Here is a 43,898-nt window from a genome sequence, read left to right on the forward strand (position 1 = left end):
CGCGGCCCCCCCCCCCCCCACCCCCCCCCCCCCCCCCCCCCCCCCGGGGGGGTGGGGCCCCCCGCGCCCGCGGGGGGGGGCCCCCCGGCGCCAGCCCCCCACCCGGACCTTCGGTCCGACCTCCCCACAAGGGGGAGGTAGAAGGCTGCACTTTAAATCGCCGCCGTGACGATAATCTCGACAGTGTATTCCGGCCCTGCAAGCTTGGCCTCACCCGTGGCGCGGGCGGGCGTGTTGCCTTGCGGGACCCACTTGTCCCATTCCTTGTTCATCTCGGCGAAGGTGCCCATATCGGCCAGCCAGATGATCGCCTGCAGGATCTTGGTCTTGTCGGTGCCGGCCTTGGCCAGCAGTTCGTCGATGGATGCGAGGATCGACCTGGTCTGTTCGCCAACGCTGGCGCCGGGCGTTCCGACCTGGCCGGCGAGATAGACGGTGTTGCCGTGGATGACGATCTGGCTCATGCGCGGGCCAACATCGATGCGACGAATGCTCATGGGATGGTTCCTTCGTTTGTCGGTGCGCCTGTTTAGAGTCGCTGCCGCCTCCGGGCAAGGCCAACAGCGCGAAACCTCTTGAGCCTGGGGGATCTTGGGCCGCAAATGTCTATCTGCGCCGAGGGATTTCTTTCCGGCGCGGATTGCCGACCTCGTGTGAGAGTGGCAAGACTTCGCGCCAAACCAGGTTGAGAGGATGAGAGCCATGGAATATCGAGAAATCAGCGAGGACTATTCGGTCTCGGGCCAGATCCAGCCCGAAGATGCCGCCGCCATCAAGGAAGCCGGTTTCAAGAGCGTGATCTGCAACCGGCCGGATGACGAGCAGCCCGACCAGCCTTCGGCCGACAGCGTCAAGGCGGCGGTCGAAGCCGCGGGGCTGGCCTTCCGCTACATCCCGGTAATCAGCGGCCAGATCACAGCCGAGAATGTCGAAGATCAGGCCAAAGCGCTCGACGCGCTCGAAGGCCCGGTGTTTGCCTATTGCCGCTCCGGCGCGCGCTGCACCAATCTCTACGGGCTGATTCAGCAGTCCAAGGGGTGAGCATCTGAGGCGCTGGCGATCCCTCACACCCCCCTCTGTCCTGCCGGACATCATCTCCCCCGCAAGGGGGGAGATCGGATGTCGCCTTCGCTTTTCGCCAATCGCCGACGTTGCAGGATGAGCGCTATCGACAAAGCTGCTGATCTCCCTCCTTGCGGGAGAGATGGCCGGCAGGCCAGAGGGGGGTGCTGTCCCGCCGACGTATCAACTGAAACTCTCTCAAACTAGATCGGCAGCGCCCCGGTCTCCTTCAGCGTCTCCAGCACGATCGCGGTCTTCACATGCTGCACCGATTCATGCGGCAGCAGCACGCCATTGACGAATTCCGACAGCGATTTGAGGTCGGGCGTCACCACCTTCAAGATATAATCCATCTCGCCGGTCAGCGCGTGCGCCTCCTGCACCTCCGGCAGCCGCGCCAGCAGCTCGCCGAAGCGCCTGGCATTGTCGCGGTTATGGGTGGCGAGCGTCACCGAGATGACGTTGACCAGCGAGAAGCCGAGCTTGTCGCGGTCGAGCACGGCGCGATAGCCCTTGATGTAGCCGTCTTCCTCCAGCCGCTGGCGGCGGCGTGAGCATTGCGATGCCGACAGGTTCACGCGCTCCGAGAGATCGTTGTTGGTGAGCCGCGCGTCGCCCTGCAAGAGAGCCATTATCTTGCGGTCAAATTGATCGATGCGCGCTTCATTCATCGATTCATCTCCAATCATGCATGAATTACGCACGAGATGATCATTTCAAGCGTTTGAATGCAAGCACCGTGCGGTCGCTTCGCACTATCATGCGTCATCTCGTGGTCCGATGCGGCCACCATCCGTTTGGAGGAATGCCATGGGTCCCTTCCCGCACGACGCCCCGCCCGCAAAGATCAGCAAGGAAAACCCCGCCGGCACCGACGGTTTCGAGTTCGTCGAGTTCGCGCATGCGGAGCCGCAGAAGCTAGCCGAACTGTTCACCCGCATGGGCTATGTCGCGGTGGCCAAGCACCGCACGAAGGACATCACCGTCTGGCGCCAGGGCGATATCAACTATGTCGTCAATGCCGAGCCGGGCTCGCATGCGATGAAGTTCGTCGACAAACACGGCCCTTGCGCCGCCTCGATGGCCTGGCGTGTTGTCGATGCCAAGCACGCATTCGACCATGCGGTGTCGAAAGGCGCGACGCCCTATGAAGGCGACGACAAGGCGCTCGACGCGCCGGCCATTGTCGGCATTGGCGGCTCACTGCTCTATTTCATCGAAGCCTATGGCAAGAAGGGCTCGGCCTATGATGCCGAGTTCGAGTGGCTCGGCGAACGCGACCCGCGGCCCCAAGGCGTCGGCTTCTATTTCCTCGACCACCTCACCCACAATGTCTATCGCGGCCAGATGGACAAATGGTGGGACTTTTATCGCGAATTGTTCGGCTTCAAGCAGATCCATTTCTTCGACATCGACGGCAAGATCACCGGCCTCGTCAGCCGCGCCATCACCTCGCCCTGCGGCAAGATCCGTATCCCGCTGAACGAGTCCAAGGACGACACCAGCCAGATCGCCGAGTATCTGAAGAAGTACAATGGCGAAGGCATCCAGCATATCGCCGTCGGGACCGACGACATCTACGCCGCCACCGACAAGCTTGCCGACAACGGGCTGAAGTTCATGCCCGGTCCGCCGGAGACCTACTACGACATGTCGTACAACAGAGTGAACGGGCATGACGAGCCGATCGAGCGGATGAAGAAGCACGGCATCCTGATCGACGGCGAAGGCGTGGTCGACGGCGGCATGACCAAGATCCTGCTGCAGATATTCTCCAAAACCGTGATCGGCCCGATCTTCTTCGAATTCATCCAGAGGAAGGGCGACGAAGGTTTTGGCGAAGGCAATTTCCGCGCGCTGTTCGAGTCGATCGAGCAGGACCAGATCAAGCGCGGCGTGATCAAGGTCGATGGCAAGGCGGCGTGAACCGTGAACGTCTCCATAACCGAAGCAAAGGCCAAACTAACGGAACTCGTCGGCCGCGCGGAGGCCGGCGAGGAGATAGTCATCACTCATCACGGCAAGATCGCGGCGCGGCTCGTGCCACCAGTTCGAGAAGACTTGTTGTCGCGCATAGGTGCCCTGAAGGGCAAGATTTGGATTTCTGACGATTTCGACAAACTCGGCCCTGAATGGAACGAGTACACCAGATAAAGGTCAGAGGCCCAGCCGCACGACCTCTTCCCTCCTCACCTTCAAATCATAATCGAGCAAGAACTCGTCCAGCTGCGGCGGCGCGACCGAGCTGCCCGAGAGCATCGCGTGAACCTGGCCGCGATGGTGGATGTCGTGCAGGAAGACATGGGCGAGAATGTCGCCGATCTTTTCGGGGATCATGCCGTCCTCGCGCCGGTCGGTGATGACCTGACGGTCGAGATCCGCCTCCGACAGCTTCTCGCAAAAGGCGATCAGGCGTCGATCTGCTGCGACCTGGGCGGCAAACAGCGCCTGCGGCACATCGAACGGCACGTAGTCGTCATGGGCGGCCGCACCGACGCCGCCTTCTTCGAGAAAATCGAGATAGAGATGATCGACCGCAAGGATGTGGTTGAGCGTTGCCTTGATCGACGGGAAGAAGCTGGTGCGTTCGGCTTCGAATTCGCCGGGCTTCAGCGCAAGCACAGCGCGGTAGAGCCGGTCATTCGACCAGAGATTGTTGCCGGCCATGCGGCTGAAGTGGGTGAGAATATCCATGTTATGCGCTTGGCCAACCGACCAAGTCCACCAACTTCAGAATGACGAGTATGGCAGCTGTCCCCAGAAGACGAGCGTTCATACCGCGGCGCAGTTCTTGCGTTCCTGCATCGCTTGCGACTTCCCGGTTCAAAGCGACGTACACAAGCCTCGGCAGGCGCGCCTCGCTGCTGAAATTACGCAGCCTTTCAGACCGATCCTCGACCTGCCGGCAGAGCCGAATTGCGGAAATCAAAAGCCAGCCGGTTGCGACGCTGCAAAGCCCAAGAAACCAAAGATAAGAAGCGGTATAGGCCATCTGCCATTCACGCTCCCGTCGATCGCATCAGATACAAGCCTGCCGCCATCACCGCGAAGCCGGCGACAACGATCAGCAACAGGCGGTTCATGCGCCGCCGCATCGCCTGCGTCTCCTCGTCCCGCGCCACATTGGTGTTGGTGATGGTGTGGAACATCATCGCCTTGCGCGGGTAGCCACTGCGGTTGGTCAGATCGGGCGAGCGCGCCTCGATGCGGTAGCTCAGCCGGATCGCCTGGATGAAGACCACCAGAATGGCCAGCGCCCAGACGCCGGCCAGCAGGTAGAACGCCTCTCCCGTCACTATTGCCCCCTCTTATGCCTGGGACTTCTCGACCTTCTGCTCGATGGCGCCGAAGATCGAGTTTCCGCTTTTATTCTTCATCTCGATACGCACCGTATCGCCAAAGCGCAGGAACGGCGTCTTGGGCTCGCCAGACTCAATGGTCTCGATCATGCGCAGTTCAGCGATGCAGGAATAGCCGGCGCCGCCGGCCGCCACCGGTTTGCCCGGCCCGCCATCCAGCTTGTTGGAGACGGTGCCGGAACCGATGATGGTGCCGGCAACCAGCGGCCGTGTCTTTGCGGCATGGGCAATCAGCGCCGGGAAGTCGAAGGTCATGTCGACGCCGGCATTGGCACGGCCGAACGGCTTGCCGTTGACGTCGGCGAGCAGAGGCAGGTTGACCTTGCCGCCATCCCAGGCGTCGCCGAGTTCGTCCGGCGTCACCGCCACCGGCGAAAAAGCCGAGGACGGCTTCGACTGGAAGAAGCCAAACCCCTTGGCGAGCTCGGGTCCGGTGAGCGCGCGCAGCGTCACATCATTGACCAGCATGACCAGCCGGATGGCGGCGCGCGCCTGGTCGATACTGGCGCCCATCGGCACGTCGTCGACAATGACGGCGACCTCTGCCTCCATATCGATGCCATAGGCTTCGCCGGCCATGCGGATCGGCTCACGCGGCGCGATGAAGGAATCCGAGCCGCCCTGATAGATCAGCGGATCGGTCCAGAAGCTTGCCGGCATATCGGCCCCGCGCGCTTTGCGCACCAGTTCGACATGGTTCACATAGGCCGAACCGTCGGCCCATTGATAGGCGCGCGGCAGCGGCGAATGGGCGTCATGCTCATGGAAGCGCGCCGACGGCACCGCATTGTTTTCCAGCGATTCCGCGATGGTTGCCAGATGCGGCGAAACCCGCTGCCAGTCGTCGAGCGCGGCCTGCAGCGTTCGCGCCAGGAACGAGGCGTCGGTGAAGCGCGTCAGGTCGCGCGAGACGACGACGAGTTTTCCATCGCGCGTCCCGTCCTTCAATGTGGCAAGCTTCATGCATCCTCCCAGTGGTTATTCTTAGTATGCGGTTATTCGTGAGATTTGCCGGCATAGAGAATTTTGGCGGCGGCTTTCCAAGGATTTTCGTCAGCTAGGAATGTCGGCCCATTGTCTTGGACGCAGGCGACCGCCGCTTCAAGAAATGTGGCTATCGAGCCATTGTACCAGCCATTCCAGCCGGGGTCGGATGGTCCGGGCCTCGCGTCCTCCTTGCGGTCGGCGTCCTCGCGGTCCTTGCGCAGCGCATCGATGAAGCGGACAAAGGACAGCAAGTCCTCCACTCGTTCGAGAAACAGAGAGAGCTGCGCCCAGGATGCCTCCCCGGATTTGCGTACCTCTTCCCAAAGCGCGTCGTCGGCCATCGTTACTCCCGAAACCCCACAACAAGGCCGTCGCGGGCAATCGTCAAGTCACCGGCCCACGATTTCCTGACGGCAGCCTCCCAGTCGGCCTCACCGATCGCGGGATCGTCGGCCGGAATGAGGTGATTGAGCACCAGTCTCCCGACGCCGGCATCGCTGGCGATGCGCCCGGCTTCCTCGGCAAAGCTGTGGCTGGCGAGCAGATGCTCCTTCAGCCGCGCGCCATTGCCGGTCCTGGTGACGAGACGCTCGATGCCTTCTTCCAGCATGGCCTCGTGAACAAGAATGTCGGCATCTCTGGCGAAACCGGCGAGCGGCGGGAAGAAGGCGGTGTCGGCCGAGAACACGACGCTTTTGCCGGCACGGTCGAAGCGCAGCGCAAAGCAGTCGGTTACGGGGGGATGGTCAACGCGCAGCGCCGAGACCTTCAGGCCGCGCTGCGTAAAAATCTCACCCTCGCCGAATTCGACGATCGAAACCAGTTCGCGGATGTCCGGCCTGCCTTCGTCAACGATGCGGATCTCGATGTCGAACTCCATCGCCTGGCAGAAGCGCCGCCAGTAATGGCCGGTGCCGGGCGGTCCGAACAACGTCACCGGATTGGCCAGACCGGCGGTCCAGGCGGTGTGGAGCAGCGCCCCCAGTTCCAGCACATGATCGGAATGCAGATGGGTGACGAAGATCAGGTCGAGCGCCTTCAGGCTGACGGCGGAATCGACCAGGCCGCGCGTGACGCCGAGCCCGCAATCGACGACGATGGTTCGCCCGCCCAGTTCCAGCAGCGACGAACTCGGCCACGGCCCGCCCGGCCGCAGCGCCGGGCCGCCCTTGGAGCCGAGAAGCACCAGCCGGTCGTTCATCGGGCTGATCTCAAGACCAGTCGCCCTCCGGCGTGCCGTTGAAACGCTTCTTCAGATCGGTCCAGCAATCGATGTAATTGTCCTGCCTTGTTTCAAGCTCGGCGCCGTAGCGGGTGAGCATTTGCGGGAATCGGGTCTCGAACATGAAGGCCATGGTGTTGTCGAGCTTGACCGGTTTCAGCTCGGAGCGCGAGGCCTTTTCGAAGCCAGGCGCGTCTGGGCCGTGGGCCAGCATCAGATTGTGCAGGCTGATGCCGCCCGGGACAAAACCTTCCTCCTTGGCGTCATACTGGCCGTGGATCAGGCCCATGAACTCGCTCATGATGTTGCGGTGGTACCAGGGCGGCCGGAACGTATCCTCCGCCACCAGCCAGCGCGGCGGAAAGATGACGAAGTCGATGTTGGCAGTGCCTTCCTCGCCGCTCGGCGCCGTCAGCACGGTGAAGATCGACGGATCGGGATGGTCGAACAGGATGGCGCCGACCGGAGAAAACGTCGCCAGATCATACTTGTAGGGCGCGTAGTTGCCGTGCCAGGCGACGACGTCGAGCGGCGAATGGCCAATCTCGGTGACATGGAAATTGCCGCACCATTTCACCGTCAGCCGGCACGGCGTCTCCTTCTCCTCGAACCAGGCGCAGGGCGTCTTGAAGTCGCGCGGATTGGCGAGGCAGTTGGCGCCGATCGGCCCGCGGTCGGGCAGCGTCAGCTTGGCGCCGTAGTTCTCGCAGACATAGCCGCGCACTTCCTCGTCGATGAGCTCGACCTTGAACACCAGCCCGCGCGGCAGAACGGCGATCTCACCGGGTCGCAGCTCGATGACACCCATCTCGGTGACGAAGCGCAAGGCGCCGACCTGGGGGACGATCAGCAACTCGCCATCGGCATTGAAGAAATGATCGTCGACCATCGATCGGTTGGCGACATAGACATGCGCGGCCATGCCGCTTTGGCCCAGCACATCTCCGGCAGTGGTGATGGTGCGCATGCCGGCGATGAAGTCGGTCGGCTCACTCGGCATCGGCACCGGGTTCCAGCGATACTGCCCGAGCGCCAGTTCGTGGTCGCCGACATTGGGTGCGGTCTTCCACAGGGGATAGCTCGCCGCCTTGAAGCGGCCGGTGTGTTTGACGCTCGGCCGGATGCGGTAGAGCCAGGAGCGCTCATTGGTGCCGCGCGGGGCGGTGAAGGGCGAGCCCGAGAGCTGCTCGGCATAAAGTCCGTAAGCCGGCCGTTGCGGCGAGTTCCGCCCCTGCGGCAGCGAGCCGGGCAGCGTCTCGGTTTCGAAGTCGTTGCCGAAGCCCGGCATGTAGGAAAAGGTCATCCGATCCTCCCTGATCCCGGCCCCGCGATGCGCTGCTTGCCGGCGATGTTGACCAAACTGGTTTCATTTGTAACCATCGAAAATGTAACTATCAAACGCGAACGCATCCACGGTGCAGATGGAAATCCTCGAACTCGAAAGCTTCCTGCCCTATCGGCTCTACCGGCTGGCCGACGCCGTCAGCCGCGAATTTTCAAAAATCTACCGCGACCGCCACGGCCTGACGCGGCCGGAATGGCGCACGCTGTCAGGGCTCGGACAGCGCGGCACCATGACGGCGACAGCGCTTGGCGAGCAGTCGGCCATGCACAAGACCAAGGTGTCGCGCGCCGTGGCCGAGCTCGAGCGGCGACGCTGGCTGGTACGCACAACCTACGAGAATGATCGACGTGTAGAGCATCTGGCGCTGACGAAGGCGGGGCTGGCGGCCTATGGCGAAATGGTGCCGCTGGCGAAGGCGTTTGAACGGGAGTTGCTGGAGAGGCTGAGCACAGAGGAGCGGACAGCGATTGTGAGCGGCGTGGCGGCGCTGGAGGGAGCGTTGGGTGAATAAAGATCTGCTCCGCCGTGATCCTTCACACCCCCCTCTGTCCTGCCGGACATCTCCCCCGCAAGGGGGGAGATCAGATGTCGCGAAGGCTTTCGCCAATCTCCAATGTTGCAGAGGTTGGCGAGCCGTCAAAGCTGCCAATCTCCCTCCTTGCGGGGGAGATGGCCGGCAGGCCAGAGGGGGGTGCTGTCCCGCCGGCTTCTCCAGCTAGAACGTGCCTCTGCGCCTACCAATCCATCACCACCTTACCCGAACTGCCGCTCCTCATCGCATCGAACCCTGTCTGGAAATCATCGATACCGATCCGATGCGTGATGAGCCCGCCGACATCCAGCGGGCCTTGCACCAGCGCGATCATTTTGTACCAGGTCTCGAACATCTCGCGCCCGTAAATGCCCTTGAGATGAAGCATCTTGAAGATGACCTTGTTCCAGTCGATCTCGAAGCCGGTCGGCGCGATGCCCAGAATGGCGATCTTGCCGCCATTGTTCATCGTGTCGATCATGTCGCGGAAGGCGGGCGCGGCGCCCGACATTTCCAGGCCGACATCAAAACCTTCGGTCATGCCGAGCGCCGGCATGACATCCCTAAGCTTTTCCTTCGAGGCGTCGACGACATGCTGGACGCCGAGCTTTTTGGCCAGCGCCAGCCGCACCGGGTTGATGTCGGTGATGACGACTTTTCGCGCGCCCACACATTGCGCCACCAGCGCGCCCATGATGCCGATCGGACCGGCGCCGGTGACCAGCACATCCTCGCCGACCAGATCGAAGGACAGAGCGGTGTGGACCGCATTGCCCAACGGATCGAAAATCGCCGCGATCTCGTCGGGCACATCGTCGGGGATAGAGACGACATTGTGCTGCGGGATCGCCAGATACTCGCCGAAGGCGCCGGGACGGTTGACGCCGACGCCGAGCGTGTTGCGGCACAAATGGCCCCTGCCCGCGCGGCAGTTACGGCAATGGCCGCAAACGATGTGGCCTTCGCCGGAGACGCGCTGGCCGACCTTGTATTCGGTGACCGCAGCACCAAAATCGGCAACCGTGCCGACGAATTCATGGCCGGTCACCATCGGCACCGGCACCGTTTTCTGCGCCCACTGGTCCCAATTGTAGATGTGCACGTCGGTGCCGCAGATCGCCGTCTTCTTGACCTTGATCAGCACGTCGTTGGGGCCGATCTCCGGCACCGGCACCTCTTCCATCCAGATGCCCGGTTCGGCCTTGGCCTTCACCAGCGCCTTCATCATGTTCGACATGCTACAACTCCTTACCCTCCCCCTTGTGGGGAGGGTGGCCCGAAGGGCCGGGTGGGGGTCAAAAAACTGGCGGAGGTCGTGACCCTGCAGACCCCCACCCCGCCTCCCGCCCGCTTGCTTCGCAAGCGGTCGAAAGTCGACCCTCCCGACATGGGGGAGGGTAAAACTCTCAGCCAATCACGCCCAATTCCTTGCCGACCGCCGCGAATGCCGCCACGGCGCGATCGATGTCGGCGCTGGAATGCGCCGCCGACATCTGCGTGCGGATGCGCGCCTGGCCTTTCGGCACCACCGGGAAGGAAAAGCCGATGACATAGATGCCGCGCTTCAGCATGCGCGCCGCCATTTCCTGCGCCAGGCTGGCATCGCCCAGCATCACCGGAATGATCGGATGATCGGCGCCGGCCAGCGTGAAGCCGAGCTTGCCCATTTCGGAGCGAAAGCGCGCCGCATTGGCATAGAGGCGTTCGCGCAGGGCGTCGCCATTGCGGATCAGCTCGAACACCTTGATGGAAGCGCCGGCAATCGCCGGCATCAGCGTGTTGGAGAAGAGATAAGGCCGCGAACGCTGGCGCAGCCAGTCGACCACTTGACTTTTGCCCGAGGTGTAGCCGCCCGAGGCGCCGCCCAGCGCCTTGCCGAGCGTGCCGGTGATAATGTCCACCCTGCCCTCGACGCCGCAATGTTCGGCCGAGCCGCGGCCGTTTTTGCCGACGAAGCCGACGGCATGGCTGTCGTCGACCATGACCATGGCGTCGTATTTTTCCGCGAGGTCGCAGACGCCTTTAAGATTGGCGATGATGCCATCCATGGAGAACACACCGTCGGTGGCGATCAGGCGGAAGCGGCAGTCTTTCGCCTCCTTCAGCCGGGCTTCGAGATCGGCCATGTCGTTGTTGGCGTAGCGGAAACGCTTGGCCTTCGACAGCCGCACACCGTCGATGATCGAGGCATGGTTCAGCGCATCGGAAATGATCGCATCCTCCTCGCCGAGCAGTGTCTCGAACAGGCCGCCATTGGCGTCGAAGCAGGAGCCGTAGAGGATGGTGTCGTCCATGCCGAGGAATGATGAAATCGTTGATTCAAGCTGCTTGTGCTCTTCCTGCGTGCCGCAGATGAAGCGCACCGAGGCCATGCCGTAGCCGTAGCGGTCCAGCGCGCCTTTGGCTGCATCGCGCAATTCTGAGCTGTCGGCGAGGCCGAGATAGTTGTTGGCGCAGAAATTCAGCACCTTGTCGCCGCCGACTTCGATCTCAGCCGACTGGGTCGAGGTGATCACCCGCTCGGATTTGTAGAGCCCGGCGGATTTCAGCCCTTGCAGTTCGTTGTCGATATGGGAGAGGAATGCCGCGCTCATGGATCAGGTCCTGTTGAGATTGGCGCGACTGTCGCGCTACGCGCACTAAAAATCCATCGCAAAAGCGACCGTTTCGGTGGCACGGCGGGCTCAACCCTGGCGCGACACGATCGCATGGCCCGCATGCTGGAGTAGCAGGCACGCGAATACGGCCATGCCGCGAAAGAACATGATAACCATCTCGGCAGCTTTCGTTTACTGCCGAAGCAACAGTTCCGCCGGCTTCCAGACCTGTTAACCCTTTCAAGCCAATGGTCTTCTCGCCACGAATCGGTGGCAGAATCAGTTCGACCGAGGGGTCACCTAGAATATGTCGCAGCAGCCGGCGCAAACCGTCTCGGGCAAACTCATCCTGCTGATCAAGAGCGGCTACTGGCTGGCGCTGCTGATCATCGCCGCCATGGTGATGGCCTCCTTCATCCTGCTGCAGCAGATGATGGCGGCGCAACAGCACAACCATACTCTGCTCGACATCGTCAGCACCCAGAAGGCGCTGTCGCAGCGCATTGTCTTTTTGACCAGCGCAACCGGCTCCGCCGCGCGTGACAAGCAGCCGGCCCTAGTTGCCGCGCTGAAACAGGCGACCGCCGAGTTCGAGACGAACTACGACCTGCTGCTCAAACAGACGGGAGCCGACCCGCTGTCGCCGGCATTGTCCGACCCAAAGTCGATCGAGAGCGTCCTTTACGGCAAGCCGTTCCACCTCGACTATTTCTCGGTCGGGCTGGTCGCCAATGGCGAAAGGCTGATCTCGTCCTTCGAATCCCAGCTCTCCGGCAATGCCGCCTACAAGGGCGGCGGCGAGCGCGTCAATCTCGATGCTTCCGTCGCCAATGCGACGCTGTCGGGTTATGCCGCGCTCGGCCAACGCATCGCCGCATTCGCCGACGAGCGGTCGGAAAAGCTCCTCGATCTCCACCGCACCTTGTTCTACGCCACCATCGGCGTCATCGTGCTGGTGGCGCTTTTCATCTTCCGGCCGATGTCGAAGGCGATCCTGCGCAAGACGCACGAGCTTGTCGATGCCCGCAACTCGATGGCCTTCATCGCCGTACATGACGGGCTGACCGGCCTGCACAACCGCACCTTCCTGACCGATCACTTCGAAACGCTGATCAAGGGCGCGCATCGCCGGCGCGAGAGGCTGGCGGTCATCCAGCTCGACCTCGACCGGTTCAAGCAGATCAACGACACACTCGGCCACGCCGCCGGCGACTATGTGCTGGTCGTCACCGCGCAGCGCATGCGCGATTCCTGCCGTGCGTCGGATCTCTGCGCGCGCCTTGGCGGCGACGAATTCGTGATGATCCTCAATGGCGCCGGCGGCCCCGAGGACATCAACATGCTGGCCCGGCGCATCCTGGAGGAGATCAACGAGCCGATTACCTTCCAGGGCACGACCATCCTTCCAGGGGCCAGCGCCGGCATTGCCGTCTATCCCATCGACGCCGACAATGCCGAGGATCTGCTCGTCCACGCCGACCTCGCGCTCTATTCCGCCAAAAAGCTCGGCGGCGGCAGCTTCTCGTTCTTCTCCGAGGAACTCAGGCGCGAGCTAGACTACCGCAAGCAGCTCGAGCACGACATCAAGGTCGCGATTTCGGAGAACGCCTTCCAAGTCTATTTCCAGCCGCAGGTGTCGCTGAGCAACGGCGCCATCAGCGGCATCGAGGCGCTGGTGCGCTGGAAGCATGCCGAGCGCGGCATGATTGCGCCGGGCGAGTTCATTCCGGTCGCCGAAAAATGCGGCTTCATGCCCGAGATCGGCCGCATCGTCTTTACCAAGGCGATCGAGCAAGCAGCCGAATGGGATCGCGCCGGCATCGCTTTCGGCCGGCTTGCCGTCAACGTGTCCGGCACCGAGCTGCGCGAACCCGACTTCGACCGCTTCCTGTTCGCGACGCTGGAAAAGGCCGGCCTTGCTCCGCAGAAACTGTCGCTGGAAATCGTCGAATCCGTCATTCTCGACGACGAGAAGACGGGCATCGCGGCGAAGCTGCGCCACATCCGCGCTGCCGGCGTCCATCTTGAGCTCGACGATTTCGGCACCGGCTATGCCTCGCTCAGCCACGTCAATCCCAACGAGATCGACCGGCTGAAGATCGACCGCCGCTTCGTCCAGAACATCAACGAGAATGGCGACAACACCAAGATCGTGCGCGCCATCACCGAGCTGGCGCGCGGTCTCGGCATTTCGATCGTCGCCGAGGGCGCGGAAACCGAAGCCGAGCTCGATTCGCTGATGGCAATCGGCTGCGATCAGGTGCAGGGCTATTCCATCGCATTCCCGATGCCGCAGGACAAAGCGCGCGAATGGCTGCTGGCGCGCAGCCCGAAGAAAGCCAAGCTGAAGGTGCTTCAGGGCAATTTAGCCTAGACTATTGCCCACCGGTGCCGGTCATTTGGCCGGCGCGACATTCGCCCGCAATGCCGCCAGCACCTCGGCGAACTCCGCCAGCCTGTCGTCCGGCAATCCCGCGCGCAGCCGCTTGTCGAAGATGAGAGCCGCCGCCCGCAGCTTCAGGAACATCGTTTCGCCCGCCTGCGTCAGTTCGACCAGATGAACCCGGCGGTTGTCCGGATCGCGGCGGCGCGTCAGCAAGCCTTGCGCCTCCATGGCGTTGAGATGGTGGGTGAGCGTGGCGCCCTGGATGCCGATCATGCCGGCAAGTTCGCGTTGGTTGGCAAGCTCGCTCGACTTGACCGAAAGCAAGGTCAGCCACACCGGCAGCGTGCCGCCGGCCTCGACCAAAGCGGCGTCAAAGGCCTGCGCCACCAGCTTGGAGGTGCGCGCGAGATTCATGCCGATTGGCGGACGGTCAAAGGGAGTCATGCGCCGACAGTAGAACAAGGCGCCGAGCGATGGAACGCGGCATTATACATTGACATCGAACCATTTGATCCCTAACTATCATGCGTGTCGATCTACCCAGTTCGTATCATCCTGCATTCGACAGGGATCCGAGGACGGGCGGCGGGCAAGGAGGAAGCGGTCATGCAATATGTCTACATCGTCGTTATCGGCCTTCACGTCATGGCCGGTGTGTTCTGGGCCGGCACCACCATCACGCTTGCCCGCGACCCCGAGATCAGGGCGGAGCGCTTTATCGGACCGCAAATGGGCTCGGCCGGCATGGTGTTCGTGACCGGCGCCCTGCTCTGGTATTTCTTCCACGGCGCCTATTTCGGCTCGATGGAAATGGTGCTGGCGCTGGGCATCCTGGCCGCCTTCGCCGCTGCCGGCGTTCTCAGCGTCGTCGTCCGCAAGACAAGCCGGCAGCTTGCCGGCGCGGACGCCGCAACGGAAGCGGCGCTGCGCACCAAAATGGCCCGCGGCGAGCGCATCGCCGCCTGGCTTCTGGTACTCACCGTACTTTGCATGGCGACGGCCAGGATGATTTGAGCCCTGCCGCGCGTTGCCTCCCGGTTGAAAAGCATTCCGCATCGTGCGTCGCCTGGCTCTCGGCTGGTGGCGTACGCGGCGCGCAGTTCGGACGGATGTGCAAGGTGGCTCTCCGCACAGAGGTTTGGCTGCGCGCCACCCATCACTTTGATCGATCGAGTTGCGCCCGTCGGAAGGGTGAGATCGAGCTTTGGAACAAGCCGTAGGCCGGCTTGTAGGCTCAAACCCGCAAGCCGAACCTGATGCCGTCATAGATGGCGGCATGGATGTTGCGCGAGGCGACCGCATCGCCGATGCGCAACAGCACGAAGCCCCCTTCGGGGTTGCGTGAAGGAAAAATATCGCCGCCGCCGACCAGCCGCTCGTAATCGACCGCGCCACCATTCTTCGACAGCGGTTTCAGCTGGAGATAGAGATCGTCGAGCGGCGCCGTGCCGTGCTCGACCACCACCTGGTCGACCCGCCTCTCGCCGCGCCAGCCGTCGGCAAAGTCGGAGGCGAGTTCGGCGACCAGCTGGTTGCCCTCGCGCCGTACCGAGCGCAGCCTGGTGTTGATGGTGATGGTGACGCCCTTCTCCTGGAAGGCGCGCATATAGGGCACGTGGTTCATGCCGCCCATTTCGGGGGCGAAGAAGCGCTCCGGCGAAACCAGCTCCAGCTTCGAACCGGCATTGGCGATCAGCTCCGCCGCGCCCATGCCCTGGTGGCCGCCATTGTCGTCGAAGAGCAGCACGTTCTCCGCCGGCTTGACGCTGCCGGCCATGATGTCCCAGCTCGACGTGACGAGATTGTCGCCTGATGTCAGCGGCGGGTTCTGCGGCAGGCCGCCGGTGGCGATCACCACCACATCGGGCGACAGCGCCAGCACATCGTCCTGCTCGGCCCATGTATCGTAGCGGATCCCGACGCCGAGCCGGTCGAGTTCGGCCAGCCGCCAGTCGATGATGCCGATCAGTTCCTTGCGGCGCGGGTTCTGCGTCGCGAGCCGGACCTGGCCGCCGGCCTGACCGGAGGCTTCAAGCACCGTGACATGATGGCCACGTTCGGCCATGACGCGAGCTGCCTCGAGCCCGCCAGCGCCAGCGCCAACGACGACGACTTTCCGCCTGGGCCCTTCGGTCATGACGATGATTTGCGGAATCTCGGCCTCGCGGCCGGTCGCGGCATTGTGGACACAGAGCGCTTCGCCGCCTTCATAGATACGATCGAGGCAATAGGTGGCGCCGACGCAAGGCCGGATCTCGTGCTCGCGACCTTCCATGACCTTCTTGATGATGTGCGGGTCGGCGATATGGGCGCGGGTCATGCCGACCATGTCGAGCTTGCCGGTCGCGATGGCGTGGCGCGCCGTGGCCACATCGGAAATCCGCGCCGCATGGAAGGTCGGAAATTTCGTTGCCGCCCTCACCTCGCCGGCGAAATCGAGATGCGGGGAAGAGCGCATGCCGGTCACCGGGATAACCTTGGTGAGCGCCGCGTCGCTTTCGATCGAGCCGCGGATGATGTTCAGGAAATCGACCTTGCCGGAATTGGCGAGCCGTCTGGCGATCTCGACGCCCTCCTCCTTCGACAGGCCTTTGTCAAAATCCTCATCGGCGACCATACGGATGCCGACGACGAATTTTTCGCCGACCGCCGCCCGCACGGCATCCAGCACCATGTCGGTGAAGCGCAGCCGGTTGTCGAGCGAACCGCCGAACTCGTCGTCGCGATGGTTTGTGGCGGGCGACCAGAAGCCGTCCATCAGATGGCCGTAGGATTCGAACTCGATGCCGTCGAGGCCGGCGGCCTGGCAGCGCTGCGCAGCCGACGCATAGTCGGCGACGATGCGCTCGATGTCCCAGTCCTCGATGGTTTTGGGGAACGCGCGGTGCGCCGGCTCACGCACCGGCGAGGCCGACAGCACCGGCAGCCAGTCGGCCTTGTTCCAGCCGGTGCGGCGACCAAGATGGGTGATCTGGATCATCACCTTGCAGTCATGCTCGTGGCAGGCGTCCGCCAGTTCGGCCAGCCACGGCACGATGCGGTCGTCATAGACATGCAGATTGCCAAAGGCGGCCGGGCTGTCGCGCGAGACGATGGCCGAGCCCGCCGTCATGGTCAGCGCCATGCCGCCCTTGGCCTTTTCGGCATGGTAGAGCCGGTAGCGCTGTTTCGGCATGCCGTCCTCTGAATAGGCCGGCTCGTGGCTGGTCGACATCACCCTGTTCTTCAGCGTCAGGTGTTTGAGCTGGTAAGGCTGGAGAAGCGGGTCGTTGCTGGTCATCATCTTCCTGCCATTCCAGTTTGTGTCGGAGCAGCGCGCGCTGCTCCAGTTCTTGTCTTAAGCATCGAATTTATCCGAAAATCGCTGCACACTTTTTGATCCGATGCTAATGAGCGCGGAAAATCCCCAGGAAAACCACGATGATCGATACCAAAACCCTCACCCAGCTCGGCGCCCACGTCGAGACGCCACAGAGCCCGGAGACCGCGGTCCTGGAGACCGTGCCGTTCCAGCGCGGCGACGGACCGCCGGCGATCGTGCGCTTCACCTGCCCGGAATTCACCTCGCTCTGCCCGGTAACCGGACAGCCGGATTTCGCTCATATCGTCATCGACTACGCACCCGATACCACGCTCGTGGAATCGAAGTCGCTCAAACTGTTCATGACCTCGTTTCGCAACCATGGCGCTTTCCATGAAGACTGCACGGTGATGATCGGCCGCCGCATTGTGGCGGCAACGAAGCCGCTGTGGTTGCGCATAGGCGGCTATTGGTATCCGCGCGGCGGCATTCCGATCGATGTCTTCTGGCAGACCGGCGCTCCGCCCGAAGGCGCCTGGTTGCCCGACACCGGCGTTGCCCCCTATCGCGGCCGTGGCTGAACTGACGTCAGCCATAGGCGGCTCGGCAGAGCTTTGTCGCCAGAAAGGGAAGGACGGCATCGCGATAGCGCGGCTGGTCATACCGCAGCAGGTCCACATGGCCCGCTCCTTCGAACCAGACCAGTTGTGAGCCGGCAGCAGCGCTGTGCAGCGCCTGCACCTGGCTGCGATCGATGAAGGGATCGGTGCTTCCCGCAAGCAGCATCAGCGGTTCACCGATCTGGCCGAGGCGATCGACCGGCCTGACATTGCCGGCGCTCAACCCCAGACGAAGCGGCATCTGCGCCAAAAGCACATCGGCCTGAAAACCGCGCCAGAAGTTGAAAGGCATGCGCCATGCCGTGGTCTCGCGCAAACTCGCGTAAAGCTGCTCCAGAACATAGGCATCGGCGGGCGCTTGCTGTGCCGCAAAGACGAAAGCAGCGGCGCCTAGCGACGAGCCGACAGCGCCAAGCTTCTGGCCAGGAAAACGTTGCCTGGCATAGGCAATGATGCGGGCGGCGTCCTGCGCTTCCGTGTAGCCGAAACCTTGAATGGCACCGCCGCTCTCGCCGTGCCCGGACAGGTCGAACAGGACGACGGAATAGCCGGCGTCGAACAAAAGTTTCGCTCTTTGAACCAGGGCCAGCCTGTTGGCGCCGCGCCCATGCAGCAGTACGACCGCGCCGCAGCTGCCCTTTCGATCAGCCGCCCAGCCGACCAGATCAGGAGCGCCGGGCTGGTCGAGCACGACGCGCTCGACGGGCAAATCGCCGGGAGCCGCCAAAGCTTGCCAAGCCGCGCGGGCGATCAGCATCGTGCCGATGTGCCAGTCGAGGCCGCAGCCGGCAGCGCCCAACCCGACCAGCGCGATCGCGAGCAAAACGCGAAGCTTCATTGCCGACCACCCGGAAACAATCGGCGGCTTATTCGCACTGGTACTGGCTGAGCGCCCATTCACCGGTCACCGAAAGCAGATCGGATATCTTCCAGTCGCCGTCGACCTTCTTCAGCTTCCACTCCAGCCGGTGCTGGTTGCCTTCGACGACGAAGGCGACCACCACCTTGGCCTGATCACCATTGACGGCCTCGATGCTCTTCAGGCTCTTGTCGATTGCAAGCTTGTCGTAATCGGCATTGTCGAGCGCCATGTTGGGGTCGAGGCATTCGCCCTGCCCGGATTTGCGCAACGCGTCGCTCTTGTCGAGTACGGTCTTGGCCGGGTCGACGAAGTTCTTGCGCTGGGTCGGATCGAGCTCCAGTCCGAGATGTTCGTAGAACGGCTTGACCACAGCCGTCGGCGAGCCCGCCAGGACGGGCGCGGCCGGCTCGGCCGGCGGCCACCCAACCGGCGGTGTCGCCGGTTCCACCGCTGTCCCGGGTGGATTTGCGGGCGGTGCTGCGCCGGCCGGTGCCGCCACGGCCGGCGCATTGGCTGGCGGCGGGCCCAACAGGCCTTGTGCTGCGGCTGCGCTCATACCCACCGCCAGCACGCACATGGGCGACAGCGCCAGGGCAAGACGGCGGAGCACGGGATCACTCCGGCGCTTTGTCGGGCATGCATTCCAGCGCGCTCAGCGTCCAGCTGCTGGTCTTGGAGGTGATGTCGGCGACCTTCCATTTGCCGTCGATCTTCTTCAGCGACCACAGCATTTCGCGTTTGGAATCATCGCCTTCCGCAAAAAGGCTGAAGGTGGCGGTGACTTCGGCCGTATCGCCATTGACGGTTTCGGTCAGCTTCAATGTCTTGGCAATCGACTTCTGGTCGAAATCCTGCGCGTCGAGGCCGGGATCGAAGTCGAGGCATGCGACTTCGTCGGGCTTGTTCTTCGTGGCCTGGTCGTTGAGATCGAACAGCTTGGTCACCGGCTCGGTGAAGCGGTCGCGGTACTTTGCATCTCCCTCGAATTTCACCTCGGGCACATAAAAGAACTTCACGGCGTTGGAAGCCGGCCCGGCCAGCACCGTCGCTGGCAAGGCAATCGAAAAGACAGCGGCAAGCACTATCGGTTTCATGCAGGATCTCCGGACGGTTCGGCGGCAAGGCGGCAATACCAGACATCCTGCATATCGGCTTTTTTGCGGCTCATGAAGCCCCGGCTTGCACCGTCTCAGCCATCCAGCCAGACGTTCTGCAGGTCCATCTCGAAGGTCTGATGGACGCCGTAGTTTTTCACCTTCTTGTTCATGTGGCTGTAGAGCTTCTGCCAGAAGGGTTGAATGATGACGCCGGAATCCTGCAGGATCTGCTCGACATCCTTCATCACCTCACGCCGTTTCTCCACGTCGATCAGCGACAGCGCCTGCTTCAGCTTGGCGTCGAAGTCCGGGTTGGAATAGGCCGATTCATTCCAGGCTTCGCCGGTGCGATAGCCAAGCGCCAGCACCTGGACGCCAAGCGGGCGCATGTACCAGATGGTCATCGAATAGGGATACTTCGTCCAGTCGTTCCAGAAGGTCGAGCCCGGCAGCACCGTGCGCTTGACCTTGATGCCGGCGTCGCGCAACTGGCCCGCAATCGCGTCGCCGGTGTTCTTCTGCCAATCGTCCTCGACGGTGATCAGCTCGTGCTCGAAATCGGCCTGCCCTGCGTCCGCCATCAGCTTTTTGGCGCCGGCCGCGTCGCGCGTCTTCTTGGGCAGCGCAAAATATTCCGGATGGATCGGGCTGACATGGTGGTTTTCGCCCACCGTCCCTCGCCCGGCATAGCCGAGTTCCAGCACCGCATTGTTGTCGACCGCCATCTGCAGCGCGTTGCGCACCCGCTGGTCGTCATAGGGCTTGTGGGTAACGTTCGTGCGGGCAACCAGCGTGGTTGCCGTCGCAACCTCGGACTTCTCCAGCCCCATCTTATCCAGGATGTCGATGAAGTCGGCCGGCGTCTCGAAATTGAGGTCTATCTCGCCGGATTCGAAGGCGTTGATCGAAGCGTTGAAGTCGGTGCCGTAGTCGATGAACTCGACGCTGTCGAGCGGCGCTTCACCACCCCACCACTTGCCGTTTTCACGACGCTTGACCACCGCCTTCTGGCCGACATCGTAGGAGACCAGTTCGAACGGGCCCGTGCCGATCGGCTTCTTGACCGGGTCGGCGCCTTCGGCGTCGAAATTGCGGTGGACGACGAGCGCGGGATAATCGGTGAGGTTCGGGATCAGCGAAATGTCGGGCGCGCTGAGCGTCAGCTTGACCGTATTGTCGTCGACCTTGGCGATCGCGCCTTCCCTGGCCTTGCCCGAGTTTTCGTCGATCAGCCCGCCGACGCGAGCGGCCATGGAGTTGCCGGCGACCTTCTTCTCGCACCAGCGGGTAACATTGAAGACCACGTCATCGGCGTTGAAAGCATCGCCATTGTTCCAGGTGATGCCCTTGCGCACATGCAACGTGTATTCCGTGGCGTCGTCATTGATGTCCCAGCTTTTGAGCAGCACTGGCTCGAAGGTGAATTCCCTGGTGTAGCGGACCAGCGGCTCCAGCCAGCAGCGCGAGATGTTGGCGAGTTCCACCCAGTCATAGGTGCGCGGATCTTTTTGGGCCTTGACCGACATCGATATGTGCAGCGTGCCGCCCTTCTTCGGCTCCTCGGCAAAAGCCTGTCCCGGCGCGGCAAGGCCGATCATGCCGTAGGCCAGCGCCGTCGATGCGCCGAACGCACTTGCCAATGCAAGAAACTCGCGCCGGTCCATACGGCCAGCACGCGTCTCTTGCGCCATCGCCTCGATGGCCGTTGGCACGCGATCGCCATTGCTTTTGAAAAGTGTCATGTCTTTCTCCCTTGCGGTTCCCATCGGGTCTTCGCCCGTTATCAACTCATTCGTCGTTCTCTTAGCTAACGCTGTCGGGCAGCCTCTCTTCGCGCTGCGCGATAAAGTCCCTGAGGCCCTCGGCAATGCCCTCATCGAGTTTCGGCTCTTCATAGTCGGCCAGCATGTTGCGGGCTTTCTCGCGGCCGCGCGTGTCGTGGTCCTTCGCCCCTCCAGCCTTCCATTGTTCGTAGGAGTTGAAATCCATGATGGTGGGCATGAAGAATGCCGACTCGTAATGATCGAGCGTGTGCTGGGTGCCGAGGAAATGGCCCTGCGGCCCGACTTCGCGGATCGCCGCCATGGCCTCCTTGAAATCGTCGAACGGCAGGCCGCCGGCATATTTATACCAGCCGACAAGCTGCTCGCAGTCGGTGGCGAATTTCGAATAGCCGCATGTCAGCCCGGCCTCCAACCAGCCGGCGGAGTGCCAGATATAATTGGCGCCGGCGAGGATGGCGGCATGCATCAGCATGTTGGATTCATAGCCGGCCTGGGCGTCGTTGAGTTTGGAGCCGACATGGAAGCCGGAGGTTCGCCAGGGCAGTTTGTATTTCCGCGCCAGCGCGCCCATCAGATACATCATCTGGGCGGCTTCCGGCGTGCCGCCCATCGGCGCGCCGGTCTTCATGTCGACCGTCACCATGAACTGGCCGTAGATTTGCGGCGAACCCGGGCGCAGCAGTTGGGTGAAAGCGACGCCGGCCAATGCTTCGGCATTGACCTGCGCCACCGCGCCGACGGCCGAGGCCGAAGTCGATGCGCCGCACAGCGCAAAGGGCGCCAGGATCAGCGGCTGATTGCTGCGCGCATAGACCTTCATCGCGTCCAGCATGGTGGCGTCCCACACCAGCGGCGAGTTGCAGTTGGTAATCGACACCAGCACCGGGTTGTCGCGAACGAAATCTTCGCCAAAGACGATGCCCGCCATCGCCATCGTGTCTTCGGCGCGGTCTTTGGAAGTAACGATGCCCATGAACGGCTTGTCGGAATGCTTCAGCGCCGAATGGATGATGTGGAGATGCCGTTTCGGCACCGCGATCTCCATCGGCTCGCAGATGATCGAACTCGACGAATGCAGCGCCGGGGCCATGTAGGCGAGCTTGTGGAAATTGTTGAGGTCTTCAAGCGTGCCATAACGCCGGTTGTTGTCGAGGTCGCGCACGTAAGGCGCGCCATACATCGGCGCGAAGATGGAGTTCTTGCCGCCGACGCGCACGGTGCGCTCGGGATTACGCGCATTGAGGGTGAATTCGGACGGAACCTTCGCGACCAGTTCCATCAGCAGGCCGCGGTCGATGCGGACGCGTGTCTCGGACACGTCGGCGCCCGCCGCCTTCCACATGGCGATCGCCTCGTCGTCGCGGAACTCGCAACCGACCTCTTCGAGGATGGCGAGTGACTCCTGGTGGATCAGTTCCACCGCCTCGTCCGGGACCATCTGGTAGGTGGGGATCTCGCGGACCAGCGTCGGGAACGAGGTGACGGGGGCGCTCCTCAGCGCCTTGCGTCCGAGGCGACCGCCGCCGCGGCGGTGGGTTTGCTCGGTCAGTTCAGTGGCCGGTGCGTTCATGGAGCCTCCTCATTCCGTCCAACCAAAGTTAGCGAGAGGAAATATGGATGTGATGCTGGAAAATCCTGATCTCTTGTATAAGCTCAGCTTATGCGAAGCCTGCGCCACCTCCTGCCCTCGGCCGGCAGCCTGATCGTCTTCGAGGCGGCGGGCCGGCTGTCGAGCTTCACCGCCGCCGGGCGCGAACTCGGCATGACGCAGGCCGCCGTCTCGTATGCGGTGCGTGGGCTGGAGGAACAGCTCGGTGCTCAACTCTTCCAGCGCCGTCACCGCCAGGTCGTCCTGACAGAGGCGGGCGAGCGTTTTCATGCCGACGTCTCGCTGGGACTCTCACACATCCGCAAATCGGCGGAGGATCTGCGCCTGCAGGCGACCGGCGGCCATGTCACGCTGGCCGCGTCGACCGCCTTCGGCTCGTTCTGGATGATGCCGCGCCTGCAGCAGTTCCGCGACGAGTTGCCTGGCATCGACCTGCGCATCCAGACCGCCGACCGCGACCTCGACATTATCGCCGAGGGCATCCCGCTCGCCGTGCGCGGCGGCGAACCGCGCGACTGGGCCGATTATCATTCGCTGCCGCTGGCCGACGAGGAAATCTTCCCGGTGGTAGGCGCCAGCTATCTGGCGAAATTCGGCATGCCGAGGAGCGTCGCGGAGCTGGCGACGCACCGTCTGATCCATCTCGAGGAGCCCTACCGCGAGGCGGCCAGCTGGGACGAATGGTTCCGGTCGGCCGGAGGCAGCCTCGACGACACCGCGCGCGGCCTGCGCATCAACGACTATGGCCTGGTGATCCAAGGCGTCATGGAGGGCCAGGGCATTGCGCTTGGCTGGCGGCATCTTGCCGAACGGCTGCTGGCCACGGGGTTGCTGGTGCCGGTGACCGATCACGTGCTTAGGACCGGCAAGGCGTTCTATATCGTCTGGCCGAAGAACCGCGAGTTGAGCGAGAATGCGCGCAAGGTAAGGGATTGGCTGGCGGCGCAAGCTTGAAATCGGTTGTAGCGTAGTCACTATCGCGGAGTTCCTTCACACCCCCCTCTGTCCTGCCGGACATCTCCCCCGCAAGGGGGGAGATTGGCAGTTCATATGTCGCGTCACCCTTCAAGCATTGGAGATTGGCGAAAGCCGTCGTGACATCTGATCTCCCTCCTTGCGGGGGAGATGGCCGGCAGGCCAGAGGGGGGTGCTGTCCCGCTGGCGTCTCCAATGTCCGGCATTCATTGAAGCCTTCCGCACACCCTTCGAATCCGCCTATAATACCCCCATGCCCATTCGCCAGCTTTCGGAAACGATGATCAACCAGATCGCCGCCGGCGAAGTCATCGAGCGTCCGGCGAGCGTGGTGAAGGAACTGGTCGAAAACGCGCTCGACGCCGGCGCCTCCCGCGTCGAGGTCGTCACTGCCGGCGGCGGGATGAACCTGATCCGCGTCACCGATGACGGCTCCGGTATCCCCGAACAGGAACTGGCGCTGGCCATTGCGCGCCACTGCACCTCGAAACTTGCCGACAACATTCACGATATCCGCTCGCTCGGGTTCCGTGGCGAGGCATTGCCGTCGATCGGTTCGGTGGCGCGGCTGTCGATCCGTTCGCGCACGACCGCAGGCGACGCTGCCGCCGAGATCGCCATCGAAGGCGGCCGCGTTTCGGCGGTCAAACCGGCGGCGGCCAATCGCGGCACAACGGTCGAGGTGCGCGACCTGTTCTTTGCCACGCCGGCGCGGCTCAAATTCATGAAGGGCGAGCGGGCCGAAAGCTCGGCCACCAGCGACGTGCTCAAGCGCATCGCCATCGCCTTCCCCGCCGTGCGCTTCACGCTGGCCGGCTCGGACCGCTCGACGCTGGAATTGCCGGCGACCGATGACAGTACCGAGGGCAGCCTGCGCCGCGTCGCCCAGGTAATGGGCGCCGAGTTTCCCGACAATTCCATCGCTATCGACGCCAGCCGGGACGGCGTGCACCTGACCGGCCACGTCTCGATCCCGTCCTTCACCCGCGCCAACGCGCTGCAGCAATATGCCTATGTCAACGGCCGTCCGGTGCGCGACAAGCTGATTGCCGGCGCCATTCGCGGCGCTTTCGCCGATGTGCTGCCGCGCGACCGGCACGCGGTGACCGTGCTGTTCCTGACGCTCGATCCGGCGACCGTCGACGTCAACGTCCACCCGGCCAAGGCCGATGTGCGCTTTCGCGACCCCGGCCTGGTGCGCGGGCTGATCGTCGGCGCCATCCGCGAGGCTCTGGCCAATGCCGGCATCCGCGCCGCCACCAGCGGTGCCGCCGGCATGATGGCGGCGTTCCGGCCGGGGGCGGCGTCCTACGCCCATGCCGGCCCGGCCAACGGCCATCGCAGCTACGACGCGGCCCACCGCGCATCGGGCTTTGCCGGGTTCGATCGCTCGCCGCAGCGGCCGCTGGATATGGGATTTGACGGCGCCGGCTTCCGCGAAAACGACCAGGCTGCATTCGATGCCGGGCCGCTTGTCAGCGCCGACGCGCGTGCAGGCACGGCCGAGCCGGCCGAGACGCTGCTTGGCACAACGCTCGGTGCTGCGCGCGCGCAGGTGCACGAAAACTATATTGTCGCGCAAACCAGGGATTCGCTTGTCATCGTCGACCAGCATGCGGCGCATGAGCGGCTGGTCTACGAAGCCCTGAAGGATGCGCTGCATTCCCGGGCCGTGCCCTCGCAGATGCTGCTCTTGCCGGAGATCGTCGACCTGCCGGAAGAGGATGCCGAGCGGCTGGCCATGCATTCCGAAACGCTGGCCCGGTTCGGCCTTGGCATTGAGCGTTTCGGTCCCGGCGCGGTGGCGGTGCGCGAGACGCCGTCGATGCTCGGCGAAACCAATGTCCAGCAATTGGTGCGTGATCTTGCCGACGAGATCGCCGACAACGATACCGTCGAGACGCTGAAAGAGCGGCTGGACAAGATCGCCGCCACCATGGCCTGCCATGGCTCGGTGCGCTCCGGCCGGCTGCTCAAGGCCGAGGAGATGAACGCACTGCTGCGACAGATGGAGGCGACTCCCGGCTCCGGCACCTGCAACCACGGCCGCCCGACCTATATCGAACTCAAGCTCGCCGACATAGAGCGGCTGTTTGGGCGGCGGTGAGCACAAGCCAGGTCAGGCCACACGCTCAATTCACCAACAGGCGATAATCCTTGAACCTATGAGAGAAAACGTAATCCCTTGAGTAACCGGCGCTACCGCCGCGAAAATTCACGGAGATTATCTCGAAGCTTCTCCCAACCTGTTTTTGAACATTCATGTAGATGGGAGTCATCAGCATGCCGGCATCGCAATCGTCGTCATCGAAAGCGATTGCCTGAACGACCTTCTTTTTCTTCTTATCGATGACCCGCAGCTTATTCATGCAGACGAGAAAGCCCGCTTTCTCGTAGACCCCGGCAAATCTGTGGGTTGCTGTCTGCGCCCAGAAGGGAATCTCGACGGTGCCGTCAACCTTCGCCTCACCGGTATCGTCGAGGTTTGCGACCTTCTTCAGCGTGATCGGGAACTTGTCCGAGCCCTTGCTCCAAGTCCCTGTTGCGCCGCTTTCGCCAAGGTCGAGAGAAAACGGACATCCGGTGGTGCCAACGGGCGTTTTCGATCCCATGACCAGCACCCGGTCGAACTCCCTGTCGTCCGCAATCTCGCAAAGGAAGACGCTGGTGCCACTGATCTTGCCGTACACCGCTATCGGGCTTTGCTTCGCGTCGTGGAAATAGCTCCCCTCGACCGTAATCCCGCTGCCGAAACTGTCATATCTCTGCAGCGATAGGTGGACGGGGTTAGGTCCGATGGAGCCTTCGTAGTTTTCGACCCGATACCAGCCCGCGGCGGCTTTCCCGGTCAGCAGCAAAACGCAAAAAAATTGCCGATATGAACAGTCTTCCCATTCCGTCCCCCAGTGAAGGCAGCGTACCATAGCTGTCCTTCCTCTGGGTGTCTGCATTCTGATGGAAGCGGTTCTCGGTTTGAGTCCGAAAACAGCTCAAATAATTTGTTTTAAAGCTTTAAATTCACCACGATCACGCCGCCCAGCGCCAGGGCGCCGCCGAGGATACCAAGTAGCGTCGGCACTTCGCCCAGCCAGAAGAAGCCGATCAGGGCCGACATGGGCGAGACCAGATAGAGGAAGTTCGAGGCGCGCGCTGCCGGAAGACGCGACAGAGCGGTTGCCCATGCGGCATAGGCGATCAGGCTGGGCACGATGCCAAGAAAGATCACGGCGCCGATCCCGGCTGTGTTGGCGACCGCGGCCTGCGCAAAGCCGCTTGGCAGAAAGGGTGCCAGGCAAAGCGCGCCAAGGATCATGTTGGAGGCCGAAATGGTCAGCGGGTGATGGCGGGCAAAGAGCGGCTTCTGGACGATCGTGTTGACGGCCGAGCACAGCGCGGAGCCAAGAACCAGCAGCGTGCCGGTGTCGAAACTCAAGCCATTACCGTCAGCCACGGCGATGATGCCGATGCCGGCGAAAGAAATCGCCGTGCCGAACCAGGCCCAGCTTGAGAAGCGCTCGCCGAGCAATGCCATTGCCATGATGGCGGTGAAGATCGGGCTGACATTGATGATGAAACCGGCGGCACCCGCCGACACGGTCAGTTCGCCGAAATTGAGCATGACAGTGTAGAGCGCGACGAAGATGGCGCCGCCAAAGACCAGGCGCCACACTTCGTCGAGCCTCGGCAGCGCCGGGCGCTTGACGGCAAGAAAGATCGCCGCCGGCACCGCGGCAATGGCAAAGCGCAGCGCACCGAGTTCCAGCGGCCCGAAAGCGGCGAGGCCGGCACGGATCGCCGGAAAGGCCGAGGCCCAGCCGACCACCGTCAACGCCACGGCGATGGCCGCCGTGGTGTCCATCCGCTGTGTCGGATTCGACGTGCTGGTCGTTGCGCTCATCTGCCTGTCCTCGGGTTCCCAGAGTGTTGAAAGGCAGAAAGCGCCTTTTCGGCGCCGTTGACAAACGATCAAATCGAGGATCACCTGTGACTATGGATCACAGCTCAGACACAATGGTGCCGCTCGAGACCCTGCGCGCCTTCGATGCGGCGGCGCGAACGGGGAGCTTTTCGGCCGCGGCCGAGAAGCTCAACATCACCCACGGCGCCGTCAGCCGGCAGATCGCCAAGCTGGAGGACTGGCTGGGCTTGAAAGTGTTCGACCGCGGCGCGCGCGGCGTCTCGCTGACCATCGAGGGCAACCGCCTGCATCTGCGCACGGCGGAAGCCTTTGCGCTGATCTCCAGCCATTCCGACCGCTGGGTCGAGCCGCGCGGCACCGCCGTGGTGCGGCTGACCTCGATACCCTCCGTCAGCGGGCTGTGGCTGATGCCACGCATGGCGGCGCTGGAGAACAATCCCACCAAGCTGCGCATCGTCCTCGACGTCGACATCCGCCAGGCCGACCTTGCCGATGAAGGCATCGACCTGTCGGTCCGCTGCGGCCGCGGCGGCATTCCGGGCCGCATCTCGGTGAAGCTGTTCGAGGAACATGTCTTTCCCGTCGCCGCGCCCGGCCTTGCCCGCGAGATCGGCCGCGGCGCCCCGGCCCGGCTGCTGAGGTTTCCACTGATCAACGATTCCGACGCCTCCGGCTGGCGTGCCTGGTTTGCCGCGCAAGGGATGGACTACCGCCCGCGCCCGCAGGATCGCCGCTTCGAGGACTACAATCTGGTGCTCGACGCCGCAGCTTACGGGCTCGGCATCGCGCTGGCGCGGCCACCGCTGACCGGACACCAGTTGGAGGCAGGCCGCATCGTCGCCGTTGACGAGCGCACGGCGCTGAACCCGGTGTCGTACTGGCTCGACCGACCGCTGGGGCGGCCACGCACGGCTGCCGCCGAACTTTCACGCCGTATCGCTGTCGAGGCGGGGCTGGCGATGGACAAGATGGAAGCATTCCTCGAAGCCGAGCGATAGCGGCGATCGTTCGGTGCTCAGCGAAGCACCAGCAGGGCTAGCCCGACAATGGCGACGGCCAGAAACCCGGTTGCCAGCGCCATCAGACCGACACGCGTCTGCTTTCGGCCTTGCGGCTGGGCCGCGTCATTCGGCCCAGACGTCGCCTGCTCCCGCTTCATTGGCATATCGGTGGTGGCAGCGCGGCGCTGCGGCGAAACCACGGGTGCGAGAAGCGCAAACCAGGGCAGTCCTGCGGGCTTTGCGGCAGCGCCATCTTCGGCCCTTGCCGGCGGCAGCGGCAGACCGCGCTGTGCATCGTCGTTGGCTGGCGTCGCCTTGCCTATCGCAGCGGTTGTCGGCCCGGTATCGTCGGGCGTGGCGTCACTAGGCTCGGCAAGGGCCAGATAGGCTTGCAGGACCTCGGCAGAACCCGTCTGCTGCCCCTTTGCGGTGGCTGCGGACAACAGCGCCTGCAGCGCCGGCGCCGCTGCCTGCTGCAAAGGCGCGCCGGACGGCGTCGGCGGCTGCACCAGCGCCTTTATAAGTGCTGCTTTCGCCGGATCGGCCTTCGCCGACGGCAATGCTGCCAACATCATGGCCTCACGCAGCAGCGCGGTCAGGCGGGCGGATGAAATGTCCATACCGGTCCCATAAGAATGGTTTGGAGCGACAATAGCGCCTCAGCATTGCGTCAAGCTTGACCTTGCCGGCAATTTATGGCGATGAAATCAGCATGAACCTTGGCACCACTCCATGATGAACCGCTTCGAAGGCCCCGGCGGCAAGGAAGCCCGTATCCGCTATCTCGACGGCGACTTCCAGGTCACCAGCCCCGGCGCCTTCGTGCGCTGCGCGGTGACCGGCGAGAGCATTCCGCTGGACGAGCTCAAATATTGGAGCGTCGCCAGGCAGGAGCCCTATGTCAGCGCCGCCGCCTCGCTGCGCCGCGAGATCGAGATGCATCCGGACCTGCGCAGCCGGGGTTAAAGGCGCGCACAGAGCCGTTGGTCGCGTTCCTTCACACCCCCCTCTGTCCTGCCGGACATCTCCCCCGCAACGGGGGAGATTGGATGATCATCTTTGCTTTCGCCAAATCAACAGCGTTGCAGAATGAGCGCCATTGGCAAAGCTGCTGATCTCCCTCCTTGCGGGGGAGATGGCCGGCAGGCCAGAGGGGGGTGCTGTCCCGCCAGCATCTCCGCGTGACGCTGCACGCCCTACCCTCGCAGCTTCCGCTGTCTCCAGGCATCCAGCGTCTCGTCGATGATGCGCTCCGGCACAGTGTCGAGTTCGAACGTGGCGTCGATCTCCAGCACGGCGAGTTCAGCGAGGAAATCGGCCGGGGCAGCGCCGTGGCGCAGCCGGGCTGCGTCCTTGGCGGTGGTCACGAGGCCCAGTCCCTCACGGCGCGCGGTTGCCGCCAGTTCGGCGAGTTCGTCGGGGGCATAAAAATGATGGTCCGGAAACGACCGGCTCAGCGCCACTTCCGCGCCCGTGCCGCGCAGCGTCTCGAAGAATTTTTCGGGGTGACCGATGCCGGCAAAGGCGAGGAACCGCCGGCCGGCGAACCGCTCCTTGGCGGCGGGCTCGGCATGCGCCTCGAAGATCGGCCGGCCGGCGCGCGCCGCCTGGCGCACGACCTTGTCGGCGGCAGCGCCCTCGCCCATCTTCAACAGCCCATCGGTGAACACCAGTTGGTCGACGATGTTGGCTCTCAGCGGTCCACCCGGAATGACGCGGCCGTTGCCGATGCCGTAGCGGGCGTCGACGACGACCAGCGCATAGTCAATATGGATGCGCGCGCTCTGAAAACCGTCATCCATGATCAGGAAATCGCAACCATGGGCTTCCAGGAGCAGCTTGGCGCCGGCAGCGCGGTTGGGGCTCACCGCAACCGGCGCGTGCTCGGCCAAAAGCAGCGGCTCGTCGCCGACATGCTTTGCAGCGTCGTGACTGGCATCGACGACATGCGGCTGCGCGAACGAGCCGCCATGGCCGCGCGACAGGAATCCGGGATTGAGCTGCATGCGCCGGGCCTGCTTGGCCAGCGCGATGGCGACCGGCGTCTTGCCGCTGCCGCCGACGGTGAAGTTGCCGACGCAAAGCACTGGCGCGTCGATCTTTTCACGTATCGCCCGATGCATATGGCGGCCGGCGACCATGCCATAGACCGCTGATAGCGGCGACAGCGCAAAGACCCGCCAGTCCGGCGCTTCCCACCAGAAAGGTGGTGCTTCCGACGCCACCTATCGCCCGTCGGCGCCCTTCAGGCGCGACTTGACGATCAATGGCTGGATATAAGGCTCGAGCGACTTCAGCGTGTGCGCCAGCGCACCGCGCATCTGGTCGACTGTGGCGGCACCGGCCGCCATCATCTCATGGCGCGCAACTTCATTGCTCAGCAGGAAATTGACGGCGCCGGCCAGCATGTCGCGGTCGCGCACCAGCTTGGCGCCGCCGCTGTCGAGCAGGCGCTGATAGGCCTCGCGAAAATTCTGGACGTTGCGGCCGGCCAGCACAGCGGTGTCGAGCATGGCCGGCTCCAGCGGATTCTGGCCGCCTTCCGAGGTCAGCGAGCGGCCGACAAAGGCGATTTCCGTCAGCCGGAGATAAAGCCCCATCTCGCCGATCGTATCGCCGAGCAGGATATCGGTGTCGGCGGTGATCCGGTCGCCCTTGCTGCGCCGCGCCAGCTTCAGGCCCATGCCGGAAATCTGTGCGGCCAGCGCTTCGGCGCGGTCGGGATGACGCGGGACGATGATCGTCAGCAGGCCATGGTGGCGCTTGTAGAGCGTGGCGTGGACTTCCGCCGCGACCACCTCCTCGCCGTCATGGGTCGAAATTGCCGCCCAGGTCGGGCGGCCGGCGATCTGGCGCTTCAGCGTCGCCAGCGCCCGTTCGTCGACCGGCGGCGGCAAGGTGTCGACCTTGAGGTTGCCGGACACGGTGACCGGCCGGGCGCCAAGCGCGCGAAACCGTTCGCCGTCGACATCCGACTGGGCAACGACATGTGCGAGGTTCTCGAACAGCGCCTCGGCGATGTTGGCGCGCTTCTTCCAGGATTTGAACGAACGGTCGGAAAGCCGGCCGTTGACCAGCACCTGCGGCACGTGGCGGGCGCCGAGCTCGAGGATCGTCATCGGCCATATCTCGGATTCGGCGATGATAGCCAGGTCCGGCCGCCAGTGATCGAGAAAGCGGCTGACGGCCGGCTTCAGGTCGAGCGGAACATATTGGTGGATGATGCGGTCGCCCAGCCGTTCGTCGGCAACCTGCGCCGAAGTGACGGTGCCCGTCGTCAGCACGATGTTGACACCGTAGTCGAGGATGCTTTGCACCAGCGGCACGACCGCAAGGGTCTCGCCGACGCTTGCCGCATGGATCCAGATCACCGGCCCTTCGGGGCGCGGCCGCCCGGCAACGCCGTAGCGCTCACGGCTGCGGCTGCGGTCTTCCTTGCCCTGCGATGTGCGCCAGGCGACATAGGGACCCATCAGCGGATAGGCGGCTGCACCGGCAAGGCGGTAGGCCGCCAGGAAGGCGCGCGCCCAGCCGACGCTCATGGCCTGCCGTCCACGAGCCGATAGGCCTCGGCGGTTGCGGCATTGAGCGCGGCCGTGACTTCCTGGCGCTTGCGCTCCATTTCGGCCTCGTCGGCATTGGCCGGCACGAAAACCGGCGTTCCGATGACAATCGAGGAGCGGCCGAACGGCAGGTTGATGGTGGTCTTGTCCCAGCTCCTTTCCAGCACCTTGCGGCGGCTGGTGGCGATGGCGGCAGGCATGATCGGCCGGCCGGAAAGGCGTGCCAGCAGAACGATACCAAGCCCCGCGTCGCGCGGCGTGCCGTGGGGAATGTCGGCGATCATGGCGACGTTCTTGCCGGCCACGAGTGACTTTTTCAGGGCGATGAGCGCCTTGGCGCCGCCCTTGTCGAGATGCTTCGTGCTTTCACGCCCGCCGGAGCCGCGCACCGCCTCGATGCCGAATTTTTCGATCATCAGCGCGTTGAGTTCGGCGTCGGCGCTGCGCGAGACCATGGCGACCAGCGGCCGTCCCTTGGGATAATAGGCTGGGGTCAGCAGATGCTGGCCATGCCAGAGCGCGATGATGCCGGGTTCGAATTCGGCGTAGTCGCCGCCTGAAAATTTAGCCGAGCCTTCGACCACGCGGTTGGTCAGGCGCACCAGGCGGACGAACTGGGCGAGCAGGCTGACGATCATGCTCTTGACGATTCGCGACTGCGCCAACGGCTCGCGGATCTTGCGCCAGAATGTCTTCGAACTGCCGCCGCGTCTTCTTCGGACCGCGGCGCCGGTGGGCTGCCCTTTCACCGCTTCATGCTCCATCGCTGTCAACCGGCGGCCTTGCTTTCAGGGTCGAGCAGCCGGTGCAGATGGACGACGAAATAGCGCATATGGGCATTGTCCACGCTGGCTTGCGCCTTTGCCTTCCACGCGGTGTGCGCGGTTTGATAGTCCGGATAAACGCCAACGATGTCGAGCGCGTCGAGATCGCGGAACTCGGTGCCTCCCAGCTTCTTCAGCTCGCCGCCGAACACCAGGTGCAAAAGCTGTTTCTTTCCGTCTTCCGCGGCCATTTCGGTCCTTCACATATTGTGAGTTTGCGACAGGTCTAGCCCAAAGCTGCCGACTTTGGAACCTTCGATCACGCTTCCGTATCGGCAATGACGCCGGCAAGCACGGTCAGCAGCTGCCCGCTGCCGGCGACCAGCGCGCCGTGACGGATGATCTCCCCGGCATAAAGCGGCGCGCGGCCATGGCCGTCGAGCACGGCGCCGCCAGCCTCGCGCAAGATGAGATCGGCGGCGGCGATATCCCAGTCATGCGCGTTGGGCTTGACGAAGGTTGCGTCGAGCGTGCCGTTGGCGACCATGGCCAGCCGGTAGGCGAGCGAGGGAATGTGCGCCGCGCGCCGCACCCGGCTTTGCCATTGCGCCGGCATCAGGTCGATCAACTGCTTCAGCCCGCCGATCTCGACCGTCTTACCCAGGCAGCGCACGGCAATCGGCTTGCCGTTGCGGAAAGCTCCATGGCCAGGCAGCGCCCAATAGGTTTCGCCCTTGGCCGGACATTCGAGCACACCGGTGAGCGTGCGGCCATTCTCGACCACCGCGACGCTGACGCACCACGAGCGCAGACCTTCGAGGAAGCCGCGGGTGCCGTCTATGGGGTCGACGACAAAGGTGCGCCGCGCCAGAAGCCGTGCCGGATCGTCAGTCGTTTCCTCCGACAGCCAGCCATAGTCCGGCCGCGCCGCAAGCAGGGTCTCGCGCAGATAGGCGTCCGCCGCGTGGTCGGCTTCGCTGACCGGCGAGGTGCCGCCCTTCATCCACACTTGCGGGTTTTTGCCGAAATAGCGCATGGCGATCGCGCCCGCCTCGCGGGCGGCGTCGCGCAGCAGATCGAGGTCTTCCGAGGCCCCGGCCGATATGACCGGGTCACGCTCCGGCAAGGGTCATTCCTTCGATCAGCAGCGTCGGTGCGGCAGTGCCGAAATCGCGGTCAAGATCGCTCGCCGGAACCATATTGAGGAACATCGTCTTCAAATTCGAGGCGATGGTCACCTCGGCCACCGGATAGGCAAGCTCACCATTGTCGATCCAGAAGCCGGATGCGCCACGGCTGTATTCGCCGGTCACCATGTCGACGCCCTGGCCGAACACTTCGGTGACATAAAAGCCGGATTTTAGCGACCTGATCAGGTCTTCCGGCGTCCTGTCGCCCGGCTCGATGGCGAGATTGGTCGAAGACGGCGATACCGACGAGCCGCTGCGCGCGCCGCGTCCGTTGGTGGTCAGCCCCAATTCCCGCGCGGCGGACGTCGACAGGAACCAGTGCTTCAGCACGCCGTTCTCGACCATCAACAGCTTTTCGCCCTCGACGCCTTCGCCGTCGAACGGGCGCGAGGCCTGGCCGCGACGCCGCAGCGGCTCGTCGGTGACGGTGATGGCAGCCGACGCAACCTGCTTGCCCATCATCTCGCGCAAAAAACTGGTCTTGCGCGCCACCGAAGCGCCGTTGATGGCGCCGGCGAGATGACCGGCAATGCCGCGCGCGACGCGCGGATCGAACACCACCTTGACCGGACCGGTCGCCGCCTTGCGGGCGCCGAGGCGGCGCACGGCGCGCTCGCCGGCCTTGCGGCCGATCAGCTCCGGCGCGTCGAGATCGGAAAAATGCTGGTTCGAGGAGTATTCGTAGTCGCGCTCCATGCCGGTGCCTTCACCCGCAATCACGCTGGCCGAACGCGAAAAGCGCGACGCGACATAGTGGCCGACGAAGCCGCTCGACGTGGCAAGCACCAGCCCGCCGAGGCCTGCGCTGGCGCCGCTGCCGGCCGAATTGGTAACGCCCTTGACCGCAAGGGCTGCTTCCTCGGCGGCAAGGGCCGCTTCCTTCAACTGATCGGCCGAAACCTCGGTGGCGTCGAACAGATCGAGGTCGCGCACCTTGCCGACCAGCAAAGCCGGATCGGCGAGACCCTGATAGGGGTCCTCGGGCGAGACTTTGGCCATGGCCACGGCGCGCTCGGCCAATGCCCTGGGGTCCGATGCCGCCGTCGCCGAGACGCTCGCCACCCGGTTGCCGACGAAGACGCGCAGCGAGACATCGTCGCCCTCGGACGCCTCAGTGTTCTCGACCTTGCCCAGCCGCACCGACACGCCGATCGAGCGGCCGCGCACGGCAACCGCGTCGGCGGCGTCGGCGCCGGCCCGCTTGGCAGCCTCGACCAGTGCCGCGACGCGGTCGGTCAATTTCGCTGCCTCTGATGTATCGGTCATGCGCGTGGTCCTGGCTGAAGCCGCGCCGGGCGGTAGCGGCTGTTGCACCATCTATTGTCCCAATGCGGCTTGTGCAATGGCGCACGGACAATTGTCCCGCTGCGGCAAAGCGCCCGAGCGGAGCGCGAAAGCTATCCGCGGCGGCGGCCGCCAGAGACGCGCGGCTTGACCGGTTGTGAGTTTAACCGAGGCCGATTTCCGTCAAGGAGTGGCGGCCGGCGTCCAGATCACGTCATCGATCCTCGTCGCGCCCGTTGCCAGCATCACCAGCCGGTCGAAGCCGAGCGCCGAGCCGCTGGCTTGCGGCATGATGGCGAGGGCGGCGAGAAAATCCTCATCCAGCGGATAGCGCTCGCCATAGACGCGCTCCTTCTCGTCCATCTCGGCGGCAAAGCGCCGGCGCTGCTCGGCCGGATCGGTCAGTTCGCCAAAAGCATTGGCGAGCTCGACGCCGCAGCAATAGAGCTCGAAGCGCTCGGCCACGCGCTGGTCCTCCGCGCTCGGCCGGGCGAGCGCCGCTTCCGAGATCGGATAGCCGTACAAGATGGTGGCCCGCCCCTGCCCCAGCACCGGTTCGACCTTCTCGACCATTACCCGGCTGAACAAATCGGCCCAGTTGTCATCGTCGGCCGTGCGCAGGCCGGCCTTGACCAGAGCATCATGGAGTGCGGCGCGGTCTGTGCCGCCATCGGCAGAAACGGTGGCAAGAAGATCGATGCCGGCGTAACGCGCAAAAGCTTCCGCCACACTCACGCGTTCCGGTTCGGCGAACGGATCGGCCTCGCGGCCGCGAAAGCGGAAGGTTTTGGCGCCGGCCCGCTCGGCTGCCAGCTTCAGCAGTTCGGCGCAATCGGCCATCAGGCTGTCATAGGTTTCGCCGACCCGATACCATTCCAGCATGGTGAATTCGGGATGGTGCAAGGGGCCGCGCTCGCGGTTGCGCCAGACGGCGCCCAGGCTGAAGATGCGCCGCTCACCGGCGGCCAGCAGCTTCTTGCAGGCGAACTCCGGCGAGGTGTGGAGATAAAGAGGCCGGCGCGCGCCGTCGGCGCCGATCGCCTCGGTGGCGAAGGCTGAGAGATGCGCCTCGTTGCCGGGCGAAATCTGCAATGCCGCCGTCTCGACCTCGATGAAGTCCCGCTCGCCAAACCAGCCGCGCATTGCGGCAGCTATGGCGTTGCGGGCCATCAGCCGCGGCCGGCGGTCGGCGTGAACATCCGGCGTCCACCAGGGCGAAGCGCCAGTCATGGGTTTGCCGGGCAACGGAATTGCTGACAGGGCTGGCGGTTCGGGCCAAGATGCGCTACGGCGACGGCTCTCGCAGCCGATTTGCGCCGAACGATCGTTTCAGGCCAACGAAGTCTAGGATTGAAAACCGTGGTGAAGGTCATCGCCAGTTCGCTCCGTAAAGGCAATGTCGTCGACAAGGACGGCAAGCTTTACGTGATCCTCTTTGCCGAAAACATCCACCCTGGCAAGGGTACGCCGGTCACCCAGCTCGACATGCGCCGCATCTCCGACGGGGTGAAGGTTTCGGAGCGCTACCGCACCACCGAGCAGGTCGAGCGCGCCTATGTCGAGGAGCGCGAGCACACCTTCCTCTACGCCGACGCCGAGGGGTATCACTTCATGAACCCGGAAAGCTACGACCAGGTCGCGGTGCCGGAAAGCGTGGTCGGCGACATGGCGCCCTACCTGCTCGAAGGCATGGCGGTGCAGATTTCGCAGTTCAACGGCATCGCCATAGCCCTGGTGCTGCCGCAGCGCGCTACTTTCGAAGTGGTCGAGACGGAGCCGACGACCAAAGGCCAGACGGCGTCGTCGTCATACAAGCCGGCCGTGCTTTCCAACGGCGTGCGCACGCTGGTGCCGCCGCACATCGCGCCGGGTACCCGCGTGGTGGTGATGACGGCTGACGGGGCCTATGTGGAGCGGGCGAAGGACTGAGGCGCGAGCGCCTCCGTCCTGGTTAATCCCTTGCCCGGTACTAATCCCCCACATTGCCTTCTGCGGCCGCTGGCTCGATAGTCCTGCCGATGTGGCAGACCTTTGTGACCTACTGGCCTCTGATCCTTGTGATCATTCCGATGCTGATGGCCGCCATCGGCATCGTCCACGCAATCATGACCAAGGAAGACGTGCGCGCCGCCACCGGCTGGGTCGGCGTGATGATCTTGTCGCCGTTCCTTGGCGCGATCATCTATGCCATTGCCGGCATCAACCGCATCCGCCGCGCCACGATCAGCGCCATGCGGCCCGTCGCCGGTGAAGCCGAGACAGCCAAACACGACCACGACATTGCGCTCGAAACACTCATCTCAGCCGAATTCGGCCAGCGCTTTGCCGGCCTGAAGACGCTAGGCGACAGGGTGGCGCGGCGCGGCCTGCTTTCGGGAAATGCAATCACCATCCTGAGGACCGGCGACGAAGCCTACGCGGCAATGTGCGGGGCGATCGACGGCGCACGGCGCAGCATCCTGCTCGAGACCTACATCTTCGACAATGACGAGATCGGACGACGTTTTGTCGGATCGCTGGCCGGAGCGGTCCGGCGCGGTGTGACGGTTCGCGTGCTGATCGATGCGGTGGGCGTGCGCTATTCCGTGCCCAGCATTCTTGGGACACTCCGGGAAGCCGGCGTCACCGTCGATCTGTTCAACGGCAACATCGTCATGGGCCTGAGACTTCCCTATGCGAATTTGAGGACGCACAGGAAAATCCTGATCGTCGACGGTGTGGTGGCGTTCACGGGAGGCATGAACATCCGCAAGGGATTCTCGGCCGAATTCGCCGGCAGCGCCAGTTCGGCGGATACGCATTTCCAGGTCACGGGGCCCGTCGTGGCCGACCTGTTCGCGGTTGCCGCCGAAGACTGGCGTTTTGCCGGCAACGAGGCCCTCAAGGACGAGGTCTGGCACGTGGAAAAGCCCTCGCCGCCTCCCGGTCAACCGATCCTGGTGCGGGCGGTGGCGTCGGGGCCTGACGCCAGCATCGAAACCAACCATAAATTGCTGATGGGGGCATTTTCCGTCGCCCGCAAATCGATCCGCATCATGTCGCCCTATTTCCTGCCGGACCGGGAATTTGTCAGCGCGCTGGTCACGGCGGCCCGGCGCGGTGTCGAGATCGACATCGTCGTGCCCGCGGTCAACAATCTCTTCCTGGTCGGCCGCGCCATGACGGCGCAGTACGACCAGGTGCTGAAGCACTATTGCCGCGTCTGGCGTCATGAAGGGTCATTCGACCATTCGAAGCTGTTGTCGGTCGATGGCGTCTGGGCCTATGTCGGCTCTTCCAACCTCGACGCCCGGTCGCTGCGGCTGAATTTCGAAATCGACCTGGAGGTGCTGGATACCGGCTTTGCCGCCGAGATCGAAGGGCGCATCGGAGCGGCAATCGCTTCCGCCAAACCCGTCACACTCGCAACCTTGAAAGCGCGGCCATTTCTCATCCGGGTTTTTGACCGGTTGTTATGGCTGGGATCGCCCTATCTCTAATGCATACCGCCTCGAAGTGGTCCCGGTTGTGAGAGAACGATATGCATAGAACAAAGAATCAGGACATCGAATAGCAGGCCTATGGACATAAACGGACGCAGCCTTCCTGAAACAGTGCTCCTGTCGATCCGCGGCAGGAAAGCGCGCAAGGCGAACGCGACGCCGCGCAAGCACATTGAAGGCGCCCAGATGGTGGTCGCCTCCTACAACGTCCACAAATGCATCGGCACCGACCGCAGGTTCGACCCCGAACGCACCGCCCGCGTCATCCGCGAGATCGGCCCCGACGTCATCGCACTGCAGGAGGCCGACAACCGCTTCGGCGATCGCGCCGGGCTGCTCGACCTTGCCCGGATCGAACACGAAACCGGGCTTGTGCCGGTGCCGGTTTCCGGAAGCGGCAAGGGCCATGGCTGGCGCGGCAACGTGCTTTTGTTCAAGCGCGGCACCGTGCGCGACGTCCATCAGATCAAGCTTCCGGGACTGGAGCCCCGCGGCGCGCTGGTTGCCGAGATCGACCTCGACGAAACGCGCACTCTGCGCGTCATCGCCGCGCATCTCGGCCTGTTGCGCCGCTCGCGCTCGGAGCAGGCCCGCGTCGTGCTCGACATCATGAGCAACCAGGATGAAAGGCCGACCTTGCTGCTCGGCGACCTCAACGAATGGCGGCTGGGCAACCGCTCGGCGCTCAAGACGCTGCACGCCACCTTTGGTTTCACGCCGGCGGCGGTGCCGACTTTTCCCTCAGGCCTGCCGGTGCTGGCGCTCGACCGGATCATGGCCAACCGGCACGGCATGGTCTCGTCGGTGGAAGCCCATGACACGCCGCTGTCGCGGGTTGCGTCGGATCATTTGCCGCTGACGGCGTTCGTCAGCCTGTAACTCATCCGTCCCGCAGCCAGACCAGCATCTCACCAGGTTCGCGGTTGTCCCAGGCAAAGTACGGGACAGCGGTGATTTTCGTTTCGCTCACCGCCGGCGGATCGGTGCGATAGAGCCCGGGTCCCCAGTTTTCCTGCGCTTCCTTGCTGGCAAGTGCCGAAAGCGTGACGATGCCGCCGAGCAGGTTCGGCTCGGCATGCGCCTCGATTTTTGCCGTTCGCGGCAGAGCGATCCGATGCAACTGGCCGGCATTGTCGGTCTCCTCGACGCAATAGATCAGCGGACCGCGCGCAAGTGCGACGCGGCCGATGTCCTGACGCACCTCCGGATTGGCGAACAGACGGGCGATCGACATTTCGAGATCGAGTTCGACCCGGTCGCCCTGGCGCCACTCGCGCCGGATCGCGGCATAGCCGTCGCTGGTGATGTCATCCAGATCGACCGCGGCGCCGTTGACCTTGAGCGCCGCCTTGCCGCACCAGGAGGGGACGCGCAGGTGCAAGGTGAACTCGACCGGCGCGTCGGCTTCGATCCGGATCGAGACCGCGCCATCCCAAGGATAATTGCTGGTCTGAATCAGACTGACCGCCCGGTTCGATATGTCGAAGCGCGCGGTGCTGTCGCCGTAGAGATGGACGGCCAGCGCGTCGTCCGAGAGGGAGTAGAAATAGCTGCCGATGGACGCGACCATGCGGCCGACATTGGGCGGGCAACAGGGGCAGCGATGCCATTTCCAGCGATTGTGCCTGCCCCGGCTCTCCAACGGGTTCTCGTAGAAGAACAGCGAGCCGTCGAGCGACAGGCCGGAGATCGAGCCGTTGTAGAGCGCCCGCTCCATCATGTCGGCGTAGCGGGCGTTGGGACCCATGCCGAGCATGCGGCTGGCCCAGAACACGAGGCCGACCGAGGCACAGGTCTCGGCATAGGCGGTTTCGTTGGGCAGGTCGTAGTCGCTGGTAAAGCCCTCATTGTGCGCCGATGGCCCGAGGCCGCCGGTGATATAGAGGTTTTTGGTGGTGAGATCGTTCCAGAGCCGGTCGAGCGCCACCCTGAGCGTATCGTCGCCATATTCGGTGGCGATGTCGGCCATGCCGGAATAGAGGTACATCGCCCTGACCGCATGGCCGACGACCTTGTCCTGCTCGCGCACCGGCTTGTGCGACTGGTTGTACTCATAAGTCTTGAAATGATAGGCCTTCGGGTCGGCGCCGCGCGCACGCGCCTCCTCGTCGAAATAATGCGGCTGTTGCCCGCGCTGGTCGATGAAATACCTGGCCAGGTCCATGTATTTCTGCTCGCCGGTCGCCCGCGCCAGCTTGACCAGCGCCAGCTCGATCTCCTCATGGCCGCAATAGCCCTTCTTCTTGCCCGGCTCCGGACCGAAGGTGTCGGCGATATGGTCGACATAGCGGCACATGATATCCAGCAGCTTGCGCTTGCCGGTGGCCTGGTAGTAGGCGACCGCGCCTTCGATCAGATGGCCGGCGCAATAGAGCTCGTGGCAATCGCGCAGATTGGTCCAGCGCTTGCCGGGCTGGATGCGCTGGTACCAGCTGGAGAGATAACCGTCTTCCTGCTGCAGTCTGCCGTAGAGGTCGATGACGGCATCGATCTTCTTCTCGAGCGCCGCGTTCTTGCGCCGGTAGAGCGAATAGGCCGCGGTCTCGATGGTCTTGCCCCAATCGGAGTCCCAGAACATCTGCGTCGTCACCGTCGAGCCGGTGAAGCCGGGGCTGGCAGCCTCGTCGGGCGACGGCGAATGGAACGGAATGACGACGCCCGGCGAGGGCCGGTCCGGGTCGATCTGCTCCAGCATGCGCGCCTCGACGCAGCGCTCGTACAGGATGTCGGCGGTGCGCGACGCCACGGCATCGACACGGTCGCCCCAGAAGCCGCGGACATCGACCTGCGGCACCGGCAGCGGGCGGAAGGCGAGTTTGCCGGGCTTGGCGGTTGGTTGAACGGTCATCGTGTCACTCCGTTGGATAGTGGTCATTTCACGGCGGGTCATTTCACCGCGCCGGCCATCAGGCCGCGGATGTAGAAGCGCTGCAGCAAGAGGAAGAGCACCAGGCACGGCACCATCATCACGGTGACGCCCGCCTGCACCGCGCCCCAGTCGATGGCGCCGAAGCGGCCCGACTGAAGCGCCGTCATCATGATCGGCAGCGTGAATTTGGACTGGTCGGTCATCAGCACGAGCGCGGCGAGGAATTCGTTCCAGGCGCCGAGGAAGGCAAACAGCGCGATGGTGACGATGCCGGGCCAGACCAAAGGCAGCATCACCTTCAGCAGCATGGTGACGTTGTTGGCGCCGTCCATGCGCGCGGCCTCCTCGATCTCGCGCGGCACCGCGTCGAAGGCGTTGCGCATCATGAAGATCGAGAACGGCAATTGCAGCGTGGTGTAGACCAGGACCAGCCCGGTCAGCGTGTTGTGCAGGCCGACCTTGGTCAGCACCAGGAAGATCGGCGTCAGGATCGACTGGAAGGGGATCATGATCGTCGACAGGATCACGATGAAGAGCACATCCTTCATGGGAAACCGGAAGCGCGAAAAGCCGTAGCCGGCCAGCACGCTGACGACGACCGACAGGATCACCGTCATCGAGGCGACATAGAGGCTGTTTTGCGCCGGCAGCCAGAGGCCGTCGCCAAAGGTATCGAGCGTGCGGTAGTTCTCGACCGAGAAGCCTGTCGTCGGCCATGGCGGCAGCGGCGGCTGGCGCGCCTCCTGCGCCGGCTTGAAGGTCGACAGCACGGCCCAGACGATCGGCGCGATGAACAGCACTGAGGCGATCATGCCGGTCGAATGCTCGGCGATCCTGAGCCAGAGGCGGCTGCTGCGGCTTCTTGCCTGCGCCATCAGTCGATGCCCTCCGGCTTGCGCAGCAGCCACAGCTGAACCAGGCTGAGCGCCACCAGGATGGCGAGCAGGATCATCGACAGCGCCGCACCATAGCCGAGCTTGAACGAGACGAAGGACTGGTTGAAGATCCAGTAGACGGCGGTCAGCGTCTGGTTGCGCGGGCCGCCGCGCAGGATGATGTAGAACTGGTCGAAGGCGAGGATCGAACCGGCGATCGACAGGATCAGCGCCAGCGCCAGCGTGCGGCGCATCAGCGGCAGGGTGATGGCGCGAAAGCGCGCGAACGGCCCTGCCCCGTCGATCATCGCGGCTTCCTGCAGATCGGTCGGGATCGACTGCAGGCCGGTCATCAGGATGATCATGGTGAAGCCCGCCACCTTCCAGACGACCATGGCGATGATCGACCAGAAGGCCGGCTGGAACGTCGCCAGGAGGTTGAACTTTTTCGCCGTCAGGCCGAAATCGTAGGCGGCCGGGCTGAACAGGCCGGAATCGACATTGAGCAGCCACGACCACAGCAGGCTGGCCGAGGCGAAGCCGACGACCGCCGGCATGAAGAAGGATGTCCGGTAAAAGCCGGTCAGCCGCCTGGGCTTTTCGATGAACAGCGCCAGCGGAAAGGCGACGGCGAAGATCACGATGGTGACGATCACGGTGTAGTAGGCGGTGAAGCTCAGCGCGTTCCAGAAACGGTTGTCGCGCAGGATCGCCCGGTAATTGTCGAAGCCGATGTAAAAATGCTCGCCCATCAGCGGCCAGTTGTGCAGCGACATCCAGGCGGTCATGCCGAGGGGAATGATGAAGAACACGACGACCAGCGCCACGGCCGGCGCGACATAGAGCAGGCCGATCCACTGCCGGCGGCCGGCACCGACCAGTTTTCTGGCGCGTGGCGGGGTGGTGGTGGTGATGGTCATTTACCCTCCCCCTTGTGGGGAGGGTCGCTGCGCAGCAGCGGGGTGGGGGTGCGGCGCCGGCCCCCCACCCGAACCTGCGGTCCGACCTCGCCGCAAGGGAGAGGTAGGGCGTCGGTGCCATGATTGAGAATGCCAGGGGTCATGCTGCTCTTCCGTTGGATCTCGTAGGGCGGTGGGACACACCTCCCCACCCCGCTGCTGCGCAGCGACCCTCCCCACAAGTGGGAGGGTAAGGAGCGCCGGCCGCCCGTCCAGGGAGACGGATCGGGCGGCCGGATCAGGACCTGCGACGG

45 protein-coding genes are annotated in these 43,898 nt (G+C 63.8%); 14 read left to right on the plus strand and 31 right to left on the minus strand.

Annotation, left to right across the window (positions count from 1 at the left end):
- Window positions 1-152: 152 nt before the first annotated feature.
- Window positions 153-497, minus strand: coding sequence for a RidA family protein (locus NKJ64_RS28765; protein ID WP_023672906.1), 345 nt, complete (start codon window positions 495-497; stop codon window positions 153-155).
- A gap of 205 nt (window positions 498-702) precedes the next feature.
- Between NKJ64_RS28765 and NKJ64_RS28770 the strand changes: the two genes are divergently transcribed.
- Window positions 703-1,041 carry a protein tyrosine phosphatase family protein gene (locus NKJ64_RS28770; protein WP_023689629.1) on the plus strand — a complete coding sequence of 113 codons (339 nt, stop codon included), beginning with the start codon at window positions 703-705 and terminating at the stop codon, window positions 1,039-1,041.
- A 224-nt stretch (window positions 1,042-1,265) separates the two neighbouring features.
- Here the strand turns inward: NKJ64_RS28770 and NKJ64_RS28775 are convergent, their stop codons facing one another.
- Complete coding sequence (locus NKJ64_RS28775) at window positions 1,266-1,733, minus strand: Lrp/AsnC family transcriptional regulator (protein ID WP_023734215.1); 468 nt, start codon at window positions 1,731-1,733, stop codon at window positions 1,266-1,268.
- 139 nt (window positions 1,734-1,872) lie between these two features.
- Here NKJ64_RS28775 and hppD point away from each other — a divergent pair, with 139 nt between their 5' ends.
- Both hppD and NKJ64_RS28785 read left to right on the plus strand, forming a co-directional pair.
- The gene (hppD, locus tag NKJ64_RS28780; RefSeq protein ID WP_023698020.1) at window positions 1,873-2,988 is read left to right on the plus strand and encodes a 4-hydroxyphenylpyruvate dioxygenase; all 1,116 of its coding nucleotides are present in this window, start codon (window positions 1,873-1,875) and stop codon (window positions 2,986-2,988) included.
- Window positions 2,989-2,991: 3 nt separating this feature from the next.
- Window positions 2,992-3,216, plus strand: coding sequence for a type II toxin-antitoxin system Phd/YefM family antitoxin (locus NKJ64_RS28785; protein WP_023743658.1), 225 nt, complete (start codon window positions 2,992-2,994; stop codon window positions 3,214-3,216).
- A 3-nt stretch (window positions 3,217-3,219) separates the two neighbouring features.
- Here the strand turns inward: NKJ64_RS28785 and NKJ64_RS28790 are convergent, their stop codons facing one another.
- Genes NKJ64_RS28790 through hmgA form a run of 7 tightly spaced genes read right to left on the minus strand, consistent with a single transcriptional unit; the run spans window position 3,220 to window position 7,933 of the window.
- Window positions 3,220-3,756 carry a DinB family protein gene (locus NKJ64_RS28790; protein WP_023753719.1) on the minus strand — a complete coding sequence of 179 codons (537 nt, stop codon included), beginning with the start codon at window positions 3,754-3,756 and terminating at the stop codon, window positions 3,220-3,222.
- 1 nt (window position 3,757) lies between these two features.
- Window positions 3,758-4,054 (minus strand): hypothetical protein, encoded by a 297-nt coding sequence (locus NKJ64_RS28795; RefSeq protein WP_023753720.1) that lies wholly within the window; start codon window positions 4,052-4,054, stop codon window positions 3,758-3,760.
- A 7-nt stretch (window positions 4,055-4,061) separates the two neighbouring features.
- Window positions 4,062-4,358, minus strand: coding sequence for a hypothetical protein (locus NKJ64_RS28800; RefSeq protein WP_023743661.1), 297 nt, complete (start codon window positions 4,356-4,358; stop codon window positions 4,062-4,064).
- 12 nt (window positions 4,359-4,370) lie between these two features.
- Window positions 4,371-5,384 carry a fumarylacetoacetate hydrolase family protein gene (locus tag NKJ64_RS28805; protein WP_023753721.1) on the minus strand — a complete coding sequence of 338 codons (1,014 nt, stop codon included), beginning with the start codon at window positions 5,382-5,384 and terminating at the stop codon, window positions 4,371-4,373.
- A 32-nt stretch (window positions 5,385-5,416) separates the two neighbouring features.
- Entirely contained in the window at window positions 5,417-5,749 is a 333-nt protein-coding gene (locus NKJ64_RS28810) for a hypothetical protein (protein ID WP_023753722.1), read from the minus strand.
- A 2-nt stretch (window positions 5,750-5,751) separates the two neighbouring features.
- Complete coding sequence (locus NKJ64_RS28815) at window positions 5,752-6,609, minus strand: MBL fold metallo-hydrolase (RefSeq protein ID WP_286487462.1); 858 nt, start codon at window positions 6,607-6,609, stop codon at window positions 5,752-5,754.
- A gap of 10 nt (window positions 6,610-6,619) precedes the next feature.
- Window positions 6,620-7,933, minus strand: coding sequence for a homogentisate 1,2-dioxygenase (gene hmgA, locus NKJ64_RS28820; protein WP_023753724.1), 1,314 nt, complete (start codon window positions 7,931-7,933; stop codon window positions 6,620-6,622).
- Between the two features lie 118 nt (window positions 7,934-8,051).
- Between hmgA and NKJ64_RS28825 the strand changes: the two genes are divergently transcribed.
- Window positions 8,052-8,486, plus strand: a complete 435-nt coding sequence (locus tag NKJ64_RS28825; RefSeq protein ID WP_352463734.1) for a MarR family winged helix-turn-helix transcriptional regulator — start codon at window positions 8,052-8,054, stop codon at window positions 8,484-8,486.
- Between the two features lie 223 nt (window positions 8,487-8,709).
- Here the strand turns inward: NKJ64_RS28825 and tdh are convergent, their stop codons facing one another.
- Both tdh and NKJ64_RS28835 read right to left on the minus strand, forming a co-directional pair.
- A complete protein-coding gene (gene tdh / locus NKJ64_RS28830) occupies window positions 8,710-9,744 on the minus strand; it encodes an L-threonine 3-dehydrogenase (RefSeq protein WP_023829515.1) in 1,035 nt (344 codons plus the stop codon).
- A 169-nt stretch (window positions 9,745-9,913) separates the two neighbouring features.
- Window positions 9,914-11,101: a glycine C-acetyltransferase gene (locus NKJ64_RS28835; RefSeq protein WP_023829514.1), complete on the minus strand. Its 1,188-nt coding sequence runs from the start codon at window positions 11,099-11,101 to the stop codon at window positions 9,914-9,916.
- Between the two features lie 310 nt (window positions 11,102-11,411).
- On the opposite strand from NKJ64_RS28835, the gene NKJ64_RS28840 reads away from it, so the two are divergent.
- The gene (locus tag NKJ64_RS28840; protein ID WP_023672920.1) at window positions 11,412-13,478 is read left to right on the plus strand and encodes a putative bifunctional diguanylate cyclase/phosphodiesterase; all 2,067 of its coding nucleotides are present in this window, start codon (window positions 11,412-11,414) and stop codon (window positions 13,476-13,478) included.
- A 21-nt stretch (window positions 13,479-13,499) separates the two neighbouring features.
- On the opposite strand, the gene NKJ64_RS28845 is transcribed toward NKJ64_RS28840, so the two are convergent.
- Window positions 13,500-13,904, minus strand: a complete 405-nt coding sequence (locus NKJ64_RS28845; protein ID WP_023672921.1) for a MarR family winged helix-turn-helix transcriptional regulator — start codon at window positions 13,902-13,904, stop codon at window positions 13,500-13,502.
- Between the two features lie 192 nt (window positions 13,905-14,096).
- On the opposite strand from NKJ64_RS28845, the gene NKJ64_RS28850 reads away from it, so the two are divergent.
- A complete protein-coding gene (locus NKJ64_RS28850) occupies window positions 14,097-14,504 on the plus strand; it encodes a hypothetical protein (protein ID WP_023745497.1) in 408 nt (135 codons plus the stop codon).
- 220 nt (window positions 14,505-14,724) lie between these two features.
- Here NKJ64_RS28850 and NKJ64_RS28855 read toward each other — a convergent pair whose 3' ends face one another.
- Window positions 14,725-16,770 (minus strand): oxidoreductase, encoded by a 2,046-nt coding sequence (locus NKJ64_RS28855; RefSeq protein ID WP_023753729.1) that lies wholly within the window; start codon window positions 16,768-16,770, stop codon window positions 14,725-14,727.
- 140 nt (window positions 16,771-16,910) lie between these two features.
- Between NKJ64_RS28855 and queF the strand changes: the two genes are divergently transcribed.
- A complete protein-coding gene (gene queF / locus NKJ64_RS28860; RefSeq protein WP_023672924.1) occupies window positions 16,911-17,372 on the plus strand; it encodes a preQ(1) synthase in 462 nt (153 codons plus the stop codon).
- Window positions 17,373-17,379: 7 nt separating this feature from the next.
- On the opposite strand, the gene NKJ64_RS28865 is transcribed toward queF, so the two are convergent.
- The 5 genes from NKJ64_RS28865 to NKJ64_RS28885 form a co-directional block, all read right to left on the minus strand.
- A complete protein-coding gene (locus NKJ64_RS28865) occupies window positions 17,380-18,249 on the minus strand; it encodes an alpha/beta hydrolase (RefSeq protein ID WP_023829513.1) in 870 nt (289 codons plus the stop codon).
- A gap of 28 nt (window positions 18,250-18,277) precedes the next feature.
- Window positions 18,278-18,883 (minus strand): YqhG/Tai3 family protein, encoded by a 606-nt coding sequence (locus NKJ64_RS28870; RefSeq protein ID WP_023753731.1) that lies wholly within the window; start codon window positions 18,881-18,883, stop codon window positions 18,278-18,280.
- Between the two features lie 4 nt (window positions 18,884-18,887).
- Window positions 18,888-19,367 carry a DUF3828 domain-containing protein gene (locus tag NKJ64_RS28875; RefSeq protein ID WP_023753732.1) on the minus strand — a complete coding sequence of 160 codons (480 nt, stop codon included), beginning with the start codon at window positions 19,365-19,367 and terminating at the stop codon, window positions 18,888-18,890.
- Window positions 19,368-19,462: 95 nt separating this feature from the next.
- Window positions 19,463-21,112, minus strand: a complete 1,650-nt coding sequence (locus NKJ64_RS28880; protein ID WP_352463727.1) for an ABC transporter substrate-binding protein — start codon at window positions 21,110-21,112, stop codon at window positions 19,463-19,465.
- A gap of 61 nt (window positions 21,113-21,173) precedes the next feature.
- The gene (locus tag NKJ64_RS28885; RefSeq protein ID WP_023694427.1) at window positions 21,174-22,724 is read right to left on the minus strand and encodes a trimethylamine methyltransferase family protein; all 1,551 of its coding nucleotides are present in this window, start codon (window positions 22,722-22,724) and stop codon (window positions 21,174-21,176) included.
- A gap of 90 nt (window positions 22,725-22,814) precedes the next feature.
- Here NKJ64_RS28885 and NKJ64_RS28890 point away from each other — a divergent pair, with 90 nt between their 5' ends.
- Window positions 22,815-23,717, plus strand: coding sequence for a LysR substrate-binding domain-containing protein (locus NKJ64_RS28890; RefSeq protein ID WP_023753735.1), 903 nt, complete (start codon window positions 22,815-22,817; stop codon window positions 23,715-23,717).
- Window positions 23,718-23,991: 274 nt separating this feature from the next.
- The gene (mutL, locus tag NKJ64_RS28895) at window positions 23,992-25,845 is read left to right on the plus strand and encodes a DNA mismatch repair endonuclease MutL (RefSeq protein WP_023753736.1); all 1,854 of its coding nucleotides are present in this window, start codon (window positions 23,992-23,994) and stop codon (window positions 25,843-25,845) included.
- 25 nt (window positions 25,846-25,870) lie between these two features.
- On the opposite strand, the gene NKJ64_RS28900 is transcribed toward mutL, so the two are convergent.
- Both NKJ64_RS28900 and NKJ64_RS28905 read right to left on the minus strand, forming a co-directional pair.
- Entirely contained in the window at window positions 25,871-26,662 is a 792-nt protein-coding gene (locus NKJ64_RS28900) for a hypothetical protein (RefSeq protein ID WP_352463728.1), read from the minus strand.
- A gap of 80 nt (window positions 26,663-26,742) precedes the next feature.
- On the minus strand, window positions 26,743-27,636 hold the full coding sequence (locus tag NKJ64_RS28905; RefSeq protein ID WP_023753737.1) for a DMT family transporter: 894 nt from the start codon (window positions 27,634-27,636) through the stop codon (window positions 26,743-26,745).
- 92 nt (window positions 27,637-27,728) lie between these two features.
- Between NKJ64_RS28905 and NKJ64_RS28910 the strand changes: the two genes are divergently transcribed.
- Window positions 27,729-28,655, plus strand: a complete 927-nt coding sequence (locus NKJ64_RS28910) for a LysR substrate-binding domain-containing protein (protein WP_352463729.1) — start codon at window positions 27,729-27,731, stop codon at window positions 28,653-28,655.
- 17 nt (window positions 28,656-28,672) lie between these two features.
- Here NKJ64_RS28910 and NKJ64_RS28915 read toward each other — a convergent pair whose 3' ends face one another.
- On the minus strand, window positions 28,673-29,278 hold the full coding sequence (locus NKJ64_RS28915; RefSeq protein ID WP_023753738.1) for a hypothetical protein: 606 nt from the start codon (window positions 29,276-29,278) through the stop codon (window positions 28,673-28,675).
- Window positions 29,279-29,390: 112 nt separating this feature from the next.
- Here NKJ64_RS28915 and NKJ64_RS28920 point away from each other — a divergent pair, with 112 nt between their 5' ends.
- On the plus strand, window positions 29,391-29,624 hold the full coding sequence (locus NKJ64_RS28920) for a DUF2093 domain-containing protein (protein ID WP_023694434.1): 234 nt from the start codon (window positions 29,391-29,393) through the stop codon (window positions 29,622-29,624).
- A gap of 230 nt (window positions 29,625-29,854) precedes the next feature.
- Here NKJ64_RS28920 and lpxK read toward each other — a convergent pair whose 3' ends face one another.
- The 7 genes from lpxK to epmA all read right to left on the minus strand — a co-directional run bounded on the left by lpxK (window position 29,855) and on the right by epmA (window position 36,689).
- Entirely contained in the window at window positions 29,855-30,883 is a 1,029-nt protein-coding gene (gene lpxK / locus NKJ64_RS28925; RefSeq protein WP_023753739.1) for a tetraacyldisaccharide 4'-kinase, read from the minus strand.
- Window positions 30,884-32,200 carry a lipid IV(A) 3-deoxy-D-manno-octulosonic acid transferase gene (waaA, locus tag NKJ64_RS28930; RefSeq protein ID WP_023671577.1) on the minus strand — a complete coding sequence of 439 codons (1,317 nt, stop codon included), beginning with the start codon at window positions 32,198-32,200 and terminating at the stop codon, window positions 30,884-30,886.
- Complete coding sequence (locus NKJ64_RS28935) at window positions 32,197-32,985, minus strand: lysophospholipid acyltransferase family protein (RefSeq protein ID WP_023682942.1); 789 nt, start codon at window positions 32,983-32,985, stop codon at window positions 32,197-32,199. Before NKJ64_RS28935 ends, waaA begins: the two co-directional genes overlap by 4 nt.
- A gap of 5 nt (window positions 32,986-32,990) precedes the next feature.
- Complete coding sequence (locus tag NKJ64_RS28940; protein ID WP_023682943.1) at window positions 32,991-33,236, minus strand: DUF4170 domain-containing protein; 246 nt, start codon at window positions 33,234-33,236, stop codon at window positions 32,991-32,993.
- Between the two features lie 68 nt (window positions 33,237-33,304).
- Window positions 33,305-34,111, minus strand: a complete 807-nt coding sequence (locus NKJ64_RS28945; RefSeq protein ID WP_352463730.1) for a 3'(2'),5'-bisphosphate nucleotidase CysQ — start codon at window positions 34,109-34,111, stop codon at window positions 33,305-33,307.
- Entirely contained in the window at window positions 34,098-35,441 is a 1,344-nt protein-coding gene (locus NKJ64_RS28950) for a TldD/PmbA family protein (RefSeq protein WP_352463731.1), read from the minus strand. Before NKJ64_RS28950 ends, NKJ64_RS28945 begins: the two co-directional genes overlap by 14 nt.
- A 201-nt stretch (window positions 35,442-35,642) precedes the next feature.
- On the minus strand, window positions 35,643-36,689 hold the full coding sequence (gene epmA / locus NKJ64_RS28955; RefSeq protein WP_352463732.1) for an EF-P lysine aminoacylase EpmA: 1,047 nt from the start codon (window positions 36,687-36,689) through the stop codon (window positions 35,643-35,645).
- A 129-nt stretch (window positions 36,690-36,818) separates the two neighbouring features.
- Between epmA and efp the strand changes: the two genes are divergently transcribed.
- From efp to NKJ64_RS28970, 3 genes are all read left to right on the plus strand, one after another.
- Window positions 36,819-37,388, plus strand: a complete 570-nt coding sequence (efp, locus tag NKJ64_RS28960; RefSeq protein ID WP_023682947.1) for an elongation factor P — start codon at window positions 36,819-36,821, stop codon at window positions 37,386-37,388.
- An 89-nt stretch (window positions 37,389-37,477) separates the two neighbouring features.
- On the plus strand, window positions 37,478-38,938 hold the full coding sequence (locus NKJ64_RS28965) for a phospholipase D-like domain-containing protein (RefSeq protein ID WP_023671570.1): 1,461 nt from the start codon (window positions 37,478-37,480) through the stop codon (window positions 38,936-38,938).
- 81 nt (window positions 38,939-39,019) lie between these two features.
- Window positions 39,020-39,820, plus strand: a complete 801-nt coding sequence (locus NKJ64_RS28970) for an endonuclease/exonuclease/phosphatase family protein (RefSeq protein ID WP_023671569.1) — start codon at window positions 39,020-39,022, stop codon at window positions 39,818-39,820.
- Between the two features lies 1 nt (window position 39,821).
- Here the strand turns inward: NKJ64_RS28970 and NKJ64_RS28975 are convergent, their stop codons facing one another.
- Genes NKJ64_RS28975 through NKJ64_RS28985 form a run of 3 tightly spaced genes read right to left on the minus strand, consistent with a single transcriptional unit; the run spans window position 39,822 to window position 43,605 of the window.
- Window positions 39,822-41,789: a glycoside hydrolase family 127 protein gene (locus tag NKJ64_RS28975; RefSeq protein WP_352463733.1), complete on the minus strand. Its 1,968-nt coding sequence runs from the start codon at window positions 41,787-41,789 to the stop codon at window positions 39,822-39,824.
- A 38-nt stretch (window positions 41,790-41,827) separates the two neighbouring features.
- Window positions 41,828-42,685, minus strand: coding sequence for a carbohydrate ABC transporter permease (locus tag NKJ64_RS28980; protein WP_023682951.1), 858 nt, complete (start codon window positions 42,683-42,685; stop codon window positions 41,828-41,830).
- On the minus strand, window positions 42,685-43,605 hold the full coding sequence (locus NKJ64_RS28985; protein ID WP_023682952.1) for a carbohydrate ABC transporter permease: 921 nt from the start codon (window positions 43,603-43,605) through the stop codon (window positions 42,685-42,687). Before NKJ64_RS28985 ends, NKJ64_RS28980 begins: the two co-directional genes overlap by 1 nt.
- Window positions 43,606-43,898: the final 293 nt, after the last annotated feature.

Source organism: Mesorhizobium sp. M0062, assembly GCF_040323125.1.
Lineage (GTDB): Bacteria > Pseudomonadota > Alphaproteobacteria > Rhizobiales > Rhizobiaceae > Mesorhizobium.

What these genes read in the sequence shown, in the direction of transcription:
- NKJ64_RS28915 (WP_023753738.1), bottom strand. Translation starts at nt 29,278, where the DNA reads ATGGACATTTCATCCGCCCGCCTGACCGCGCTGCTGCGTGAGGCCATG.
- NKJ64_RS28770 (WP_023689629.1), top strand. Translation starts at nt 703, where the DNA reads ATGGAATATCGAGAAATCAGCGAGGACTATTCGGTCTCGGGCCAGATC.
- NKJ64_RS28835 (WP_023829514.1), bottom strand. Translation starts at nt 11,101, where the DNA reads ATGAGCGCGGCATTCCTCTCCCATATCGACAACGAACTGCAAGGGCTG.
- hppD (WP_023698020.1), top strand. Translation starts at nt 1,873, where the DNA reads ATGGGTCCCTTCCCGCACGACGCCCCGCCCGCAAAGATCAGCAAGGAA.
- NKJ64_RS28900 (WP_352463728.1), bottom strand. Translation starts at nt 26,662, where the DNA reads ATGGTACGCTGCCTTCACTGGGGGACGGAATGGGAAGACTGTTCATAT.
- NKJ64_RS28890 (WP_023753735.1), top strand. Translation starts at nt 22,815, where the DNA reads ATGCGAAGCCTGCGCCACCTCCTGCCCTCGGCCGGCAGCCTGATCGTC.
- NKJ64_RS28970 (WP_023671569.1), top strand. Translation starts at nt 39,020, where the DNA reads ATGGACATAAACGGACGCAGCCTTCCTGAAACAGTGCTCCTGTCGATC.
- NKJ64_RS28875 (WP_023753732.1), bottom strand. Translation starts at nt 19,367, where the DNA reads ATGAAACCGATAGTGCTTGCCGCTGTCTTTTCGATTGCCTTGCCAGCG.
- NKJ64_RS28775 (WP_023734215.1), bottom strand. Translation starts at nt 1,733, where the DNA reads ATGAATGAAGCGCGCATCGATCAATTTGACCGCAAGATAATGGCTCTC.
- mutL (WP_023753736.1), top strand. Translation starts at nt 23,992, where the DNA reads ATGCCCATTCGCCAGCTTTCGGAAACGATGATCAACCAGATCGCCGCC.
- NKJ64_RS28910 (WP_352463729.1), top strand. Translation starts at nt 27,729, where the DNA reads ATGGATCACAGCTCAGACACAATGGTGCCGCTCGAGACCCTGCGCGCC.
- NKJ64_RS28790 (WP_023753719.1), bottom strand. Translation starts at nt 3,756, where the DNA reads ATGGATATTCTCACCCACTTCAGCCGCATGGCCGGCAACAATCTCTGG.
- queF (WP_023672924.1), top strand. Translation starts at nt 16,911, where the DNA reads ATGATCGATACCAAAACCCTCACCCAGCTCGGCGCCCACGTCGAGACG.
- NKJ64_RS28885 (WP_023694427.1), bottom strand. Translation starts at nt 22,724, where the DNA reads ATGAACGCACCGGCCACTGAACTGACCGAGCAAACCCACCGCCGCGGC.
- NKJ64_RS28810 (WP_023753722.1), bottom strand. Translation starts at nt 5,749, where the DNA reads ATGGCCGACGACGCGCTTTGGGAAGAGGTACGCAAATCCGGGGAGGCA.
- NKJ64_RS28795 (WP_023753720.1), bottom strand. Translation starts at nt 4,054, where the DNA reads ATGGCCTATACCGCTTCTTATCTTTGGTTTCTTGGGCTTTGCAGCGTC.
- NKJ64_RS28905 (WP_023753737.1), bottom strand. Translation starts at nt 27,636, where the DNA reads ATGAGCGCAACGACCAGCACGTCGAATCCGACACAGCGGATGGACACC.
- NKJ64_RS28840 (WP_023672920.1), top strand. Translation starts at nt 11,412, where the DNA reads ATGTCGCAGCAGCCGGCGCAAACCGTCTCGGGCAAACTCATCCTGCTG.
- epmA (WP_352463732.1), bottom strand. Translation starts at nt 36,689, where the DNA reads ATGACTGGCGCTTCGCCCTGGTGGACGCCGGATGTTCACGCCGACCGC.
- NKJ64_RS28920 (WP_023694434.1), top strand. Translation starts at nt 29,391, where the DNA reads ATGATGAACCGCTTCGAAGGCCCCGGCGGCAAGGAAGCCCGTATCCGC.
- NKJ64_RS28765 (WP_023672906.1), bottom strand. Translation starts at nt 497, where the DNA reads ATGAGCATTCGTCGCATCGATGTTGGCCCGCGCATGAGCCAGATCGTC.
- NKJ64_RS28815 (WP_286487462.1), bottom strand. Translation starts at nt 6,609, where the DNA reads ATGAACGACCGGCTGGTGCTTCTCGGCTCCAAGGGCGGCCCGGCGCTG.
- waaA (WP_023671577.1), bottom strand. Translation starts at nt 32,200, where the DNA reads ATGAGCGTCGGCTGGGCGCGCGCCTTCCTGGCGGCCTACCGCCTTGCC.
- NKJ64_RS28975 (WP_352463733.1), bottom strand. Translation starts at nt 41,789, where the DNA reads ATGACCGTTCAACCAACCGCCAAGCCCGGCAAACTCGCCTTCCGCCCG.
- NKJ64_RS28845 (WP_023672921.1), bottom strand. Translation starts at nt 13,904, where the DNA reads ATGAATCTCGCGCGCACCTCCAAGCTGGTGGCGCAGGCCTTTGACGCC.
- NKJ64_RS28805 (WP_023753721.1), bottom strand. Translation starts at nt 5,384, where the DNA reads ATGAAGCTTGCCACATTGAAGGACGGGACGCGCGATGGAAAACTCGTC.
- NKJ64_RS28985 (WP_023682952.1), bottom strand. Translation starts at nt 43,605, where the DNA reads ATGACCATCACCACCACCACCCCGCCACGCGCCAGAAAACTGGTCGGT.
- NKJ64_RS28935 (WP_023682942.1), bottom strand. Translation starts at nt 32,985, where the DNA reads ATGGAGCATGAAGCGGTGAAAGGGCAGCCCACCGGCGCCGCGGTCCGA.
- NKJ64_RS28950 (WP_352463731.1), bottom strand. Translation starts at nt 35,441, where the DNA reads ATGACCGATACATCAGAGGCAGCGAAATTGACCGACCGCGTCGCGGCA.
- NKJ64_RS28855 (WP_023753729.1), bottom strand. Translation starts at nt 16,770, where the DNA reads ATGACCAGCAACGACCCGCTTCTCCAGCCTTACCAGCTCAAACACCTG.
- NKJ64_RS28850 (WP_023745497.1), top strand. Translation starts at nt 14,097, where the DNA reads ATGCAATATGTCTACATCGTCGTTATCGGCCTTCACGTCATGGCCGGT.
- NKJ64_RS28965 (WP_023671570.1), top strand. Translation starts at nt 37,478, where the DNA reads ATGTGGCAGACCTTTGTGACCTACTGGCCTCTGATCCTTGTGATCATT.
- NKJ64_RS28825 (WP_352463734.1), top strand. Translation starts at nt 8,052, where the DNA reads ATGGAAATCCTCGAACTCGAAAGCTTCCTGCCCTATCGGCTCTACCGG.
- NKJ64_RS28865 (WP_023829513.1), bottom strand. Translation starts at nt 18,249, where the DNA reads ATGAAGCTTCGCGTTTTGCTCGCGATCGCGCTGGTCGGGTTGGGCGCT.
- NKJ64_RS28980 (WP_023682951.1), bottom strand. Translation starts at nt 42,685, where the DNA reads ATGGCGCAGGCAAGAAGCCGCAGCAGCCGCCTCTGGCTCAGGATCGCC.
- NKJ64_RS28880 (WP_352463727.1), bottom strand. Translation starts at nt 21,112, where the DNA reads ATGACACTTTTCAAAAGCAATGGCGATCGCGTGCCAACGGCCATCGAG.
- hmgA (WP_023753724.1), bottom strand. Translation starts at nt 7,933, where the DNA reads ATGACCTTTTCCTACATGCCGGGCTTCGGCAACGACTTCGAAACCGAG.
- NKJ64_RS28940 (WP_023682943.1), bottom strand. Translation starts at nt 33,236, where the DNA reads ATGGCCGCGGAAGACGGAAAGAAACAGCTTTTGCACCTGGTGTTCGGC.
- tdh (WP_023829515.1), bottom strand. Translation starts at nt 9,744, where the DNA reads ATGTCGAACATGATGAAGGCGCTGGTGAAGGCCAAGGCCGAACCGGGC.